Source organism: Pseudonocardia sp. Ae331_Ps2, assembly GCF_001932405.1.
GTDB lineage: Bacteria > Actinomycetota > Actinomycetes > Mycobacteriales > Pseudonocardiaceae > Pseudonocardia.
The window spans coordinates 1784609-1840606 of the sequence record NZ_MCIM01000001.1 but is presented as its reverse complement, the minus strand read 5'-3'; the positions used below and the strand labels follow the sequence as shown (position 1 = coordinate 1840606).

49 protein-coding genes and 2 pseudogenes (2 of these 51 only partly in view) are annotated in these 55998 nt (G+C 74.2%); 29 read left to right on the top strand and 22 right to left on the bottom strand.

Annotated features, from left to right (window positions below; genetic code table 11):
• The 4 genes from Ae331Ps2_RS08705 to Ae331Ps2_RS08690 form a co-directional block, all read left to right on the top strand.
• Positions 1–1275, top strand: partial view of an acetyl-CoA C-acetyltransferase gene (locus Ae331Ps2_RS08705; protein WP_075309601.1) — the 3' portion only. 27 nt of this gene lie to the left of the window's left edge; 1275 of the gene's 1302 nt are visible here — the last part of the coding sequence; the start codon falls outside the window, past its left edge; the stop codon is at positions 1273–1275.
• A complete protein-coding gene (locus tag Ae331Ps2_RS08700) occupies positions 1272–2624 on the top strand; it encodes a 3-oxoacyl-ACP reductase (RefSeq protein WP_075309603.1) in 1353 nt (450 codons plus the stop codon). Before Ae331Ps2_RS08705 ends, Ae331Ps2_RS08700 begins: the two co-directional genes overlap by 4 nt.
• Positions 2625–2629: 5 nt before the next feature.
• The gene (locus Ae331Ps2_RS08695; RefSeq protein WP_233147678.1) at positions 2630–3538 is read left to right on the top strand and encodes a MaoC family dehydratase; all 909 of its coding nucleotides are present in this window, start codon (positions 2630–2632) and stop codon (positions 3536–3538) included.
• Positions 3539–3927: 389 nt separating this feature from the next.
• Entirely contained in the window at positions 3928–5088 is a 1161-nt protein-coding gene (locus tag Ae331Ps2_RS08690; protein ID WP_075309607.1) for a pyridoxal phosphate-dependent aminotransferase, read from the top strand.
• Positions 5089–5127: 39 nt separating this feature from the next.
• On the opposite strand, the gene Ae331Ps2_RS08685 is transcribed toward Ae331Ps2_RS08690, so the two are convergent.
• On the bottom strand, positions 5128–5793 hold the full coding sequence (locus Ae331Ps2_RS08685; protein ID WP_075309609.1) for a VC0807 family protein: 666 nt from the start codon (positions 5791–5793) through the stop codon (positions 5128–5130).
• 206 nt (positions 5794–5999) lie between these two features.
• Positions 6000–6677 (bottom strand): hypothetical protein, encoded by a 678-nt coding sequence (locus tag Ae331Ps2_RS08680; RefSeq protein WP_020622294.1) that lies wholly within the window; start codon positions 6675–6677, stop codon positions 6000–6002.
• Between the two features lie 258 nt (positions 6678–6935).
• Between Ae331Ps2_RS08680 and Ae331Ps2_RS08675 the strand changes: the two genes are divergently transcribed.
• Positions 6936–8552, top strand: coding sequence for a mononucleotidyl cyclase (locus Ae331Ps2_RS08675; RefSeq protein ID WP_083695366.1), 1617 nt, complete (start codon positions 6936–6938; stop codon positions 8550–8552).
• 31 nt (positions 8553–8583) lie between these two features.
• A complete protein-coding gene (locus tag Ae331Ps2_RS08670; RefSeq protein WP_075309611.1) occupies positions 8584–10200 on the top strand; it encodes an acyl-CoA synthetase in 1617 nt (538 codons plus the stop codon).
• 7 nt (positions 10201–10207) lie between these two features.
• Here the strand turns inward: Ae331Ps2_RS08670 and Ae331Ps2_RS08665 are convergent, their stop codons facing one another.
• From Ae331Ps2_RS08665 to ppc, 6 genes and pseudogenes are all read right to left on the bottom strand, one after another.
• On the bottom strand, positions 10208–10891 hold the full coding sequence (locus tag Ae331Ps2_RS08665; protein ID WP_075309613.1) for an SIMPL domain-containing protein: 684 nt from the start codon (positions 10889–10891) through the stop codon (positions 10208–10210).
• Positions 10888–12826, bottom strand: a pseudogene (locus tag Ae331Ps2_RS08660) (prolyl oligopeptidase family protein). Before Ae331Ps2_RS08660 ends, Ae331Ps2_RS08665 begins: the two are co-directional and overlap by 4 nt.
• A gap of 14 nt (positions 12827–12840) precedes the next feature.
• Positions 12841–13599, bottom strand: coding sequence for a LamB/YcsF family protein (locus Ae331Ps2_RS08655; protein ID WP_075309615.1), 759 nt, complete (start codon positions 13597–13599; stop codon positions 12841–12843).
• 309 nt (positions 13600–13908) lie between these two features.
• Positions 13909–14670, bottom strand: a complete 762-nt coding sequence (locus Ae331Ps2_RS08650) for a hypothetical protein (protein WP_075309617.1) — start codon at positions 14668–14670, stop codon at positions 13909–13911.
• 49 nt (positions 14671–14719) lie between these two features.
• A complete protein-coding gene (locus tag Ae331Ps2_RS08645; RefSeq protein WP_075309619.1) occupies positions 14720–14920 on the bottom strand; it encodes a hypothetical protein in 201 nt (66 codons plus the stop codon).
• A gap of 43 nt (positions 14921–14963) precedes the next feature.
• Positions 14964–17732 (bottom strand): annotated as a pseudogene (gene ppc, locus Ae331Ps2_RS08640) (phosphoenolpyruvate carboxylase).
• Between the two features lie 206 nt (positions 17733–17938).
• Here ppc and Ae331Ps2_RS08635 point away from each other — a divergent pair.
• A complete protein-coding gene (locus Ae331Ps2_RS08635) occupies positions 17939–19957 on the top strand; it encodes a beta-galactosidase (protein ID WP_075309621.1) in 2019 nt (672 codons plus the stop codon).
• Between the two features lie 141 nt (positions 19958–20098).
• Here Ae331Ps2_RS08635 and Ae331Ps2_RS08630 read toward each other — a convergent pair whose 3' ends face one another.
• The 5 genes from Ae331Ps2_RS08630 to Ae331Ps2_RS08610 are packed head-to-tail and all read right to left on the bottom strand — an operon-like array spanning position 20099 to position 24102.
• Complete coding sequence (locus Ae331Ps2_RS08630; RefSeq protein ID WP_020621690.1) at positions 20099–20377, bottom strand: HPr family phosphocarrier protein; 279 nt, start codon at positions 20375–20377, stop codon at positions 20099–20101.
• A gap of 32 nt (positions 20378–20409) precedes the next feature.
• Entirely contained in the window at positions 20410–21924 is a 1515-nt protein-coding gene (locus tag Ae331Ps2_RS08625) for a PTS fructose transporter subunit IIC (RefSeq protein ID WP_020621689.1), read from the bottom strand.
• Entirely contained in the window at positions 21921–22370 is a 450-nt protein-coding gene (locus tag Ae331Ps2_RS08620) for a PTS sugar transporter subunit IIA (protein ID WP_060714010.1), read from the bottom strand. The genes Ae331Ps2_RS08625 and Ae331Ps2_RS08620 overlap by 4 nt, the downstream gene beginning before the upstream one ends.
• Positions 22367–23314 (bottom strand): 1-phosphofructokinase, encoded by a 948-nt coding sequence (gene pfkB / locus Ae331Ps2_RS08615; protein WP_020621687.1) that lies wholly within the window; start codon positions 23312–23314, stop codon positions 22367–22369. The genes Ae331Ps2_RS08620 and pfkB overlap by 4 nt, the downstream gene beginning before the upstream one ends.
• Before the next feature lie 26 nt (positions 23315–23340).
• The gene (locus Ae331Ps2_RS08610; RefSeq protein ID WP_020621686.1) at positions 23341–24102 is read right to left on the bottom strand and encodes a DeoR/GlpR family DNA-binding transcription regulator; all 762 of its coding nucleotides are present in this window, start codon (positions 24100–24102) and stop codon (positions 23341–23343) included.
• Between the two features lie 99 nt (positions 24103–24201).
• Here Ae331Ps2_RS08610 and Ae331Ps2_RS08605 point away from each other — a divergent pair, with 99 nt between their 5' ends.
• The 3 genes from Ae331Ps2_RS08605 (at position 24202) to Ae331Ps2_RS08595 (ending at position 27177) form a co-directional block, all read left to right on the top strand.
• The gene (locus Ae331Ps2_RS08605; protein ID WP_075309623.1) at positions 24202–25863 is read left to right on the top strand and encodes a putative PEP-binding protein; all 1662 of its coding nucleotides are present in this window, start codon (positions 24202–24204) and stop codon (positions 25861–25863) included.
• Positions 25864–25942: 79 nt separating this feature from the next.
• A complete protein-coding gene (locus Ae331Ps2_RS08600) occupies positions 25943–26560 on the top strand; it encodes a ClpP family protease (protein WP_075309625.1) in 618 nt (205 codons plus the stop codon).
• Between the two features lie 5 nt (positions 26561–26565).
• Positions 26566–27177, top strand: a complete 612-nt coding sequence (locus tag Ae331Ps2_RS08595) for a ClpP family protease (protein ID WP_075312677.1) — start codon at positions 26566–26568, stop codon at positions 27175–27177.
• Positions 27178–27180: 3 nt separating this feature from the next.
• Here the strand turns inward: Ae331Ps2_RS08595 and Ae331Ps2_RS08590 are convergent, their stop codons facing one another.
• The 3 genes from Ae331Ps2_RS08590 to Ae331Ps2_RS08580 form a co-directional block, all read right to left on the bottom strand.
• Positions 27181–27462, bottom strand: a complete 282-nt coding sequence (locus Ae331Ps2_RS08590; RefSeq protein ID WP_075309627.1) for a helix-turn-helix domain-containing protein — start codon at positions 27460–27462, stop codon at positions 27181–27183.
• Positions 27463–27534: 72 nt separating this feature from the next.
• Positions 27535–28380 (bottom strand): alpha/beta fold hydrolase, encoded by an 846-nt coding sequence (locus Ae331Ps2_RS08585; protein ID WP_020623406.1) that lies wholly within the window; start codon positions 28378–28380, stop codon positions 27535–27537.
• A gap of 64 nt (positions 28381–28444) precedes the next feature.
• Positions 28445–28762, bottom strand: a complete 318-nt coding sequence (locus Ae331Ps2_RS08580) for a metalloregulator ArsR/SmtB family transcription factor (protein WP_075309629.1) — start codon at positions 28760–28762, stop codon at positions 28445–28447.
• Positions 28763–28862: 100 nt separating this feature from the next.
• Here Ae331Ps2_RS08580 and Ae331Ps2_RS08575 point away from each other — a divergent pair, with 100 nt between their 5' ends.
• A complete protein-coding gene (locus Ae331Ps2_RS08575) occupies positions 28863–30791 on the top strand; it encodes a heavy metal translocating P-type ATPase (protein ID WP_083695364.1) in 1929 nt (642 codons plus the stop codon).
• Positions 30792–30801: 10 nt separating this feature from the next.
• Here Ae331Ps2_RS08575 and Ae331Ps2_RS08570 read toward each other — a convergent pair whose 3' ends face one another.
• Complete coding sequence (locus tag Ae331Ps2_RS08570) at positions 30802–31425, bottom strand: TetR/AcrR family transcriptional regulator (RefSeq protein ID WP_075309631.1); 624 nt, start codon at positions 31423–31425, stop codon at positions 30802–30804.
• Positions 31426–31521: 96 nt separating this feature from the next.
• On the opposite strand from Ae331Ps2_RS08570, the gene Ae331Ps2_RS08565 reads away from it, so the two are divergent.
• A complete protein-coding gene (locus Ae331Ps2_RS08565) occupies positions 31522–33723 on the top strand; it encodes an ATP-binding protein (protein WP_249265374.1) in 2202 nt (733 codons plus the stop codon).
• A 15-nt stretch (positions 33724–33738) separates the two neighbouring features.
• Here the strand turns inward: Ae331Ps2_RS08565 and Ae331Ps2_RS08560 are convergent, their stop codons facing one another.
• Positions 33739–34428, bottom strand: a complete 690-nt coding sequence (locus Ae331Ps2_RS08560) for a response regulator transcription factor (protein WP_075309635.1) — start codon at positions 34426–34428, stop codon at positions 33739–33741.
• 103 nt (positions 34429–34531) lie between these two features.
• On the opposite strand from Ae331Ps2_RS08560, the gene Ae331Ps2_RS08555 reads away from it, so the two are divergent.
• The 11 genes from Ae331Ps2_RS08555 (at position 34532) to Ae331Ps2_RS08505 (ending at position 46651) form a co-directional block, all read left to right on the top strand.
• Positions 34532–36145, top strand: coding sequence for a carboxyl transferase domain-containing protein (locus Ae331Ps2_RS08555; protein ID WP_139319218.1), 1614 nt, complete (start codon positions 34532–34534; stop codon positions 36143–36145).
• 8 nt (positions 36146–36153) lie between these two features.
• A complete protein-coding gene (locus tag Ae331Ps2_RS08550) occupies positions 36154–38235 on the top strand; it encodes a biotin carboxylase N-terminal domain-containing protein (protein WP_075309637.1) in 2082 nt (693 codons plus the stop codon).
• Positions 38232–39392, top strand: a complete 1161-nt coding sequence (locus Ae331Ps2_RS08545) for an acyl-CoA dehydrogenase family protein (protein WP_020627022.1) — start codon at positions 38232–38234, stop codon at positions 39390–39392. The genes Ae331Ps2_RS08550 and Ae331Ps2_RS08545 overlap by 4 nt, the downstream gene beginning before the upstream one ends.
• A gap of 92 nt (positions 39393–39484) precedes the next feature.
• Positions 39485–40504: an NADP-dependent oxidoreductase gene (locus Ae331Ps2_RS08540; RefSeq protein ID WP_075309639.1), complete on the top strand. Its 1020-nt coding sequence runs from the start codon at positions 39485–39487 to the stop codon at positions 40502–40504.
• 22 nt (positions 40505–40526) lie between these two features.
• Positions 40527–41990 carry a fused MFS/spermidine synthase gene (locus Ae331Ps2_RS08535; RefSeq protein ID WP_198932230.1) on the top strand — a complete coding sequence of 488 codons (1464 nt, stop codon included), beginning with the start codon at positions 40527–40529 and terminating at the stop codon, positions 41988–41990.
• A gap of 494 nt (positions 41991–42484) precedes the next feature.
• Positions 42485–42925 carry a hypothetical protein gene (locus Ae331Ps2_RS08530; RefSeq protein ID WP_020627019.1) on the top strand — a complete coding sequence of 147 codons (441 nt, stop codon included), beginning with the start codon at positions 42485–42487 and terminating at the stop codon, positions 42923–42925.
• Positions 42926–42987: 62 nt separating this feature from the next.
• On the top strand, positions 42988–43848 hold the full coding sequence (locus tag Ae331Ps2_RS08525; protein ID WP_075309643.1) for an ABC transporter substrate-binding protein: 861 nt from the start codon (positions 42988–42990) through the stop codon (positions 43846–43848).
• Positions 43845–44708 carry an amino acid ABC transporter permease gene (locus tag Ae331Ps2_RS08520; RefSeq protein ID WP_020627017.1) on the top strand — a complete coding sequence of 288 codons (864 nt, stop codon included), beginning with the start codon at positions 43845–43847 and terminating at the stop codon, positions 44706–44708. The genes Ae331Ps2_RS08525 and Ae331Ps2_RS08520 overlap by 4 nt, the downstream gene beginning before the upstream one ends.
• Positions 44705–45454 carry an amino acid ABC transporter ATP-binding protein gene (locus Ae331Ps2_RS08515; RefSeq protein WP_075309645.1) on the top strand — a complete coding sequence of 250 codons (750 nt, stop codon included), beginning with the start codon at positions 44705–44707 and terminating at the stop codon, positions 45452–45454. Before Ae331Ps2_RS08520 ends, Ae331Ps2_RS08515 begins: the two co-directional genes overlap by 4 nt.
• Before the next feature lie 58 nt (positions 45455–45512).
• On the top strand, positions 45513–46112 hold the full coding sequence (locus Ae331Ps2_RS08510; RefSeq protein ID WP_075309647.1) for a superoxide dismutase: 600 nt from the start codon (positions 45513–45515) through the stop codon (positions 46110–46112).
• Positions 46109–46651, top strand: a complete 543-nt coding sequence (locus tag Ae331Ps2_RS08505) for a flavin reductase family protein (RefSeq protein ID WP_051050218.1) — start codon at positions 46109–46111, stop codon at positions 46649–46651. Before Ae331Ps2_RS08510 ends, Ae331Ps2_RS08505 begins: the two co-directional genes overlap by 4 nt.
• On the opposite strand, the gene Ae331Ps2_RS31865 is transcribed toward Ae331Ps2_RS08505, so the two are convergent.
• The gene (locus Ae331Ps2_RS31865) at positions 46611–46787 is read right to left on the bottom strand and encodes a hypothetical protein (RefSeq protein ID WP_020624792.1); all 177 of its coding nucleotides are present in this window, start codon (positions 46785–46787) and stop codon (positions 46611–46613) included. The genes Ae331Ps2_RS08505 and Ae331Ps2_RS31865 overlap by 41 nt on opposite strands.
• 301 nt (positions 46788–47088) lie before the next feature.
• Here Ae331Ps2_RS31865 and Ae331Ps2_RS08500 point away from each other — a divergent pair, with 301 nt between their 5' ends.
• The gene (locus tag Ae331Ps2_RS08500; protein ID WP_020624791.1) at positions 47089–48465 is read left to right on the top strand and encodes an ATP-dependent 6-phosphofructokinase; all 1377 of its coding nucleotides are present in this window, start codon (positions 47089–47091) and stop codon (positions 48463–48465) included.
• Here Ae331Ps2_RS08500 and Ae331Ps2_RS08495 read toward each other — a convergent pair whose 3' ends face one another.
• Positions 48466–49293 carry a SirB1 family protein gene (locus Ae331Ps2_RS08495; RefSeq protein ID WP_075309649.1) on the bottom strand — a complete coding sequence of 276 codons (828 nt, stop codon included), beginning with the start codon at positions 49291–49293 and terminating at the stop codon, positions 48466–48468.
• Positions 49294–49312: 19 nt separating this feature from the next.
• Positions 49313–50275, bottom strand: a complete 963-nt coding sequence (locus Ae331Ps2_RS08490) for an ATP-binding protein (RefSeq protein ID WP_075309651.1) — start codon at positions 50273–50275, stop codon at positions 49313–49315.
• Between the two features lie 222 nt (positions 50276–50497).
• On the opposite strand from Ae331Ps2_RS08490, the gene Ae331Ps2_RS08485 reads away from it, so the two are divergent.
• Together Ae331Ps2_RS08485 and Ae331Ps2_RS08480 are read left to right on the top strand one after the other, a co-directional pair.
• A complete protein-coding gene (locus Ae331Ps2_RS08485) occupies positions 50498–50950 on the top strand; it encodes a MaoC family dehydratase (RefSeq protein ID WP_075309653.1) in 453 nt (150 codons plus the stop codon).
• Between the two features lie 13 nt (positions 50951–50963).
• Positions 50964–52172: an acetyl-CoA C-acetyltransferase gene (locus Ae331Ps2_RS08480; protein ID WP_075309655.1), complete on the top strand. Its 1209-nt coding sequence runs from the start codon at positions 50964–50966 to the stop codon at positions 52170–52172.
• Positions 52173–52215: 43 nt separating this feature from the next.
• On the opposite strand, the gene Ae331Ps2_RS08475 is transcribed toward Ae331Ps2_RS08480, so the two are convergent.
• On the bottom strand, positions 52216–52704 hold the full coding sequence (locus Ae331Ps2_RS08475) for an inorganic diphosphatase (protein ID WP_020628413.1): 489 nt from the start codon (positions 52702–52704) through the stop codon (positions 52216–52218).
• Between the two features lie 226 nt (positions 52705–52930).
• Here Ae331Ps2_RS08475 and dacB point away from each other — a divergent pair, with 226 nt between their 5' ends.
• The 3 genes in view from dacB to tilS are tightly spaced (at most 41 nt apart) and all read left to right on the top strand, a layout consistent with a single transcriptional unit that may run on beyond the window.
• The gene (dacB, locus tag Ae331Ps2_RS08470) at positions 52931–54340 is read left to right on the top strand and encodes a D-alanyl-D-alanine carboxypeptidase/D-alanyl-D-alanine-endopeptidase (RefSeq protein ID WP_020628414.1); all 1410 of its coding nucleotides are present in this window, start codon (positions 52931–52933) and stop codon (positions 54338–54340) included.
• Between the two features lie 41 nt (positions 54341–54381).
• Positions 54382–55464, top strand: a complete 1083-nt coding sequence (locus Ae331Ps2_RS08465) for a zinc-dependent metalloprotease (protein ID WP_020628415.1) — start codon at positions 54382–54384, stop codon at positions 55462–55464.
• A protein-coding gene (gene tilS, locus Ae331Ps2_RS33110) for a tRNA lysidine(34) synthetase TilS (RefSeq protein WP_083695361.1) crosses the window boundary here: on the top strand, positions 55443–55998 show its beginning. 575 nt of this gene lie beyond the right edge of the window; 556 of the gene's 1131 nt are visible here — the first part of the coding sequence; it begins with the start codon at positions 55443–55445; its stop codon lies beyond the right edge, outside the window. Before Ae331Ps2_RS08465 ends, tilS begins: the two co-directional genes overlap by 22 nt.

The following is a 55998-nucleotide window of genomic DNA, read 5'->3' as shown; positions in this document are numbered from 1 at the left end:
GTCATCGGTGGCAACCGCATCCCGTTCGCGCGGGCCAACGGTGCCTACGCCGGCGCCTCGAACCTCGACATGCTCACCACGACGCTCGACGGTCTGGTGGCCCGCTTCGGGCTGGCCGGCGAGCGCCTGGGTGAGGTCGTGGCCGGCGCCGTGCTCAAGCACTCCCGCGACTTCAACCTGACCCGCGAGGCGGTCCTCGGCTCCCGGCTGAGCCCCGCCACCGCGGCCTACGACGTGCAGCAGGCCTGCGGCACCGGTCTGGAGGCGACCATCGCCGTCGCCAACAAGATCGCGCTCGGCCAGATCGAGTCCGGTGTCGCCGGTGGCGTGGACACCGCGTCCGACGCGCCGATCGCCGTGAACGACGACCTGCGGCGCGTGCTGGTCAAGCTCAACGCGGCGAAGACCACGGTGGACCGGCTCAAGCTGGTGGGGCAGCTGCGCCCGGGGCAGATCGTGCCGGACATCCCGGAGAACTCCGAGCCGCGCACCGGCCTGTCGATGGGCGAGCACGCCGCGCGCACCGCCCTGGAGTGGGGCATCGGCCGCACCGAGCAGGACGAGCTCACCGTGCGCAGCCACCACAACCTGGCCGCCGCTTACGACCGCGGCTTCTTCGACGACCTGGTCACGCCGTACCTGAAGCTGACCCGGGACAACAACCTGCGCGCCGACTCCTCGGTGGAGAAGCTCGCGAAGCTCAAGCCGGTCTTCGGCAAGGGCCCCGACGCCACGATGACCGCGGGCAACTCGACCCCGCTCACCGACGGTGCCGCCCTGGTCCTGCTCGGCTCCGACGAGTGGGCCGCCGAGCACAGGCTGCCGGTGCTGGCGCACGTCGTGGACGCCGAGACCGCGGGCGTCGACTACGTCCACGGCCCGGACGGGCTGCTCACCGCGCCGGTGTTCGCCGTGCCGCGGCTGCTGGAGCGCAACGGGCTGTCCCTGCAGGACTTCGACCTGTACGAGATCCACGAGGCCTTCGCCTCGGTCGTCCTCGTGCAGCGCAAGGCCTGGGAGGACCCCCGCTTCTGCAAGGAGCGCCTGGGCCTCGACGCGCCGCTGGGCGCGATCGACGACGACAAGCTCAACGTCGCGGGCTCCTCGCTCGCCGCGGGGCACCCGTTCGCCGCGACCGGCGGCCGGATCGTCGCGACCCTGGCCAAGCTCCTGCGGGAGAAGGCCGACACCGAGAAGAAGAACCAGCGCGGCCTGATCTCGATCTGCGCCGCCGGCGGCCAGGGCGTCGTCGCGATCCTGGAGGCAACGGCATGAGCGACCTGCTCGCGACCCTGTCCAACACCCCGATCGCCAAGCAGCTCGGGCTGCCCACGGTGCCGACGCTGCGCCGGCACCGCCCCGGGGACCCGCTGCTGGCCGGCCCGGTGCTCGTCGCGGCCGTCGGCGAGGGCCGGTTCGCCAAGGCGCTCACCGCGTTCGTCGAGAGCCACGGTGTCCCCGCGCTCGCGGCGGCCGGCGAGGACCGGCTGTACGGGGTCGTCCTGGACCTGTCCGGTGCCACGACGCTGGCCGACCTCGCCGCCGCCCAGCAGATCCTCACCCCCGCGGTGAAGAAGCTCGGCCCGTCGGGCCGGGTGCTGCTGATCGGTGCCGAGCCGGGCGAGGCGTCCGGTGCGGAGGCGGCCGCCGTCGCCCAGGCGCTCGACGGCCTGGTCCGCTCGATCGGCAAGGAGCTGCGCTTCGGCGCGACGGCGAACCTGCTCGTCGTGGCCTCCGACGTGACCCCGGCCGCGATCGACTCGTCGGTCCGGTTCTTCCTGTCGGCCCGCTCCGCCTACGTCGACGGCCAGGTCGCGCACGTCGCGGCGCCGGTCGGGACCCCGCAGGAGCCGGCCGAGGTCGACGACCCGCGTGCCGAGGAGCAGCCGCTCGCCGGGCGCATCGCGGTGGTCACCGGCGCGGCACGCGGCATCGGCGCGGCCATCGCCGACACCCTGGCCCGCGACGGCGCGACGATCGTCGCCGTCGACATCCCGGCGGCCGGTGAGGGACTGGCCCGCACCGCGAACCGCACCGGCGGCACCGCGCTGCAGCTGGACATCACCGCCCCCGACGCGGCCGACCGGCTGCTCGGCCACCTCGCCGACCGGCACGACGGCGTCGACATCGTGGTGCACAACGCGGGCATCACCCGCGACAAGCTGCTCGCGAACATGACCGCCGACCGCTGGAACTCGGTGCTCGCGGTCAACCTGGGCGCCCAGCTGACGATCAACGAGGCGCTGCTGGCCGAGGGCTCCCCGCTGCACGAGTCGGGCCGCGTGGTCTGCGTGTCCTCGCAGTCGGGCATCGCGGGCAACCGCGGCCAGACCAACTACGCCGCCTCCAAGGCCGGTGTGATCGGCATGGTCCGGGCGCTCGCCCCGCGCTTCGCCGAGCGCGGCGCGACGATCAACGCCGTCGCACCCGGGTTCATCGAGACCGACATGACCGCGAAGATGCCCGTCGCCACCCGCGAGGGCGGCCGCCGGATCAACTCCCTCAAGCAGGGCGGGCTGCCGGTGGACGTCGCCGAGGCCATCGGCTGGTTCGGCCGCGCCGAGTCCGGCGGGCTCAACGGGCAGACCGTGCGGGTCTGCGGCCAGTCGATGCTGGGGGCCTGATGACCGTGACCGAGGATCGGAAGGTCACGGAGCTGCCCGGGCCGCCGTCGCTGGGGCAGTACTACGCCTCCGCGGCCGCCCGGGCGGCGCTCCCCGGCGGCTCCGGCCGGTCGCTGCCCGCGACCGAGCTGGTCCGCCGCGGCGTCACGGTCGAGCAGGGACACCTCGCCGACTACGCCCGGGTCTGCGGGTTCCGGGTCGGCAACGCCCTGCCGGTGACCTACCCGCACATGCTGACGTTCCCGCTGCAGGTCGTGCTGATGGCCGGCCGGTCGTTCCCGCTGCCGCTGCCCGGTCTGGTGCACATCGCCAACCGGATCACCGTGCACCGGGCGATCGCCCCGACCGAGACCCTCGACGTCCGGGTGTGGGCGCAGCGGTTCACCCGGCACCCCAAGGGGGCGCAGGTCGACCTGGTCGGTGAGGTCTCCGCGGACGGGGAGACCGTCTGGTCCGGCCGCAGCACCTATCTGGCCCGCGGGGCGAAGGCCCCGGACGGCCCGGCGGGCGGCAACGACACGGCCGACACGGCCGGCACGGCGGACATCGCCGAGCCGCCGGTGCCCACCGGGCCGGCGAACGCGCTGTGGCGGGTCCCGGGCGACATCGGACGCCGCTACGCGGCCGTCTCCGGTGACGTGAACCCGATCCACCTGCACTCGCTCACCGCGAAGGCGATGGGCTTCCCGCGGGCGATCGCGCACGGCATGTGGACCGCGGCGCACGCCGTCGCCGCGCTGGAGGGCCGGATCCCCGACGCCTGCACCTACGACGTCGTGTTCCGCAAGCCGGTGCTGCTCCCGGCGAAGGTCGAGCTCGTGACCGGGTCCGACGCCAAGGGGGCGTGGGGTCTGGCGCTGCGCAGCGCCAAGGACGCGGAAAAGCTGCACCTGGTCGGCCGCATCAGCGGGTAGACCGGAGGCATGGACGCGGGACGACGACGCGGGACGACCCGATCGGGTGGGCAGGTCTGCTCACCCGATCGGGTGGCTCTGGATCGGTCCACAGGCCGGTTCAGCAACGTCTCCCCGATGACGAACGTCTCCCCGTGTGTCCATCATTCTTCACCCGACATCCGTGAGGAGGCCATGCGATGAACGACGACATCTCGATCGAGAACGACGAGCAGCACGACGACGAGTCCCACATCGTCCGCGGACTCGACTGAGCCGGACTCGACCGGGTCACCGGAGGAGCTCCTCCCGGCGCGGTGGAACCCACCGGCGTCCGTGGACCGGCACGGGTTCGCGCAGAACCTCGATCAGGAGCTGCGCCACCCGCACACCCGGATAGTGTCGGGCCCATGCTGGTCGAGCGCATGCGCCCGTTCACCTCGACGATCTTCACCGAGATCTCCCGCCTCGCGGTCGAGACCGGTGCGATCAACCTCGGCCAGGGCTTCCCGGACACCGACGGTCCGGCATCGCTGCTCGCCGACGCGGCCGCCAACATCACCGAGCGCGGCCGCAACCAGTACCCGCCCGGTCCGGGCGTACCCGCGCTGCGCGAGGCCGTCGCGGCGCACCAGCACCGCTGGTACGGCCTCGAGGTCGACCCGGCCGACGTCGTCGTCACCACGGGTGCGACCGAGGCGATCGCCGCGACCCTGCTCGGACTCTGCGGACCCGGCGACGAGGTCGTCGCGTTCGAGCCGGCCTACGACTCCTACGCCGCGGCCGTCGCGCTGGCCGGCGCCACGCTGCGCACCGTGCCGCTGCTCCCGCCCGGGTTCGGCTTCGACGACGACGCGCTGGCCGCCGCGTTCTCCGACCGCACCCGGGTGGTGCTGGTCAACACCCCGCACAACCCGACCGGCGCGGTGCTCACCCGCGACCAGCTGACCCGGGTAGGGGAGCTCGCGGTCGCCCACGACGCGGTGGTCGTCACCGACGAGGTGTACGAGCACATGGTCTTCGACGACGCGCAGCACGTCCCGATGGCGTCGCTGCCCGGCCTCGCCGACCGCACCCTCACGATCTCCTCGGCCGGGAAGACCTTCTCGGTGACCGGCTGGAAGGTCGGCTGGGTGCACGGCCCGTCCGAGCTGGTCGCCGCCCCGCGCGCGGTCAAGCAGTTCCTCACCTTCCACGGCGGGGCGCCGTTCCAGCCGGCCGTCGCGCACGCCCTCGGCCTCGGTGACGACTTCTACACCGGCCTCGCGGCCGATCTCACCCGCAAGCGCGACCTGCTGGCCGACGGGCTGCGGGCGGCCGGGTTCGACGTGCTCACCCCGCGCGGCACCTACTTCGTGACCGCGGACCCGCGCCCGCTCGGCTACGACGACGGCGTCGACCTGGCCTGGAAGCTCCCCGGCCTGTGCGGGGTCGCGGTCGTCCCGGTGTCGGTGTTCTGCCCGTCGCCGCAGGCCGCCGCGGCGCACCGGCCGTACGTGCGGTTCGCCTTCTGCAAGCGCGACGAGGTGCTGGAGCAGGCCGCCGAGCGGCTCGCGGGGCTCCGGCCGTGAGCGCCGCCGTCTCCGGCGGTGAGCTGCCCGCTCGGCCGGTCAGCGACCCGCCCGCACCGCCCGCTTCACGCTGAGGACCAGCAGCGCCGACAGCGCCGTCCACACCACGACCGACTGCACCGACAGGATCGGCAGCGCCACCACCGGCGCCAGTGTGTAGGCCAGCGTGATCCGCAGGGCCGCCTCCAGCGCCATGACCAGGGCGCCGGCCCCCGTCGCGCGGCGCAGCGTCCGGCGGAACACCGGGTTGGCGTCCCACTGGCGCTCCATCAGCGCGGGCAGGTCGGGGCGCTGGGCGCCGCCGAAGAACCGGCACACGTGGAACATCAGCGGGCGACGCCCGACCACCAGCGACCCGGCGAGCAGGAGTCCGAACGCGACGCTCTGGATCGCGTCGCGGGCGACGGCGAACCGGGCGTCGCCGCTGAGCAGCGACGTCACCAGCCCGGCCGCGATGGTGATTAGCACGATCACCCCGACCGGGTTGAGCCGGCGGTGCCGCACCGCCTGCACCAGGACGTTCAGCGCGGGCGGCAGCGCGGACCAGGCCAGCGCGGCGACGTCGGACATGCCCTGTCCGGTCAGCACCACGTAGACCAGGTACGGCAGCCCCGCGTCCACCAGCAGCGAGATCGCCGTCTGCCGCAGCACGGTGCCACGGCCCGCGGCGGGCGCAGGCGCGGTCGGGGGAGTGGTCGTGGTCATCGGATGGCTCCTGCCGTCGCGGGGGTCGGACCTCTCCGACACTCCCGCGCGAGGGCCCCCGCCGGATCCACCCCGGGATCGACCCCGGGTGGAGATCCGGGCTCCACCTCGCCGCCCGGACACGACGACGCCCCCGTCCCCGTCGCGGTGCGACGGTGGCGGGGGCGGTCGACGTGCCTGGGCCGCCGCGGAGGGCGACCGGCGGGTCAGACGCGGGCGGTCCGCTGCGCGGCGCCCGGCCACATGCGGGCACCGACGGCGCCACCGATCGCCGCGGCGACGGCCGAGACGCCCATCGCCAGGACCGACCAGCCCGCGGCCTCACGGGCGAGGCCGACGACACCCGCGCCACCCGCGCCGAGGCCGGGGAACGCCGAACCGGCGTAGCCGGCGAGCGCGCCGCCCCCGGCCAGGGCCAGCCCGACCAGCAGCATCGTGGTCAGGACCCAGACGGCCAGGGCGTTGACCACGCCGTCGGCCGGGTTGTCCCAGACCGTCGACGAGCCGGTCGCCATCCCGCCGAGGAAGAACGCGAGCAGGCCGATCACCACCGAGACCACGGCCGCCGTCGTCGTGCCGGGGGCGCCACCGATGGTGAGCCAGCCGAAGGCGAAGAACAGCAGCTGCAGGACGATGTTGACCGCGAACGTGGTCAGCGCGCCGATCCACACCGCGCCCCAGCGGATGCGGTCCAGCCGCGGGCCGCCGGCGATCGGGACACCGCCCGCGTGGTGGACACCGCCCGTACGGGGGTCCACGGTCGAGTGCTCGTGCCGGTGCTCGGTGTGCAGGGTGTCGGTGTGCGCGGGGTCGGCGTGCCCGGGGGCGACCGCGCCCGCGTGCTCCGCCGGTCCGCCCGCGGTCCTGCCGTACGTGCTGGTCATCCGGTGTTCCCCTCTGTGTGACGACCCGGCGCGAGCCGGGCCGTCGGTGACGTGCGTCCTACCCGGAGCCAGTACCCGTGAGGTGCGGGCCACAACGTCGGCCCGGCGGGAGCACGCGATCGGGGAGGGGATGTCGCATGTTCGGCCCAGTGGGAGGAGTGCGGAGGGTGGGCGGCCATCCTGTTGCGCAGCACCGTGGTGGCGGGCGTCCTCCCGTCTCCGGCGACCGGGCTCACTCGATCGGCCTAGACTCGCCGCATGGATGCGCAGCGACCCGCGACGCGGCCGGGCCGCCAGGTCGTCGGCCTGCCGGTACGAGCGCTGCTGGCCCTCGTCGTGGCGTCGGCGAACGTCATCGGCGCGGCCGTGGTGCTGGTCATCGCGGCCTTCGTGCTGCCCCGGGAACAGCTGCTCGACGCCGTCGAGATCCGGCTGGTCAACCTCGTCGTGCTCGCGATCTACCTGCTCGTCGCGGTCCCGGTCGGGATCTGGTTCGGCCGCCGGAAGCTGACCGTGCGTCGCTCCTCGCGGGACCCCCAGGCCGACGAGCGGCAGCTGGTGCTGCGGGCACCCGCCCGCATCTCGTCGATGGTCGCCCTGCTGTGGGTGGTCGGCGCGGTCCTGTTCTGCTTCCTCAACCTGCGCTACTCCGGGCGGCTGGGCTTCTCGGTCACCGCCACCGTGCTGATCGGCGGCGTGACCACCTCGGCCCTGTCCTACCTGCTGGTCGAGCGGATCCTGCGCCGCGCCGCGGCCCGAGTGCTGTCCGGGCGGCCGCCGAAGCGGCGTCGCCTGATCACCGGGGTCATGCTGCGCTCGGTCGGGTTCTGGGCGCTCGGCACCGCGGTCCCGATCTCCGGGATCATGCTGGCAGGGCTCGTCGCCCTGGTGTTCGGGGACTCCTCGCCCACCCAGCTCGCGGTCACCATGCTCGCGCTGGGGGGCACGGCGATCGGGGTCGGACTGATCACGACGCTCGGGGCCGCCCGCGCCATCGCCGACCCGGTGCTGGCCGTGCGCCGTGCACTGGCCCGTGTGCAGGACGGTGATCTCGACGTGAGCCTGCCCGTCTACGACAACACCGAGCTCGGGCAGCTCCAGGCCGGGACGAACAGCATGGTCGAGGGGCTGCGCGAGCGGGAGCGGATCCGTGACCTGTTCGGCCGCCACGTCGGCCGCGACGTCGCCGAGGCCGCGTCGGCGCGCGGTGACGGCATCCGGCTCGGCGGCGAGGTGCGGCCAGTCGCGGTGCTGTTCGTCGATCTCGTCGGTTCGACGACGATGGCCGCCCGCCGACCGCCGGAGGAGGTCGTGGCGGTGCTGAACCGCTTCTTCGGGGTGGTCGTCGAGTGCGTCGAGCAGGCCGGCGGGTGGATCAACAAGTTCGAGGGCGACGCCGCGCTCGCCGTGTTCGGCGCCCCGCTCGACCTCGACGACGCCCCCGGCGCCGCGCTCAGCGCCGCCCGCTGCCTGGGCGCCCGCCTCGCCGAGGAGATGCCTGAGATCGAGGCCGGCATCGGTGTCTCCGCGGGCGACGCGGTGGCCGGCAACATCGGCGACCCGCGCCGTTTCGAGTACACCGTGATCGGCGACCCGGTGAACGAGGCGGCGCGGCTCACCGAGCTGGCGAAGTCGGTGCCGGGGCGGGTCGTCGCGGCCGCCCGGGCCGTCGACGCCGCCGGGAGCGAGGCCGCGCGGTGGCGGGCATCGGAGTCGGTGACGCTGCGCGGGCGGGACGAGCCGACCGGGATCTGGGTCCCGGCCGGGCACGATCGGGACGCCGCGGACGGCACAGACAGCGCGGACGGCAAAGACAGCGCGGAAGCCACGGACCCCGCCGACGTCGTCGGGTCCGCGGAGAACGGTCGTAGGTGACGACGGGGGTGTCCTCGGGCAGGATGCGCCCATGGGCAACGGTGCTACCGAGTTCAGTGAGCTGACCGCGGCGTCGATCCGGCGGGTGCGCCGGCACACGCTCGGGGACCTGCTGCACCGGACGGCCGTCCGGTACCCGGGCAAGACCGCGGTCGTCGACGGTGAGACCCGCTGGACCTTCGCCGAGTTCGACGCCGCGGTGAACCGCTGCGCCGCCGCACTGGCCGGGCAGGGCCTGGTCAAGGGCGACCGGCTCGCGCTGCTGTCGCACAACTGCCGCCAGTTCGCGGTGCTCGTCTACGCCACCGCGCGGCTCGGCGTCGTGCTCGTGCCGATCAACTTCATGCTGAACGCCGAGGAGATCGCGTTCATCCTCGACCACTCCGGGGCGACGGCGTTCGTCGTCGAGGACGCGCTGGCCGCGACCGGGGAGAAGGCGCTCGCGCAGTCCTCGGAGCCGGCGTCGGTCCGGGCCTGGATCGGGCTGTCCGGGCAGGCGCCGACCGGGGACTGGGCCGACCTGGACGCCTGGATCGACGGTGACGGCGACCCCGGCGAGCCGGACGTGCACATCGCCGACGACGACCCGCTGCGCCTCATGTACACCTCCGGCACCGAGTCGCGGCCCAAGGGCGTCATGCTGCCCAGCCGATCGCTGATCGCCCAGTACGTGTCGTGCGTCGTCGACGGCGGCATGGAGCACGACGACGTCGAGCTGCACTCGCTGCCGCTCTACCACTGCGCGCAGCTGGACTGCTTCCTGTCCGTCGACGTCTACCTCGGCGCCACCAGCATCATCCTCCCGGCACCGGACCCGGCCCGGCTGCTGGAGACGATCGAGCGGGAGAAGGTCACCAAGCTCTTCTGCCCGCCGACGGTCTGGATCTCGCTGCTGCGCCACCCGGACTTCGACACCCGGGACCTGTCGAGCCTGCGCAAGGGCTACTACGGTGCCGCGGCGATGCCGGTCGAGGTGCTGCAGGAGCTGTCCCGGCGGCTCCCCGAGGTGCGGCTGTGGAACTTCTACGGCCAGACCGAGACCTCCCCGCTGGCCACCCTGCTCGGCCCGGACGAGCAGCTCAGCCACGCTGGGTCGGCCGGGCGGGCGTCGCTGAACGTCGAGACGCGCGTCGTCGACGACGAGGGCAACGAGGTCGGTCCGGGAGAGGTCGGCGAGATCGTGCACCGCAGCCCGCACGTGACGTTGGGGTACTACGAGAACGAGGAGAAGACCGCCGAGGCGTTCGCCGGTGGCTGGTTCCACTCCGGTGACCTGGGCGTGATGACCGCCGACGGGTACCTGTCCGTCGTCGACCGCAAGAAGGACATGATCAAGACCGGTGGGGAGAACGTCGCCTCCCGCGAGGTGGAGGAAGCGCTCTACCTGCTCGAGGGTGTCGCCGAGGTCGCCGTGTTCGGCGTCAGCCACCCGCACTGGATCGAGGCCGTCACCGCGGTCGTGGTGCCGAAGCAGGGCGTGACGCTGACCCGCGAGCAGGTCGACGCGCACGCCCGCGAGAAGCTCGCCGGCTACAAGCGGCCCAAGTACGTGGTGTTCGCCGACGCGCTGCCGAAGAACCCCAGCGGCAAGATCCTCAAGCGGGAGCTGCGCACCGAGCACGGCGAGATCGCGGCCCGGGAGGGCTGAGCGGGGCTCAGCCCTCCCGGCGCACGACGAACTCGGCCTCGACCTCGGCCCGGACGGTGATGTCGTCCGGGGCGAGGAGCGTGCCGAGAGCACCGTCGGCCTCGGCGAACCCGCCCGGCGCGGACATCGCGCGGGCACTGAAGCTCACCCCCACCGGCTGGTGCGCGCCGAGCATGCCCGTGTCGGCGACCGAGCGCGGCGCGACGGGGCCCAGGTCGAGGGCGTCGGCGTAGTCCTGGGCGCGCTCGACGGCCTGGCGCAGCGCGTCCTGGCGGGCCGACCGCTCGATCTCGCGGCGGTGCTCCCGAGCCAGGTCCCAGGAGATCCCCTGCACCTGCGCGCCGGCGAACCGGCCCACCCCGGACAGCCAGGCGCCGAGCCGGGCGACGTCGTCGAACTCCACCGACACCGACACCGACGCGTGGTGCACCGGCGGCTGCGGCCGGCCCTCGAACGACGGCTGCTCGACCCAGCTGCGGGCCTGGTCGACGACGTAGCGCCGGACCGGACCCGCGCCGGGGTCGTGCAGGGTGCGCACGTCGGCGACGAGCGCCGCGGTGCCCTGCTCGACCTCGGACCGCACCGCCGCGGCCTCGGGCCCCTGCGCCTCCACGACGACCTGCGCGGTACCCCGCTCGGCGGGGACCTGCCGCTCGTGCTCGCCCCGCACCCGGATCACGACGTCGCTCATGCCAGCTTCTCCCACAGGAATCCGTAGGCCAGTGCGGCCATCCTCGCGGCCTGCGCGTTGTCCGCGGCGCCGCCGTGCCCGCCCTCGATGTTCTCGTAGTAGGTGACGTCGTGGCCGGCGGCCTCCAGCGCGGCGGTGAACTTGCGGGCGTGGCCGGGGTGCACCCGGTCGTCGCGGGTGGAGGTCAGCAGGATCGTCGGTGGGTAGTCGGCGTCCGAGTCGATCAGGTGGTACGGCGAGAGCGTCCGGATGAACTCCCAGTCGTCGGTGTCCGGATCGCCGTACTCGGCCATCCAGGAGGCGCCGGCGAGCAGGTGGCTGTAGCGCTTCATGTCCAGCAGCGGCACCTGGATCACCACCGCACCGAACAGCTCGGGGTAGCGGACCAGCATGTTCCCCGCCATCAGTCCGCCGTTGCTGCCGCCCTGCACGGCGAGGTGCGCGCGTGAGGTGATGCCGCGGTCGATCAGGTCCCGTGCGACGGCGGCCATGTCCTCGTAGGCGCGCGGGCGCTTCTCCCGCAGCGCCGCGCTCCAGCCAGGACCGGCCGGTCGCGCCGGAGTAGCCGGGTGTCAGGGGGATCTCGAAGCCGCCGTAGCCGTAGAGCAGGGTCGGGGCGGAGCCGTCGAAGGGCAGGTCCGTGGGCCGGACCAGGAAGTAGGGGACGCGGGTGCCGTCGTCGCTGGTCACGAAGTGCTGCTCGATGACGTGGCGGGACGCGTCGAAGAACGCGGGCGCGCTGCGCAGCGGCCGGGGTGCCTCGCCGACCGTGGCGATCGACAGCGTCGAGGGGGTCAGGTAGTCGGTGACGATCAGCCAGACGTCGTCGCTCTCGTCGGCGTCGACCGCGGCGACCGTGACGCTCCCGAACTCCGGCGCCCCGACGAACGGTGACCGCTCCCAGCCCTGCTCGCCGGGAGTGAGCACGACGAGCCGGTCGACGACGTGTTCCAGCACGTCGAGCACGAGGTGGTGGTGGGTCCAGGTGTACCCGGCCAGCGAGGAGGAGTCGGTGGGTTCGAACAGCACCTCCCAGTCCGGGGTGCCGGTCAGGACGTCGTCGAAGCGGGCGGCGAGCAGCGAGCCCGCGGTGAACGACCCCCAGTCCTCGCGCAGCTCGACGGTGCACCACTCGCGGTGCACGTCGGTCGTCGCGGAGTCCGGGACGTCGATCTTGGTGAGGCTCCCGTCCGCGCCGATCAGGTGCAGCTCGTCGGCGTAGAAGGCCAGGGCCCGGCGCAGGAAGTCCCGCTCGAAGCCCGGGGTGTGGTCGCGGAACGCCGAGATGCTGAGGTCGGTCTCCTCGCCGGCGTAGACCAGCTCGGCGGACTCCAGGGCCTCGCCGCGGCGCAGCCGGCGCACCGTGCGCGGGTAGCCCGACGTCGTCATGGTGCCCGGACCGAGGTCGGTGGACAGGTAGACGGTGTCGCGGTCGATCCAGCTCATCCCGCCCTTCGCCTCGGGGCGGGAGAACCCGTCCTCGACGAAGGTGCGGGTCGGCAGGTCGAACTCGCGGGTGACGTCGGCGTCGGCGCCGCCGCGGGACAGGTCGACCAGGGCGCGGTCGAGGTCCGGGCGCAGGAACCGGGCGCCGTGCCAGACCCAGTTCTCGCCCTCGGCCTCGTTGAGCGCGTCGACGTCGAGCAGCACCTCCCACTCGGTGTCGGCGCTCCGGTAGGACTCCGGTGTGGTGCGCCGCCACAGGCCGCGCGGGTGCTGCTCGTCGGTCCAGAAGTTGTAGTAGTACCCGCCGCGGGCGGTGACGAACGGGATCCGGTCGCGGGAGTCGAGGACCTCGCGGATCCCCGACTCCAGCTCGGTGAACAGCGGGGTGCCGGTCAGTCGCGCCTCGGTGCGGGCGTTGCGCCGGGCCACCCACTCCAGGGCCTCGGTGCCGGTGACGTCCTCGAGCCAGGCGTGCGGGTCGTTCGTCATGGCCCGATCATCGCTCACACGAACGGTGCGACGGCGATCCCGGTCCGGGCGAGCTCGTCACGGACCCGCCGGGCGGTCGCGACGGCACCGGGGGAGTCGCCGTGCAGGCAGGCGGACTCGGCGCGGACGGCGACCTCGCTGCCGTCGACCGCGCGCACCGTCCCCGTCCCGACCATGCGGACGAGTCGTTCGGCCGCCTCCGTGGCGTCGTCGAGCAGTGCGCCCGGCTCGCCACGCGGGACGAGCCCGCCCTCGGGGGTGTAGCCGCGGTCGACGAAGAACTCGCCCACCGCGCGCAGCCCGGCGCGCTCGGCCTCCGCGAGCAGCGCGGACCCGGGCAGGCCGAGCACCGGCAGCGACGGGTCGTACGCCAGCACCGCCCGGACGACCGCGCGAGCCTGCGCGGTGTGCGTCCGCGTGGCGTTGTAGAGCGCGCCGTGCGGCTTGACGTAGCGGACCCGGGTGCCCGCGGCCCGGCACAGCGCCTCGAGCCCGCCGATCTGGTAGAGCACGTCGTCGGTCAGCGCGTCGGGCTCGATGTCGAGGAACCGGCGCCCGAACCCGCGCAGGTCCGGATAGGACACCTGCGCCCCGACGACGACCCCCGCCCCGGCAGCCCCCGCGGTCGTGCCCCGCAGCGTCGAGGGATCCCCGGCGTGGAACCCGCACGCGACGTTCGCCGAGGTGACGAGCCCGAGCATCGCCTCGTCGTCGCCGAGGGTCCACCGGCCCCAGGACTCGCCGAGGTCGGCGTTCAGGTCGATCGTGCTCACGGATGCGTCCTCGGGTCGGGTCGGGTCGGGGTCCAGTGTGACCGGGATCGGGTCGCCACGCCCGGACCGCCGCCGTCCGGGGCGCGCCCCGGACGGGCACGCGCCGGCGGCCTCCGAGCCTGCGGGGCGGTGGCCCCGCTCGGCGCCGCGCGGGGTGCTGGTTCTCCGAACTCGCTTACCCGGTAAGCGAGTTCGAAAGGAGGGTGCCGGCGGACCGGTTCGCGCCGGCACGGAGACGCGTCGCCCCGCCGGCACCCCTGTCGTGCGGCCCGGCACCGGCGCGAGGGTGGCGAGCAGCCCCTGTCCAGCTCAGTCGTCCCGCAGCGCGCCCGCCCGCACCAGGACGGCGGCCCGGTGTCCCACACGGACCCGTTCGAGAGGACGGACCCCCGGCGGCAACGCCACCGTCCGTCCACGTCCGACGGCCACGACCACGGCGTCCGGGCGGAGCACGGTCGCGACCGCGCGCAGGAACTCGACCCCGGGGGCCGGGGTGTCGGCGGCCGCGCCGGCGGGCCGGGTGGGGGCGGCGGCCCAGGTCGTCCGGATCCCGTGCGGCAGGTCGGCCAGGACGAGGTCCGGGCCGGCGTCGTCCGGGGACGCCTCGGCGAGGACACCGCGGACGGCGGCGGTGTCCCTGGCGTCGGCGACGGCGACCGACCAGGCCGGGGTGCTCGCCGGGACCAGGGTCCGGGCGGCGGTCGCGGCGTCGGCGTAGGACGGCTTGTCGTGCCGGGCGGCGAGGGCGTCGAGGTCCGCGGCGCGGGCGGCGAGACCGCCGGGGTCGAGCAGGGCGAGGTTGCGGCGGGCCAGGTCGAGCGGCTCGGGGTCGGCGTCGGTGCCCACCAGACGCGTGATGCCGGGCACGAGCAGGCCCAGCACGGTGAGGGTCACCCCGGCGCCGCAGCACGGGTCCCACACGGTGAGCGGCGCGTCGGCGGGCAGATGGGCGCGGGCGCGACCGGCGAGCTCGACGGTCAGGCGGACCGGGAGGGTCGGGCGGCCCGGTGCCGACGCCAGCACCGCGTCGAGCGCCGCATGGTTCGCGGCCGGGGCGTGGCGGTACTGCACCCGGGAAGTCCAGCAGCCCGCGGCCGCACCGGTTCCGGCGGGTGGCCGGTCAGCGGGTGCGGCGGTGCAGCCAGAACGCCACGCCGCCGACCAGCAGCGCGACGACCACCAGCGCGCCGACGACCTGCGGTCCGGCAGTCCCGGCCAGGTAGCTGAGCGGGAGCCCGGCCAGCGCGATGATCAGCACCCACGCCACCACCCGGCGGGTCGCGGGGCCCTCGGGGCCGGGTGTGTTCCGATCGTGCTCCATGTCCGGAACGTACCCGGCCACCTCCGGTGCTGCGGGATGCGGCTCAGCCGGTGTTCTTCATCCCGGCCGCGATCCCGTTGATGGTCAGGAGCAGGGCGCGCTCCAGGTCGGGGTCCGGGTCGTTCCCCGCGGCCCGGCGCTGGGCGAGCAGCTCGACCTGCAGGTGGTGCAGCGGCTCCAGGTAGGCGTCGCGCACCGACAGCGTGCCGCGCAGCACCGGGTGCCGGGCGAGCAGCTGGTCCTCGCCGGTCACCGCGAGCAGCTCGCGGCGGGTCAGCTCGTGCTCGGCGCGGATCTGCGCGAACAGTCCCTGCTGCTCCGGGTCGACCAGCGTCGCGACGTAGTTCGACGCGATCCGCAGGTCGGTCTTGGCCAGCGTCATCTCCACGTTGCCGATCAGGTTCCGGAAGAACGCCCACTCCCGCATCTCGGCCAGCTCCTCGGCGTAGCCCGCCTCGCGGGCCGCCCGCAGGCCCGAGCCCAGGCCGTACCAGCCGGGCACCACCATCCGGGTCTGCGTCCAGCCGAACACCCACGGGATCGCGCGCAGGTCGTCGAGCGTCGGCTCGCCCTGCCCCGGCCGCTTCGACGGCCGCGACCCGACGTTGAGCCGCCCCAGCTCCTCCACCGGCGTCGCCGCGGTGAAGAACAGCGGCAGGGCCGGGTCGTCGACGAGGGTCCGGTAGGTGGCGGTGGCGGCCTCCGACACGCAGTCCATGACCTCGTCCCAGCGCTTCAGGGTCTCGGCGGGTCAGCGGGACGCCTGGTGCAGCAGCGACGCGTCCAGCATCGACGCCAGCAGGATCTCCAGGTTGTCGTGCGCCAGGCTGGGCAGCGAGTACTTGTCGGAGATGACCTCGCCCTGCTCGGTGAGCTTCATCGTGGCGTCGACCGACCCGAACGGCGCCGACGCGATCGCCTCGCCGGCCGGACCGCCACCGCGCCCGACCGACCCGCCGCGGCCGTGGAACAGCCGCAGCCGCACCCCGTGCTCGGCGGCCACGTCACGCAGCTGGCGCTGGGCCCGGTGGATCTGCCATTGCGACGCGGTGATCCCTGCGCCCTTGTTGGAGTCGGAGTACCCCAGCATGATCTCCTGCAGGTCACCGCGGTTGCGGACCTGCTGGCGGTACCCCGGGTCCGACAGCAGCCCCTCCAGCAGCTCCCCGGCCCGGGACAGCTCCTCGACCGTCTCGAACAGCGGCACGAGGTCGATCGAGGAGCGCGGGTCGTCGCCGATCTCGACCATGTACGCCTCGCGGGCCAGCACGGCGACGGCGAGCAGGTCGTCGACGTCGCGGGCCATCGAGACGATGTAGGTCCGCACGACCTCCTCGCCGAACTCGTGCTGCAGCGCGTGCACCGTGTCGAACAGGTCCAGCACCGGTGCGGCGGCCTCGGGCACGCCGTAGTGGCGACGGAACAGCGGCCGCTTGTTCCGCAGCTCCGCCGACAGGAGCTCCCGCCGCTCGTCGCGGGTCAGCTCGGCGTAGGGCCGGTCCAGCTCGCCGAGTCCGTCGAACACCGCTCCGAGCGCGTCGTGGTGCTTCTGCGAGTGCTCGCGCACGTCCAGCTCGACCAGGTGCAGGCCCAGCGCGCGGGCCGAGCGGATCGCCCTGGCCAGGGTGCCACCGGCGATCCGGGCCCCGTGGTGGCCGCGCAGCGACCGGTCCACGACCAGCAGGTCCTCCAGGTAGCCGGCCGACCCCAGGTAGTCGACGCCCGCCTCGTGCGCGGCGCCGGTCGCGATCCGCCGGCGGGTGTTCTCCAACCGGGCCGCGACGTAGGACAGCTTGAGCCGGTACGGCTCGTGCGCGTTGAGCCGGATGAAGCGGTCGTGCACCGCGGGCAGCGCGCGCCGGTCCCGGGCCAGCGAGCCGCGCAGCTCCTCCGACACCCCCATCACCCGCGTCGACACCGACAGCTCGAAGACCAGCTTCTCCACCAGCGCGGTGTGGATCCGGATCGCCCGGTCGGCGTTGAGCTCCAGCACCTCACGGGTCACCGCCGGGGTGACGTTGGGGTTGCCGTCGCGGTCGCCGCCGACCCACGACCCCAGCACGAGCGGACGCGCGTCGGCGGGGATCTCCAGCCCGGCGTCGGCGGCCTCCCTGGCGAACTCGCCCAGCAGGTCCGGGACGGTCCGCTCGCCGAGCCGGGCCGCGAACCAGGCGACGTTGCGTGCCTCGTCGATCACCATCGGCTTGCCGGGGCGGATGTCGTCGGTCTGCCACAGCAGGTCGACCAGGGCGGCGAGCTCCTCGTCGGGCGCCCGGGCGTCGAGCGCGTCCACGACCCGGCGCAGGATGCCCAGCACCGACTGCCGGGTCGACTCGGTCGGGTGCGCGGTGAACACCGGGCGCAGCTCGGCCCTGGCCAGCACGTCGGCGACCTCGTCCGGGTCGGCCTCGGTCGCCAGGCGGCGCAGCACCGCCCGCAGCGGCCGCGCGTCGGCCGGCCGCAGCTCCCGCAGCTCCCGTGACCGGTGCAGCTGCTCGGCGACGTTGGCCAGCTGGGAGTACTGGGAGAACGCCCGCGCCAGCAGCACCGCGGTGCCGGTGTCGATCCCGTCGAGCAGGGCCGCGACGACGTCCGGCCCCGCCTCGCCGCGTGCGGAGTCCCGGGCCGCCCGTCGCACCTTCTCGACCAGCTCCAGGACCTCGGGACCGGCCTCGTCGGACAGCGTCCGACCGAGCATCGTGGACAACCGCCGGATGTCGGCGCGCAGCGCCTTCTGCTCACTCTCGCTGACGACGCCCGAGTGCGCGGCCAGCGAGTCGGGGGCGAGTGCGGTGGTCTCCGAGGGGCTCACGCAGGCTCTCCGGTTCTCCGCGCGGTGACGCGGTTCGGGACGGGCCGCTCGCGTCGTCGGGAACGGGGGTCGGGCCCCGGCATCGTCCCCCGCCGTCGTGGGGCGGGGCCATCTCTGGCGCCGCCCGTAACCGCGGGGAAACCTGATCTGCACGAAGTCGGACACATCCGCACGACATCGCACATCGCCACGGACACACTGTGTGCATGACCCGCTGGCTGCGTCGCACCCCCGGTGCCTCCCGTCCTCGCATCGAGTTCGGGGCCGACTACAACCCCGAGCAGTGGCCGCGCGCGGTGTGGGAGTCCGACGTCGCGCTCATGCGCGAGGCCGGGGTGACGATCGTGACCGTCGGCGTCTTCTCCTGGGCGCTGCTGCAGCCCGCACCGGACCGCTGGGACCTCGACTGGTTCGACGACGTGCTGGACCTGCTGCACGCGGGCGGGATCGCCGTCGACCTCGCGACGGCGACGGCCTCACCTCCGCCGTGGCTGCACCACCGGCACCCGGAGATCCTTGCTGTCGACGCCGATGGCCGGATCCTCGCCCCGGGCGGGCGCCAGCACCACCGCCCGACCTCCCCGGTGTTCCGCCGCCACGCACTCGCCCTGGTCCAGCGCCTCGCCCGCCGCTACGGCGACCATCCCGCGCTCGCCGCCTGGCACGTGTCCAACGAGCTGGGCTGCCACGACGTCCACGACCACTCCGAGGACGCGCAGCGCGCGTTCCGGGCCTGGCTGCAGCGCCGCTACGACGACCTCGACCGGCTCAACCAGGCCTGGGGCACCGCGTTCTGGTCCCAGCACTACGGCGAGTGGGACGAGATCGGCACCCCGCGCCGCACCGGCCCGGGCACCCACCCGAACCCGACCCAGCAGCTCGACTTCGCCCGCTTCTCCTCCGACGCCCTGCTCGACCACCTGCGTGCCGAGCGGGACCTGCTGCGCGAGCTCACCCCGGATGTGCCCGTGACGACCAACTTCATGGTGATGGGCGAGACGAACGGCATGGACTACGCGACGTGGGCGCCGCACGTCGACGTCGTCGCCAACGACCACTACGTGTTCCCCGGCCCGGAGGCCCGCGACGAGCTGTCGTTCTCGGCCAACCTCACCGGCAACCTCGCCGGCGGACACCCGTGGTGGCTGATGGAGCACTCGACGTCGGCGGTGAACTGGCAGCCGGTCAACCGCGCGAAGCGCCCCGGGGAGCTCGCCCGCGACGCGCTGACCCACCTCGCGCACGGCGCCGACGCGCTCTGCTTCTTCCAGTGGCGCCAGTCCGCGGCGGGCGCGGAGAAGTTCCACTCGGCGATGGTGCCGCACGCCGGGCCGGCCTCGGCGCTGTTCCGCGACGTCACCGCGCTCGGGGCGACACTGCGTGAGCTGGCCCCGGTCGCCGGAGCGCGGCGGATCCCGGCGCCGGCCGCGGTGCTGTGGGACTGGCCGTCGTGGTGGGCCGCCGAGCAGCCGTTCACCCCGACCACCGAGCTGCGCTACAAGGCCGAGGCGCTCGGCTGGTACCGGGCGTTCCTCGACGCCGGGGTCCGCGCCGACGTCGTGCCGGCCGACGCCGACCTGTCCGGCTACGGGCTGGTCGTCGCCCCGGTGCTGCACGTGGTCGGCCCGGACCGCGCGGCCGCGCTGACCGCCTACGTCGAGGCCGGCGGGCACCTGGTCGCCACCTACTTCTCGGGCACCGTCGACGACGACGCGCACGCCGTCCTCGGCGGCTACCCGGGCGCGCTGCGCGACCTGCTGGGCATCCGGGTCGAGGAGTTCGCCCCGCTCGACCCGGGCGCCGTCGTCGAGCTCGACGACGGCACCACCGGCGACCTGTGGAGCGAGGCCGTGCAGGTGGTGGACCCGGCCGTCGAGGTGCTCGCCCGCTGGACCGGCGGTGGCACCGACCCGGCCGCGGGTGACCTGGCCGGGCTGCCCGCGGTGACCCGTCGTCCGGTCGGGGACGGGTCGGCGACCTACGTCCCGACCCGGCTCGCCGACCGCGCCCCGCTGCTGCGACGCCTGCTGGCCGCCGCCGGGATCGGGTCCGAGCTGCCCGGCGAGCTGGTGGGACGGGTGGAGCTGGTCCGCCGCGAGGGGTTCCGGTTCGTCGTCAACCGGACCGACGCCCCCGTCGACCTGGGGCCGCTCGGCGCGGCGGAGGTGCTCGCCGGCCCGGCCGGAACCCTGCCTCCGCGCGGGGTGACCGTCCTCCGGGACTGAACCGCACGTTCCTGCCCCTGGGAGGGCGGAAACGTGCCTCTCGGCGGCAGCGTCAGCGGCAGGAGCAGGCCGCGGACGACCGGACGCCCCGCCGCGCGGGAGGCGTGGCGGGGCGTCCGGGTCGTACGAGGTGACGCGGGGTCAGCTCGCGTCGAGGTCCTGCTCCAGCAGCTCGGCCAGGGCGGCGACGGCGGCCTCGCCCTGCTCGTCGTCGGAGGAGGTCAGCACGACCTCCTCGCCGGACTGCACGCCCAGGCCCATCACGGACAGGATGGAGGCGGCGTCGACCGGTCCACGCTCACCGTCGGCGGTCCCGATCTGCACCTTCACCCCCTGCTCCTTGGCGGCGGTGACGAACAGGTTGGCGGGGCGGGCGTGCAGCCCGACGGACGACCCCACCTTCACGCGGCGCTCGGCCATGTCGGTGTTCCTCTCGATGTGGGTGGTGGGTGTCAGCCGGCGACCGGCGCGGCGGCCGGGGCGGCGGCGGGCTGCTCGACGGCGGCCGGGGCCGGGGTGCGGCGGGCCGACTTCAGGCCGACGACCAGGGCGGCGGAGACCAGGGTGCCCGCGACGATCGCCAGCAGGTAGGCGAACGGGTTGCCGATCAGCGGGACCACGAAGATGCCGCCGTGCGGGGCGCGCAGCGTCGCGCCGAAGGCCATCGACAGCGAGCCCGCGACCGCGGACCCGGCCATCAGCGACGGGATGACCCGCAGCGGGTCGCCCGCGGCGAACGGGATCGCGCCCTCGGTGATGAACGAGGCGCCCAGCAGCCAGGCGGCGCGGCCGTTCTCCTGCTCGACCTTCGTGAACAGGTTCTTGCGGACGGTCGTGGCCAGGGCCAGCGCCAGCGGCGGGGTCATGCCGGCCGCCATCACCGCGGCCATGATCATCAGCGCGGTCTCCGACCCGGTGGACAGCCCGGCGACGGCGAAGGCGTAGGCGGCCTTGTTGACCGGACCACCCATGTCGAAGGCCATCATCAGGCCGAGCAGGGCGCCGAGCAGGATCGCGTTGGTGCCCGACAGACCGTTGAGCCAGTTGGTCAGGCCGGTCGTGGCGGCCGCGAGCGGCGTGCCGACGACCAGGAACATGATCGCGCCGACGACGGCGGTGCCGATCAGCGGCAGCACCAGCACCGGCATGATCCCGGCCAGGGCGCGCGGCGGCTGCCACAGCTTGAGGCCGTAGACGACCGCACCGGCGAGCAGGCCGGCGACCAGGCCGCCGAGGAACCCGGCATGGGTCTGGACGGCGATCATGCCGCCGACGAAGCCGGGCACCAGTGCCGGGCGGTCGGCGATGGCGTAGGCGATGAAGCCGGCCAGGACCGGGACGAGGAAGCCGAACGCCAGGCCGCCGACCTGGAAGAACAGCGCGGCCCAGGACTGCACCGCACCCGGGTCGAACACGACCGAGGCGACGCCGTTGTCGTCGAAGGAGACGACGTCGGGGGCCTCGTTGATCTGGTAGCCGCCGAGCGCGAAGCCCAGCGCGATCAGCAGACCGCCGGCCGCGACGAACGGGATGACGTAGGAGACACCGGTCATCAGCCAGCCGCGGAGCTTGGAACCGAAGCCCGAGCCGAAGTTCTTGGTGTCCAGGTCGGACCCGTCGCGCTGGGCCGGGACGGCGGCCGCGGCCGAGCCCTTCGGCTGCGCGGTGGCCTTCGCGACGGCCTGCTCGATCAGGCCCGGCGCGCCGCCGATGGCCTTCTTGACCGGGGAGGTGACCGTCGGCAGGTGCGCGAAGCGCTCCTTGTCCCGCACCTCGACGTCGGCGGCGAGGATGATCGCCTCGGCCTCGTCGAGCTGGGCCTGGGTGAAGGGTGTCGAGCCCGCCGAACCCTGGGTCTCGACGACGATCTCGTGCCCCGCCTCCTCGGCGGCGACCTCGAGGGCTTCGGCGGCCATGTAGGTGTGGGCGATGCCCGTCGGGCACGCGGTGACGGCGAGGAGCTTCATGCTCCCACCTCCTGCTGGATGAAGGTCGCGACGGCGGCCGGGTCGGTGGCGTTGCGGAGCTCGTTCTTGAACGAGGCACGGACCAGGCGACGGGCCAGCGCGGCGAGCACCGTCATGTGGTCGGTGTTCCCGCCCTCCGGGGCGGCGATCATGAAGATGAGGTCGGCGGGGCCGTCCTCGGCGCCGAAGTCGACACCCGACGGAGCCCGGCCGAAGGCCAGGGTCGGCTCGGTGACGGCCGCGGAGCGGCAGTGCGGGATGCCGATGCCGCCCTCCAGGCCGGTTGGCATCTGTGCCTCGCGGGCCTCGATGTCGGCGAGGAAGGTGTCCAGGTCGGTGACCCGGCCCGCCCGCACGAGGCGCTCGGCGAGGGCGGTGACGGCGGTCTTCCTGTCGGCCGACGGCACGTCGAGGTCGACCAGATCAGCGGTGATCAGTGCGGTCATGCGGCATCTCCGGTGAGAGCGAGGGTGACGTCCGGCGTGGGTGCCAGTTCGACGTCGTCGATTCGGATGTCGGCCGGACCCGGCGTGGCGGAGCCGGGCAGTCGGCAGGCGGCGGCGCCGTAGGCCACGGCGTGGCGCAGGGCGTCGGGTCCCTCCCCGCCCGCAGCCAGGAACCCGGCCAGGGTGGAGTCACCGGCGCCCACCGTGCTGAGCACGGTGATCGGAGGGGTCCGGGCGTGGTACTCGCCGGACCGGTCGACCAGCAGGGCGCCACCGGCGCCCAGGCTGACCAGGACCGCGCCGATCCCGCGGGCACGCAGCTCGCGGGCGGCCAGCAGCACGTCGCCGAGGCTGCCCAGCGGGCGCCCGACGAGCTCGGCCAGCTCGGCGTGGTTGGGCTTCACGAGGTCGGGGGCCGCCGTGACGGCGTGGTGCAGCGGCGCGTCCGAGGTGTCGACGGCGATCCGCAGGCCGGGCCGGCGGCAGCGCCGGACCAGCTCCGCGTAGAAGTCGTCGCGCACACCGGAGGGCAGCGAGCCGCAGCCCACCAGCCAGGTCGCGCCCGCGCCGAGCGCGCAGGCCCGGTCCATCAGGGCCTCGACCTCGTCGGCGGACAGGTGCGGACCCCGCTCGTTGATCTTCGTGGTGACGCCGTCCGGCTCGACCAGGGTGATGTTCACCCGGGTGGCCTCGGTGATCGGCACCGCGACGGTCGTGACGTCGGTCGGCTCCAGCAGCGCGGCCAGCCGCTCGCCGGGCGTGGCACCCGACGGCATCAGGGCCACCGTGCGGTGCCCGGCCGAGGCCAGGGCGCGGGCGACGTTGACGCCCTTGCCACCGGGGTCGATCCGGACCGATCCGGCCCGGTGGACCTCGCCGCGCACCAGGTGCGGCAGCGCGATGGTCCGGTCCAGGCTCGGGTTCGGGGTGACCGTCACGAACATCCGCGGAGCGGGGACGGAACGGGGTGTCATGCGCGTACCACCTTGGGGCCGGCGGCCTCGAGCACGGCGGCGTCCGCCGCGGCGAGGCCGGTGTCGGTGATCAGCGTGTCGACCTCGGCCAGCGTGCCGAAGCGGACGAACTGGTCGGAGCCGAACTTGCTGGCGTCGGCGAGGACGACGGTGCGGCGCGCGGCGCGCAGCATCGCCCGCTTGGTCGCGCCCTCGCCCGTGTCGGGTGTGGTGAGGCCGCGGGCCACGGAGAAGCCGTTGGTCCCGAGGAAGGCGACGTCGATCGTCAGACCGGCCAGCACCTCCGTGCCCCAGTCGTCGACGGTGGCCAGCGTCGTCCCGCGGACCCGGCCGCCGAGCAGCCGCAGGTCCACGTTCGGACGTCCGGCCAGCGAGGACGCGATCGGCAGCGAGTTGGTGACGACGGTGACGTCGCGTTCGCGGGGCAGCGTGCTCGCGAGCCGGGAGGTCGTGGTCCCGGCGTCGAGCAGGACGGTCGCGGCGGTGCCCAGTTCGGCGAGTGCGGCCTTGGCGATCCGCTCCTTCTCCGCGCCGAACTGGCTGTCGCGCTGGCCGACCCCGGGCTCGAAGTTCAGCAGGTCCGACGGGATCGCCCCGCCGTGCACCCGGCGGACGAGCCCCTGGCGCTCCAGGGCCCCGAGGTCCCGGCGGATCGTCTCGGGGGTGACATCGAGCTCCTCGGCGACGGCGGCCACGTCGACCCGGCCCCGGTCCCGGGTCCGGTCGAGCAGCCACTGCTGACGCTCCGCTGCGTACATCTTTGTTCGCTCCCGCTTCGATGCTTGCTTGTGTCTGAGTATGTGGGTTTGACTGTGTTTGTCAACGGGTCACGCCGACGTAACCCCGGGAGCCACTCCATGCCGAGCACGACCGCCCTCACCGGAATCCCTGCCAGCCCCGGCCGCGCCGGCGGCCGCGTCGTCCGCGTCGCCGAGCCGCCGGGTGAGCCGGCCGCCGGTCCCGCCCCGGCCGACGCCGCCGCCGAGGCCGCGCGGATCGCGCCGGCCGTCGAGCTGGTCTCGCAGCGCCTGACCGCACGCGCCGCGACCGTCACCGGCGACGCGAAGGAGGTGCTGGAGGCGACCGTGTCGATGGTCGGGGACCCCACGTTGCTAGAGAACGCGGAGAACCTGGTGACCGGGCAGGGCCGGCCCGCCGCGCGTGCGGTGTGGGAGGCGGCGAACGCCTTCGCCGAGATGCTGTCGTCGATGGGCGGCTACATGGCCGAGCGCGCCCGCGACATCCACGACGTGCGGGACCGCATCGTCGCCGAGCTGCTGGGGCTGCCCGCACCGGGCGTGGCCGACCTGGACGCGCCCGCCGTGCTCGTCGCGACCGACCTGGCCCCGGCCGACACCGCCGGGCTGAAGCCAGGAGTCGCGCTCGCCCTGGTCACCGAGCAGGGCGGCCCGACCAGCCACACCGCGATCCTCGCGCGCTCGCTGGGGATCCCCGCGGTCGTCGGCTGCGCGGGCGCGGCCGGGATCGCCGAGGGCGCCGCACTGACCGTCGACGGCGGGACCGGCGAGGTCGTCGAGGTCGCCACCCTGGACGAGGCGACCGCGTTCGCCGCCGCCGCCTCGGTCACTGCCGAGTGGGACGGCGTCGGCCGCACCGCCGACGGCATGGTCGTGCCGGTCCTGGCCAACGTCGGCGACGGCCCCGGCGCGGTGAAGGCCGCGGACGCCCGCGCCGAGGGCGTCGGTCTGTTCCGCACCGAGCTCGCGTTCCTCTCCGCGGCCGACGAGCCGACCGAGGCCGCCCAGCGCGAGGTCTACACCGCGGTGCTGTCCGCGTTCGCCGGCAGGCCGGTCACCGCCCGCACCCTCGACGCCGGCGCGGACAAGCCGCTGCCGTTCCTGTCGCTCGACGGCGAGCCCAACCCCGCCCTCGGCGTGCGTGGTCTGCGGATCGCCCGCGTCCCCGGCAACGGCGACGGCGTGCTGGATCGCCAGCTCGCCGCGCTCGCCGCCGCGGCGAAGGAGACCGACGTCGAGCTCAAGGTGATGGCACCGATGGTCGCCACCGCCGAGGAGGCGCGCTGGTTCGTGGAGCGCTGCCGGGCGCACGGGATCACCCAGGCCGGCGTGATGATCGAGATCCCGGCCGCGGTGCTCACCGCCGACGAGATCATGGCCGAGGTCGACTTCGTCTCGGTCGGCACCAACGACCTGGCCCAGTACCTGTTCGCCGCGGACCGCCAGTCCGGTCCGGTGGCCGCGCTCAACGACCCGTGGCAGCCGGCGCTGCTGCGGCTGATCGGGCTGCTCGGCGAGGCCTCGGCGCGCACCGGTACCCCGGTCGGGGTGTGCGGCGAGGCCGCGGCCGACCCGGGACTCGCCGCGGTGCTGGTGGGGCTCGGCGTCGCGAGCCTGTCGATGGGCTCGGGGGCGCTCGCCGCGGTCGGGGCGACCCTCGCCGGGCTGACGGTGGAGCAGTGCCGGGAGCGGGCCAGGGCGGCCTGCGCCGCGGCCGACCCGATCGCGGCCCGCCGGGCCGTCGCCGCCCTCGACGGCTGAGGTCCCCGTTCGCCCTGGGCGGAGCTGCCCAGGGCAGAACCGGGCGCGGACCGGGCCGTCCTCCGGCCACGGTGGGGTCATGAGCGACTCACCACGCACCCCACGCTTCGACGACCGGGCCCGCCGTGACCTCTACGACCAGCGGGTCGTCGTGCTCGACGGCCCCCTCGACGACGACAACGGCACTCTGCTCGCCACCCAGGTCGTGGCACTGGCCGCCCGCGACCCGGACGCCGACATCGCCTTCTGGATCCACTCGCCCGGCGGGTCGGTGCCGGCGATGCTGGCGCTGCGGGACCTGTTCCGGCTGGTGCCCTGCGACGTGTCGACGCTCGTGCTCGGCATCGCCTACAGCGCCGGGCAGTTCCTGCTCTCGGCGGGCACGCCGGGCAAGCGGCGCGCGCTGCCGCACTCGCGGGTGCTGATGCACCAGGGCTCGTCGGGGATCGGCGGGACCGCCGTCGACATCGAGCTGCAGGCCGACGACCTGCGCCACACCCGGGACACGGTGCTCGGCCTGATCGCTCAGGACACCGGACAGCCGGTCGACCGGATCTTCACCGACTCGCTGCACGACCGCTGGTACTCGGCGACCGAGGCGCTCGACTACGGCTTCGTCGACGCCGTCGTGGACTCCTTCGACCAGGTGGTGCCGCGCCGTGGTGCGGTCCCGACCGGCTTCGGCGTGGGGCGGTGACGGCGATGAGCACCTACACGATCCCGAACGTCATCGCCCGCACCCCGAGCGGCGAGCGGGTCCTCGACGTCTACTCCCACCTGCTCACCGAGCGTGTCGTCTACCTGGGCACCGAGATCGACGCGGGCGTCGCGAACGCGTTGATCGCCCAGCTGCTGTTCCTCGAGGCCGACGACCCCGACCGCGAGGTGCAGCTCTACGTCAACTGCGGGGGCGGGGACCCCAGCGCGATGCTCGGCATCTACGACACGCTGCGCCACGTCCGCTGCCCGGTCGCGACGACGTGCGTCGGCCAGGCCGTGTCGGTGGGCGCGGTGCTGCTCGCCGCCGGGACCGAGGGCCGCCGGGGCGCGTTGCCGCACGCCCGGGTCGTGCTGCACCAGCCCGCGGCGCAGGGCCGCGGGTCCATCCCGGACCTCATCCTGCAGGCCGACGAGCTGGTCCGGATCCGCGCCGACATCGAGGAGATCCTGGCCCGCCACACCGGGCAGACCGTGGAACGGCTGCGTGCCGACACCGACCACGACCGGGTGTTCACCGCGGCTGCGGCGCGCGACTACGGCCTGCTCGACACGGTGCTCGAGCCGCAGCCGCCGCGGACCCGGGAACGCCGGTGAGGGTCAGGCGGCGAGCGCGTAGGCGCACTGCGGCCCGCGGGGTCGCGGCGCGGCCGCCAGACCGTCGGCGACGCCGCGGGTCAGCCCGGCCAGGTCGGTCCCGAGCGCCCCGGCGACGGCGGCGATCATCTCGCTGGAGGGCTCCTTGCGGCCCCGCTCCACCTCCGAGAGGTACTGCGGTGACACCCCGGCGCGCCCGGCCGTCGCGTGCAGGGTCTCGCCGCGGACGTGCCGGCGTCGTCGCAGCTCGCGGCCGAGTGCGTGCCGCCAGAGGGGTTCGCTCATGGGGGCACGGTAGGGCCGGACGGTCCCCGTCGTCCCCGGGTTCCGCCCACAGCGGAACCCGGGGACGGGCGGTCAGGCCTTCAGGAAGTCGAGCAGGGCGGCGTTGAACTCCTCGGGGTGGGTGGCGTTGAGGCCGTGCGGGCCACCCTCGATCAGCACGAGCTGCGCGCCCTTGATCGACTCGTGGGAGCGCTTGCCGGACACCTCGAACGGGACGATCGCGTCGGCGTCGCCGTGGATGACCAGGGTCGGGATGCCGGCGTCGGAGACCTTCTGCACGTCGCCGCGGAAGTCGGTGCGCCCGAACGCGGCGATGCAGTCCAGGGTGCCCTTCGGCGACGCGAACTCGGCGATCGTGCGGTGGTGGACCCGGCTCGGCTCGCTGATCAGGTCGGTGCGGTCACCCGCGGCGAAGAAGTTCGTCGTGAACCCGTCCAGGAAGGCGATCCGGTCGCCGGTCACACCACCCTGGAACTGCTCGATGGTGGCGTCGTCGAGGCCGCCGTCGGGGTTGTCGTCGGACTTGTACAGGTACGGCGGGACGGCCGCGGCCAGCACGGCGCGGGCGACCCGGTCGGTGCCGTGCTTCGCGATGTAGCGGACGACCTCGCCGCCGCCCATGGAGAACCCGACGAGGGTGGCCTCGCGCAGGTCGAGGTGCACGAGCAGGGCGTGCAGGTCGTCGGCGAAGGTGTCGTAGTCGTAGCCGTCCCAGGGCTGCGAGGACTGCCCGAAGCCGCGACGGTCGTAGGTGACGACCCGATGGCCGGCCTCGACCAGGGCCGGGACCTGCTTCTCCCAGGAGCGGCCGGAGAGCGGCCAGCCGTGGATCAGCACGACGGGCGCACCGGACCCCTGGTCGGTGTAGTGCAGCTCGAGCGGGCTGCCGCTCTCGGTGCCGATGCTGAGCTGGGGCATGGGGCCCTCCCTGGGAGATCGGTTGTGTGCAACCGAAAGCCTACGCCTCCCCGGCGAGGAGTCATCACTCGACGGTGTCGACCTGCCCGAGCACGCGCTCCAGCACGGCGCGGACCGTCGCGTCCTCCACCGTGTAGTAGACGTAGGTCCCCTCGCGCCGGTTCTCCACCAGGCCCGAGAGCCGCAGCTTCGACAGGTGCTGGCTCACCGCGGTGGGGGCGTCGCCGACCAGGTCGGCCAGGCAGGCCACCGAGGACTCGCCCTGCATCAGTGCCCAGAGGATCTTGACCCGGGTCGGGTCGGAGAGCATGCGCATCGCGTCCGCCACCCGGCGGACCTCGTCCTCGGGCGGCATCGCGAAGCCGGGAATGGACTCGTGCACGCCGCCGAGAATACCTGCGTGACTGCGCGGATGGTCCACCGTCTCAGCATCTGGATGGCTGACTGCGTATCTTCGTGTATGCGCAGATGCGGTTCCACGCATGCGATCCGCTCTCACCCTTCCCGAGGTCCGCTGGGCCGGGGCCGCCCTGCTGGCCTTCCTGGCCGCGCTCGGGGCCGACCTGCTCGGCGCTCCGTCCGCGGTGGTCGTCGGCCTGTACCTGGCCTGCTACGTCCTCGGCGGCTGGGAGCCCGCGCTCGAGGGCCTGTGTGCGCTCGGGGAGAAGCGGCTCGACGTCGACCTGCTGATGATCGTCGCCGCGGTCGCGGCGGCGGCGATCGGACAGTGGTTCGACGGCGGCCTGCTCATCGTCATCTTCGCGACGTCCGGGGCGCTGGAGTCGGTCATGACCGCCCGTACCCGGGCCAGCATCGACGCGCTGCTCGACCTCGCCCCGGAGAAGGCCGTCGTCGTCGACGACGACGGTGCCGAGCACACCGTCCCGGCGGCCGGGCTCGTCGCGGGACAGGTCGTCGTCGTCCGTCCCGGGGAGCGGATCCCCGGCGACGGCACCGTGCTCGACGGTGTGTCGGAGGTCGACACCTCCGCGCTGACCGGGGAGCCGGTCCCGGCCCGCACCGGCCCCGGCGACGCGGTGCTCGCTGGCACCGTGAACGGCACCGGCGTGCTGCGGGTGCGGGTCTCGCGGGACGCGGCGGACACCGTCGTCGCGGGGGTCGCGGCGCAGGTCGAGCGGGCCGCGGAGACCAAGGCGGGCCGCCAGCTGTTCATCGAGCGCGTCGAGCAGCGCTACTCGGTGCTGGTCGTCGCGGGGACGGTGCTGCTGCTCACCGTGCCGCTGCTGCTCGGTGCCCCGTTCACCGAGACACTGCTCCGCGCGATCGTCTTCATGATCGTGGCCTCGCCGTGCGCGATCGTGCTCGCGACGATGCCGCCGCTGCTCGCCGCGGTCGCGGTGTCCGGCCGGCGCGGAACGCTGGTCAAGGACGTCACCGTGCTGGAGGCGCTCGCCGAGGTCGACACCGTGGTGCTGGACAAGACCGGCACGCTGACCTCCGGCCGCCCGCAGGTGGTGTCGGTGACCCCGCTGGGGTCCCGGTCCGCCGACGAGCTGCTCGCCCTGGCCGGGGCCGCCGAGGCCGGCAGTGAGCACGTGCTGGGCCGGGCGGTCCGCGCGCACGCCATGGAACGCGGCCTGCGGCTGCCACGGGCCGAAGGGTTCACCGCGGTCCCGGGCGAGGGGGTGCGGGCGGTCGTCGACGGGCGGAGCATCGCCGTCGGGCGCCCGGAGCTGGCCGGCGACGTCGAGGTCCCGGGGGTCGCGGCGCTGCAGGAGGCGGGGCGGACCGCCGTCGTGGTGCTGGTGGACGGCGAGCCCGCCGGGGTGCTCGGGCTGTCCGACGAGCCGCGCCCGGGTGCCGCGGACGCGCTGGCCGCGCTGCGCCGGGAGGTCGGCGGCGAGCCGCAGGTGCTCACCGGCGACGCCGAGCGCCCGGCCCGGGTGCTCGCCGGCCGGCTCGGCCTGACCCGGGTCCGGGCCGGGCTGCTGCCCGACGGCAAGGTCGAGGTCGTCCGCGCCGAGCAGGCGAAGGGTCGCCGAGTGCTCGCCGCGGGTGACGGCATCAACGACGCACCGCTGCTCGCCTCGGCCGACGTCGGGCTCGTCGTCTCCGAGGGGGCGGGGGCGCTGTCCCTGGAGGCCGCCGACGGCGTGCTCACCCGGGATCCGCTCGGCTCGCTCGCGCCGCTGGTGGTGCTGGCCCGGCGGGCACGGCGGATCGCGCGGGCGAACCTGGCCTTCGCCGCCACGGTGATCGTCGTCCTGGTCGGGTGGGACCTGGTGGGGACGTTGCCCCTGGTCGTCGGCGTCGCCGGGCACGAGCTGTCCACGGTGCTGGTGTGCCTGAACGGGCTGCGGCTGCTCGTCGTCGCGCGCCGGGAGGACCGGCGGGCCCGGTCCGCCGTCGCGCCGGCCGTGCCGGTCGAGCGGGAGCGCGTCGGCGTCTGAGGCCCGCCCCTCACGCGGGGGCGGCGTCCAGCGCGGCCAGCGCCATCCGGCGCAGCACCGCGGCCCGGGCGTCCGCCCCGCGCGCGGACGGCTGCTCGGCCCGCGGTGCGTACGGCGTGGAGTTGAGCAGGCCGAACACCCCGTGTGCGACGGTGCGGGCCTCGGCCGGGGCGACGTCGGGGTGCACCCGGCGCAGGGTGTCCACCCACAGCTCGACGTAGGTGCGCTGCAGCCGTCGCACGGTGCGGCGCGGCTCCTCGGGCAGGTTCGCGAGGTCCCGGTCCTGCACGACGATCAGCTCCGGCTCGCGGGTCGCGAACGCGACGTGGAAGTCGACGAGGTCGGCCAGCGCGGCCCGCGGGTCGTCGTGGTGCACGCGGGCCCGCCCGCCGTCGAGCAGCCGCTCGGAGATGTCGATGAGCAGCTCCGCGAGCAGCGCCTCCTTGCCGGGGAAGTGCCGGTAGAGCGCGGGGCCGCTGACGCCGACCGCGGCGCCCAGGTCGGCGATGCTCACCCCGTGGAAGCCGTGCCGGGCGAACAGTCGGGCCGCCTCGGTGAGGATCTGCTCGCGCCGCGACGGGGCCTCCGTGCGCGTGCCCGCGCCGTCCGGGGGAGAGGCTCCTGCTGCGGCCATCGGGTGATCGTAGCGTCGTCGGTTAACGGATGTTAACGCCTGGTGCGGTCCGTCTCAGGTTGCGCACAGGTCGACGGCGATACCCTCGTGGGCGTGATGAGGACCCTGCGCCGGATGCGTGAGCGTCTCGGCGTGCGCGCGGCGTCCGCCCTGGCGGCGGCCGCGGCGGTCGCGATGGTGCTCGTCGTCGCCGGTGTGTCGCTGGTGCTGATCCTGGAGGGCCAGCTCAAGCGCAACACCGAGGAGGCGCTGCTGGCGAACGCCCAGCAGGTCGCCGAGCGGATCCAGGCGAACTTCGCCGACTACCGCCCCGGTGACCCGGCCAAGGAGAACGCGGTGGTCACCACCGCCCGCCGGACCGACTTCGTGCAGGTCGTGACCGCCTGGAGCGACCGGACCGGTGCCCCGGACGACCGCGTCGGGTCGAACGGCCAGGGGCGCAACATCGAGGTGTTCGCCGCCTCCGAGCCGCTGGACGACCGGCCGCAGCTGGTGGACTGGGTCCTGGCCCCGCACGAGACGCGGTCCCAGATGGACGTGCCGGTCACCTACCACGACGCCGGGGGCCCGGGGCTCGACCCCCGGTCCGGCCCGCTGGAGACCGAGGACATGATGGTCGTCGGGCTCGGTGTGCGGGCCTTCGACCGGCCGATCACGATCTACTCCGCCCAGCCGACCGACCAGATGCACCGGGCCGTCGACCTGGTCACCTGGCTCGTCGCGGGCGGTGTGCCGCTGCTGGTGCTGGTCGCCGGCGGCTTCACCTACCTGTTCGCCGGTCGCGCGCTGCGCCCGGTGGAGGACATGCGCGCCCGGGTCGCGGGCATGGGGGACAAGGATCTGTCCCAGCGTGTCGACGAACCCGTCGCGCGCGACGAGGTCGGCCGCCTCGCCCGCACCATGAACCAGATGCTCGGGCGGCTCGAGTCCTCCCAGGCCACCCAGCGCCGCTTCGTCGCCGACGCCAGCCACGAGCTGCGCAGCCCGCTCGCGACCGTGTCGACCGGGCTGGAGCTGCTCGGCTCCGGGATGCCGGAGTCCTCCGCGGACCGGGCCACCGTCGACGTGCTGCGCGGGGAGGCCTCCCGGCTGACCGGCCTGGTCGAGAACCTGCTGTTCCTCGCCCGCGCGGACGAGCGCGGCATCGCTCCGCGCCGCGAGGAGGTCGACCTCGACGAGATCGCCGACGCCGAGCGGGAGCGTCCGTCGGCCGAGACCGCCGTCGCGGTCCGGGTGACGAGCGAGCCCGTCCGGGTGGTCGGTGACCGCGGGCAGCTGGTCCGGGTGCTGCGCAACCTGGTCGACAACGCCAAGCGGCACGCGTCGTCGATGGTCGCGGTGTCGGTCCGCGCCGAGGGCGGCGTCGCCGTGATCGAGGTCGACGACGACGGCAACGGCGTCCCCGAGGCCGACCGCGCCCGGGTCTTCGAGCGCTTCGTCCGGCTCGACGAGGCCCGCGCCCGCGGCGACGGCGGCTCCGGGCTCGGCCTCGCGATCGTCGCCGAACTGGTCGCGGCGCACGGCGGGACGGTGGAGGCGACCTCGTCGCCGGAGCTGGGCGGGGCCCGGTTCCGGGTCACCGTGCCCGCCGCGCCGGCGCCGCTGCCCGAGGAGGAGACCCCCGAGCCGGTCGGTGCCGAGCACGCCGGCGCCGACGCCGGGCCCTCCGCGGAGCTGTGCGACGACCGGCCCTCCGGTCCGATCCCGCGGGTGACCACCAGGTCCCGGTGGGCGCGGGAGGAGGAGCCCGCCGACTTCGGCCCGGACGCCTGGGTGGGGCACGGCGGGCAGGACGATGCCGACCGCGGGGCGCCCGAGCATGTCGCGGTGCAGGCCGGGGCGGTGCAGGCCGGGGCGGTGCAGTCCGGGGCGGTGCAGGGTGCGTCGCCGCGCGGGACCGCCGGTCCGGGTGGCATGATGCGCACGCCCGGTGACCCGGCCGTCACCCACGGCTCGGGCACGGACGGTCGGCCCTCGGACAGCGCTCAGGGGACGGCCCCGCCCGACCCGGAGGACGACGTGTCCGCACCGCCCGCCCACAGTCGTCTCGACCCGCCGACCGGCCCGCTGCCGATCCGGCCGAACACCGTCGGCAGCCCGTTCGACGAGAACGCCACCCGGCCGTTGCCGGTCGTCACGCCGCGGGAGCAGCGGGGCCGCGCCGGCACCGCCGTCGCCGGCCGGGAGACGACCCGCGAGGCACGTGACACCCGGGACGCCGGGCGCCAGCCCGCCCTGGCCGGGCGCGAGCCGGTCGTCACGCCGTCGCCGCGGCGGCCGTCCGACCGTCGTCGCTGAGCGGGTCCCCGCAGGTCAGCGGGGCGTCGCGGGCGCGGGCTCGGACATCCGGTAGCCGACGCCGCGCAGCGTCTCGATGCTGTGCGTCCCGAACGGAGCGTCGATCTTGCGGCGCAGGTAGCCGACGTAGACCTCGACGACGTTGACCTCGCCGTCGTAGTGGGCGTCCCAGACCGAGCGCAGGATGTCGGTCTTGGTCACGACCTGCCCGGTGTTCTGCATCAGGTGCTCGAGCACGCCGAACTCGCGCGGGGTCAGCGGGATCTCGGTCTCGCCGCGGTGCACCCGGTGGGTCCCCGGGTCCAGCGTGAGGTCCCCGACCCGCAGGACGGTCGGTGCGGCCTCCCCGGCCCGGCGCAACAGCGCGCGCAGCCGGGCCTGCAGCACGACGAACGAGAACGGCTTGGTCAGGTAGTCGTCCGCGCCGAGGTCGAAGGCGTCGGCCTCGTCGTACTCGCCGTCCTTGGCGGTCAGCATGAGCACCGGCGTCCACACGCCCCGGTCGCGCAGGTGCTGCAGGATCCGGTAGCCCGACAGGCCCGGCAGCATGATGTCGAGGATGACCACGTCGTGCCGGCCGGTCAGCGCGAGCTGCAGCCCGGTGGGGCCGTCGTGTGCGACCTCCACCTCGTGCCCCTCCCCGGTCAGGCCCCGGCGGACCAGTTCGGCGAGCGGCTTCTCGTCCTCGACCAGCAGCAGGCGCACGTCTCCCAGAGTAGAGGTCGCCGCTGCCCGCCCTGGACGACGCGTGTTAACAACCGCTAACCTGTTAACAGTTATTAACAGACAGCGTTCCCCGGGAGGTCCGATGACGGCACCGCAGGCCCCACCCGCGCCGGCCCCGGAGGCCCCGCGGCTCGGCACGGCGGTGGACCCGGCCGACCCGCGCGCCGTAGAGAACGACGCCGCGCACCGCGCCCTGGTCGCCGACCTGCGCGACCGGCTGGAGCGGACCCGGCTGGAGCGGACCCGGCTCGGCGGGCCGGAGCGCTCGCGGGCCCGGCACGTCGAACGCGGGAAGCTGCTGCCGCGCGACCGGGTGGACGCGCTGGTCGACCCGTCGTCGCCGTTCCTGGAGTTGTCCCCGCTGGCCGCCCACGGCATGTACGACGACCAGGCCCCCGGCGCCGGGATGATCACCGGGGTCGGGCGGGTCGCCGGCCGGGAGGTCGTGGTCGTCGCCAACGACGCGACCGTCAAGGGCGGCACCTACTACCCGATGACGGTCAAGAAGCACCTGCGCGCGCAGGAGGTGGCGCTGCACAACCGGCTGCCGTGTGTGTACCTGGTCGACTCCGGGGGCGCGTACCTGCCCGAGCAGGACGAGGTGTTCCCCGACCGCGAGCACTTCGGCCGCATCTTCTACAACCAGGCGCAGATGTCGGGCCGGGGCATCCCGCAGATCGCCGCCGTCCTCGGGTCCTGCACCGCGGGTGGCGCCTACGTCCCCGCGATGAGCGACGAGGCCGTGATCGTCCGCAACCAGGGCACGATCTTCCTGGGCGGCCCGCCGCTGGTGAAGGCCGCGACCGGTGAGGTCGTCACCGCCGAGGAGCTGGGCGGCGGGGACCTGCACGCGAAGGTCTCCGGCGTCACCGACCACCTCGCCGTCGACGACGCGGACGCGCTCGCCCGGGTCCGCGCGATCGTCGCGACGCTCGGCCCGCGTGCCCCGCGGCCGTGGGAGGTGCGCCCCACCGAGGAGCCCGCCGTCGACCCCGCCGGGCTCTACGCCGCGGTGCCCACCGACACCCGCACTCCCTACGACGTGCGCGAGGTGATCGCCCGCGTCGTCGACGGCTCCCGGTTCGCGGAGTTCAAGTCCGAGTACGGCACCACCCTGGTGACCGGGTTCGCCCGGATCCACGGCCACCCGGTCGGGATCGTCGCCAACAACGGGATCCTGTTCTCCGAGTCCGCGACCAAGGGCGCGCACTTCGTCGAGCTGTGCGACCAGCGCGGCATCCCGCTGGTGTTCCTGCAGAACATCTCCGGGTTCATGGTCGGCCGCGAGTACGAGGCGGGCGGCATCGCCCGCAACGGCGCGAAGATGGTCACCGCCGTCGCCTCCACCCGGGTGCCGAAGCTGACCGTCGTCATCGGCGGGTCCTTCGGCGCCGGCAACTACGCGATGTGCGGGCGGGCGTACTCGCCCCGGTTCCTGTTCATGTGGCCCAATGCCCGCATCTCGGTCATGGGCGGCGAGCAGGCGGCCACCGTGCTCGGCACCGTCGGCAACGCCGATCCGGACGCGATCCGCGCCCAGTACGAGGAGCAGGGACACCCCTACTACTCCACCGCCCGGCTGTGGGACGACGGCGTCATCGACCCCGCCGACACCCGCACCGTCCTCGGGCTGTCGCTGTCCGTCGCCGCCAACGCGCCCCTGGCCGACCCGGCCTTCGGCGTCTTCCGGATGTGAGGCCCCCCATGGGATCGGCACTGTTCGACACCGTCCTGGTCGCGAACCGCGGTGAGATCGCGGTCCGCGTCATCCGCACCCTGCGTGCGCTGGGCGTCCGGTCGGTCGCCGTGTACTCCGACGCCGACGCCGCGGCCCCGCACGTCCGCGCCGCCGACGAGGCCGTCCGGATCGGCCCGGCCGCCGCGGGCGAGTCCTACCTGTCGGTGGAGAACGTGATCGCCGCCGCCCGGGCGACCGGTGCGCAGGCGATCCACCCCGGTTACGGCTTCCTGTCCGAGAACACCGCGTTCGCCGCCGCCTGCGAACGGGCGGGGATCGCCTTCGTCGGGCCGCCGTCGTCGGCGATCGAGGCGATGGGCGACAAGATCCGCGCCAAGCAGACCGTCGCGAAGGCCGGGGTGCCGGTCGTGCCCGGGTCCGACGGCGCCGGCCTCACCGACGACGACCTGGCCGCCGTCGTCGCCGACATCGGGTACCCGGTGCTGCTCAAGCCGTCGGCCGGCGGCGGTGGCAAGGGCATGCGCGAGGTCCACACCCCCGATCAGCTGGCCGACGCGATCGCCGGTGCGCGTCGCGAGGCCCGCGGTTCCTTCGGCGACGACACCCTGCTCGTCGAGCGGCTGGTCACCACGCCGCGGCACATCGAGATCCAGGTGATGGCCGACGCGCACGGCACCGTCGTGCACCTCGGTGAGCGCGAGTGCTCGCTGCAGCGCCGCCACCAGAAGATCATCGAGGAGGCGCCGTCCGCTCTGCTCACCCCCGCGCAGCGCGCGGAGATGGGCCGCGCCGCCTGCGAGGCGGCGCGCTCGGTCGGCTACACCGGCGCGGGCACCGTCGAGTTCATCGTGAGCTCCGACCGGCCCGAGGAGTTCTTCTTCCTGGAGATGAACACCCGTCTGCAGGTCGAGCACCCGGTCACCGAGGAGGTCACCGGCCTGGACCTGGTCGAGCTGCAGCTGCGCGTCGCCGCCGGAGAGCCGCTGCCGATCACCCAGGACGACGTGGTCCTCACCGGGCACGCGGTGGAGGCCCGGGTGTACGCCGAGGCCGCCGCGGTCTCTGGTGACGCGCTCACCTTCCTCCCGTCCGGCGGGCCGGTGCTGGACTGGACGCCGCCGCCCGGGGTGCGGGTCGACGCCGGGATCGAGACCGGCACCGTGGTCGGGTCGGACTACGACCCGATGCTGGCCAAGGTGATCGCCCACGGCGCCACCCGCGACGAGGCGCTGCGCCGGCTCGACGCCGCGCTGCGCGACACGGTGCTGCTCGGGCTCGACTCCAACATCGGGTTCCTGCGGGCCCTGCTCGCCGACGACGACGTCCGCGCCGGGCGCCTCGACACCGGGCTGATCGCCCGGCGCGGCGCCGCACTCGTCGACGACACGGTGCCCGCCGACGTCCTCGGTGCCCTCGCCGGTCTCGGGCTGCTGCGCCGGGAGCCGGCCGGGCCCGTGGTGGACCCCTTCGACGTCCCCGGTGGCTGGCGGGTCGGGGAGCCCGCCTGGACGGTGAGCCGCCTGGTCACCGGGGGCGCCGACGGTGCCGCCGAGGTGCGCGCCCGCGGCCGGGCGGCCGGGTTCGACCTGGCGCTGCCCGCCGCGGACGGGCCGGCGGACGGGGTTCCGGGGGACATCGCCGTCCCGGCGTCGGTATCACCCGCCGCAGCCGTCGTCCGGTGCCGCACCGCCGCCGTCGCACCGGGGGTCGTGGAGCACACCCAGGACGGGCGCACCCGCCGGTTCGCCGTCGCCGAGGGTGCCGACGGGGTCGTCTGGATCGGCCGCGACGGGCACGCCTGGAGCCTGCGGGAGCAGGCGCCGACGGAGGCCGCCGCGATCGCCGGCGGCGCGGGCGGGCCGGTCGTCTCGCCGATGCCGGGGACGGTCACCGTCGTCGAGGTCACCGACGGGGACGCCGTCGTCGCAGGTCAGAAGCTGGTCGTCGTCGAGGCCATGAAGATGGAACACGTGCTCACCGCCCCCGTCGACGGGACGGTGCGCGAGCTGAGGGCCCGGGCCGGAGCCACCGTCGCGAAGGACGCGGTGCTGCTCGTGGTCGAGCCCGTATCGGAGGAGCAGGCATGACCGTCGCCCAGGACACCACCACCGCCGAGGAGTACGAGGCGCTGCGCGCCGCGGTCGAGGAGTTCGCGCGCACCGAGGTGGCCCCGGTCATCGGGGACCTCTACATCCGCGAGGAGTTCCCGTACGCGATCACCGCGAAGATGGGCGAGATGGGCCTGTTCGGCCTGCCCGTCCCGGAGGAGTACGGCGGGCAGGGCGGCGACTACCACGCCCTCTGCCTGGCCCTGGAGGAGCTGGCGCGGGTCGACTCCTCGGTCGCGATCACCGTCGAGGCCGGCGTCGGGCTCGGTGCCATGCCGATCCTGCGGTTCGGCACCGACGAGCAGAAGTCGCGCTGGCTGCCCGACCTCGCCGCGGGCCGCGCGCTGGGCGCCTTCGGGCTCACCGAGCCCGGCGGCGGCTCCGACGCCGGCGCCACCCGCACCACCGCCCGGCTCGACGGCGGCGAATGGGTGATCAACGGATCGAAGTGCTTCATCACCAACTCCGGCACCGACATCACCTCGGTGGTCACCGTCACCGCCGTCACCGGTGAGAAGCCGGACGGCCGCAAGGAGATCTCGGCGATCCTCGTCCCGGCCGGCACCCCCGGGTTCACGGTGAGCGAGAAGTACTCCAAGGTCGGCTGGAACTGCTCCGACACCCGCGAGCTCTTCTTCGACGACGTCCGCGTCCCCGAGGCGAACCTGCTCGGCGAGCGCGGTCGCGGCTACGCCCAGTTCCTGTCCATCCTCGACGAGGGCCGGGTCGCGATCGCGGCGCTGGCGACCGGGCTGGCCCAGGGCTGCGTCGACGAGTCCGTGCGCTACGCCGGTGAGCGCGAGGCGTTCGGGAACACCATCGGGTCCTACCAGGCGATCCAGTTCAAGATCGCCGAGATGGAGGCCCGCGCGCACACTGCCCGGCTGGCCTGGCAGCACGCGGCGCGGCTGCTCGTCGCGGGCGCGCCGTTCAAGAAGGAGGCGGCGATCGCCAAGCTCGTGTCGTCGAACGCCGCGATGGACAACGCGCGCGACGCCACCCAGATCTTCGGCGGCTACGGCTTCATGAACGAGTACCCGGTCGGGCGGTTCTACCGCGACGCGAAGATCCTCGAGGTCGGCGAGGGCACCTCCGAGGTGCAGAAGATGCTGATCGCGCGCCACCTGGGCCTGTGACGACGATCCGTTCGGTCACCGAACGACATTCCCGTCACGCGCGTGACGACCGTGATGCGGTGCCGCGCCCGTGTCCGGGGTAGACCGGTGTCATGAGCAACGAGGTCAACCACCAGGTACGGCTCGCCGCGCGCCCGCAGGGCACCCCCGGCCCGGAGGTGTGGGACCACACCACCGAGCCGGTGCCCGAGCCCGGCGAGGGCCGCATCGTCGTCCGGGTCAGCCACATCTCGCTGGACCCGGCGATGCGCGGCTGGATGAACGAGGGTCGCTCGTACGCGCCCCCGGTCGGGATCGGCGAGGTGATGCGCGCGCTCGGCCTCGGTGAGGTCGTCGCCTCGAAGAACCCGGACTTCGCCGTCGGCGACACCGTCACCGGCGTGCTCGGCGTCCAGGAGTACACCGAGAGCGACGGCCGCGGCCTCCAGAAGGTCTCCCCGACCGCGGACGTGCCGCCGGAGCGCTACCTCGCGCTGCTCGGCATGACCGGCATGACCGCCTACTTCGGGCTGTTCGACGTCGGTGCCCTCTCAGAGGGGGAGACGGTCGTCGTCTCCGGTGCGGCCGGTGCCGTCGGGTCGGTGGTCGGGCAGCTCGCGAAGGTCAAGGGCGCCCGGGTCATCGGCATCGCGGGCGGTCCGGAGAAGTGCGCGTGGATCACCGACGAACTCGGGTTCGACGCCGCGATCGACTACCGCTCGGAGAACGTGTCGCAGCGGCTGAAGGAACTCGCCCCCGACGGCGTGGACGTCTACTTCGACAACGTCGGCGGGGAGATCCTCGACGCCGTGCTCGGCAGGCTCGCGATGCACGCCCGCGTCGTCCTCTGCGGCGCGATCAGCCAGTACAACGCCGAGGGCGGCATGACCGGCCCGAAGAACTACATGAACCTGCTGGTCAGCCGGGCCCGGATGGAGGGCTTCCTGGTCGGGGACTACGTCCCCCGCTGGGGCGAGGCCGGCAAGGAGCTCGCCGGCTGGCTCGCCGAGGGCCGCCTGCACAGCCGCGAGGACGTCGTCGACGGCACCGTCGACGACTTCCCGGAGGTCTTCGGAAAGCTGTTCCGCGGCGAGAACACGGGCAAGCTCGTGCTCCGGCTGAAGCAGGGCTGACCCCGACCGGCACCATGGCGGGGTGCGCCTCGCCATGGCCCGGACCGCCGTCGTCGTCTCGGGGGCGGCGATCCTCGTCGTCGAGACCCTCGCGACCCGGCTCGTCGCGCCCTACGTCGGACTGACCCTCGAGTCGACCACCGCCGTGATCGGGGTGGCCCTCGCCGGGATCGCGGCGGGGGCCTCGCTCGGCGGGCGGTGGGCCGACGAGCGCGACCCGGTCGCCGTCGCCGCGCTGATGCTGGTCGTCGGCGGGCTGGGCACCCTGGCCGTACGGCCGGTGGTCCGGCTCCTCGGGCCGCTGCTCGGCGCCGGGCCGTACGCCGCGGTCGTGCTCGTCGCCGCGTCCACCCTGGTCTCGGTGACGGCGCTGGCCGCGGTCACCCCGGCCGTCACCAAGGCCCGGCTGACCGGGCTGGACCGCTCCGGCGAGGTCGTCGGCGGGCTGTCTGCCGCGGGCACCCTCGGGTCGCTCGCCGGCACCTTCCTCACCGGGTTCGTGCTGGTCGCACTGTTGCCGGTGAGCGCGATCCTGCTGGTCACCGCCGCCGCCTGCCTCGTGCTCGGGCTCGTCCTCGCGCCCCGTCGGCGGCGCTCGGACATCGCGAAGGGCGGCGCCGCGGCGCTCCTGCTGGCTGTCGCGCTCGTCGCGCTCTCGGGACGCTGCGACGCCGACACCACCTACTACTGCGCCGCCGTCCGGACCGACCCCGCGGACCCGGCCGGTCGCTACCTGGTGCTCGACGACCTGCGTCACTCCTACGTCCGCCTCGGCGATCCCGCGCACCTGGAGTTCGCCTACACGAAGCGGTTCGCCGCCGCGATCGACACCGCGTTCCCGCAGCCGCGCCCGGTCGACGCGGTGCACGTCGGCGGCGGCGCGCTGACCATGCCGCGCTGGCTCGCCGCGACCCGCCCCGGCAGCACCTCGACCGTGCTGGAGCTGGACCCCGGCGTGATCGACCTCGGGGTCCGGTCGCTCGAAGCCGGCGCGATCCCCGGCACGACCGTCCGGACCGGCGACGCCCGGGTGAACCTCGCCGCGCTGCCCGACGACTCCGCCGACCTCGTCGTGGGCGACGCCTTCGGTGCCCGCTCGGTGCCCTGGCACCTGTCCACCGCGGAGTTCCTCGACGAGGTGGCGCGGGTGCTGCGCCCGGGCGGGGTGTACGTGCTCAACGTGATCGACCGGTACCCGCTCGACCTGGTCCGGGCCGCCACCGCGACCGTCGAGTCCCGGTTCGCGACGACGATGCTCCTCGCCCGCCCCGACGAGTTCGCCCCCGGCGGGGGCGGGAACGTCGTGGTCGTCGCCTCGGACCGGCCGCTCGACCCGGCCGCGCTCGACGCCGCCGTCGCCCGCTCCGGCGAAGCGGGCGCGGTCCTCGACCCGGCCCGCACCGCCGCGTTCACCGAGGGGATGCCGGTCCTGACCGACGACCGCGCCCCGGTGGACCAGCTGATCACCACCGGTCTGGCGGGGTAGGACGCCGACCCCTCCGTGCCCCGGGGTGCTGTGCCCCCGCTCGCCCTGTCCCGCGTGGCCCGCCCCCGCCCCGCTCGGCTGCACGCCGGGGCCCGCTGTGCCGCGCCTCCGTCGCCGGCCGGCCGGGCGTCCCGCCACACCGCGTCCCGCCACACCGCGTCCCGCCACACCGCGTCCCGCCACACCCCGCGACCACACCCGCCGAGATGCAGCTCAGCGGGAATTGTGGATCTTCAGTGCCCGCTGAGCTGCATCTCGGCACCGGTGATCCGAGCACGGACGATCCGTCGGCCTGCCGGCCGTTCGTCTCGGTGGAATCAGTCCGGGCTCGGACGATTCGGTGCAGTTGCCGAGCAGCCTCGGGTGCGGCGGGGGCCCACCGGGGCGAGGCGCACCACCGGGGAAGCTGAGGCCGGCCGTGCGGGGGCCGGATCACGCTAGGGTCGGCGACGGGGTCCGGTGGGCCCCGTCGGACGATCGAGGGGGAGACGGGCGTGGCGACCTGGGAGGACCTGAAGGCCTACGTCGTGGTCCGGTACGAGATCGTGCGCCAGGGTGCGGATGAGCTGCGCTTCCGGCTGCCGACGACCGAGGACCGGGACCAGCTCGTCGTCGTGAAGCGGGTGCGGGAGGGCGCGGGCCGGCCCGGCGTCGAGGTCACCGACGCGGCGGCCGCCGTCGCGGACCCGGACCAGGAGTGGGTGCAGATCGAGTCCCCGGTCGCCCGGCTCGGCGAGGTCGACCTCGGCCGCGCCCTGGAGCTGGCCGGGCCGTCGGTGGTCGGCGGGCTGGCCGCGGAGGAGGGCGTCGTGGTGTTCCGGCACTCCATCCCGCTCGGCCCGGCCGCGCTCGACGGGTTCGAGTTCCCGTTCCGCCAGGTCGTCCACCTCGCCGACGAGCTGGAGCACGCGCTCACCGGGCGCGACGACCACTGACGTCACCGTGTCGTGACCCGGTTCACGAAGACCGGGGCCGCCGCCCTGTGAAGGATGTGGGGATGACGCGCGCCCGGACGACGACGATCCTGCTCGCAGCGCTGCTCGCGGCCACGATCGCCGGGTGTGCGCCACAGCCCGACCCGGCCGCGACGGGTGGAGGCGCCGCGGCGGACTGCGCGCCCGGTGCCCTGCCGACCCTGGCGCAGGGCACCCTGACGATCGGCACCGACCAGCCGGTCTACCCACCGTGGTACCTCGACGACGACCCGACGTCCGGCCGCGGTTTCGAGTCCGCCGTGGCCTACGCCGTCGCCGATGATCTCGGGTACCCGCGCGACCGGGTCACCTGGGTGCGCGTCCCGTTCAACGCCGCCATCGCACCGGGCCCCAAGACCTACGACCTGAACCTCACCGAGTTCTCCATCACCGAGGAGCGCAGGCGGGCGGTCGACTTCTCCAGCCCGTACTACGACGTGCGGCAGGCCGTCGTCGCACTGAAGACCTCGCCGCTGGCCCGATCCACGACCGTCGCCCAGCTGAAGGGCGCCCGGCTCGGCGCCCAGATCGGTACGACGAGCCTGGAGCAGCTGAACGCCTCCGTCGCCCCGACCACCCCGGCCGCGGTCTACAACACCAACGACGACGGCAAGCTCGCGCTGTCCAACGGACAGATCGACGGGCTCGTCGTCGACCTGCCCACCGCGTTCCAGATCGTCGGCAGTGACCTGCCCGAGGCGACGATCGTCGGGCAGCTCCCCGCCGGGTGGACCCCCGAGCAGTTCGGTGCGGTGCTGGACAAGGACAGCCCGCTGACCGGGTGCGTCTCCGCCGCCGTCGACCGGCTCCGCGAACGGGGCACCCTCGCGGCGCTGGAGCAGCAGTGGATCCAGGCCGACGGGGCGGCTCCCGAGCTGCGATGAGCGCATCCGCCGCGGCCGCCGGGCCGCCGCCCCCGAGCCCGCTGGCCCGGGAACGCGCCGCGTACCGCCGTTCCCGGTCCCGCCGGTCCACGCTGATCGCACTGGCGTCGACCCTGGTCTTCGCGGGACTGCTCGTCGCCGCGGTGGCCGGATCACCCGGCTGGCCACGGGTCCGGGAGACCTTCCTGGACCCGCAGATCGCCTGGGAATCGCTGCCCACCGTGCTGTCCGGTCTGTGGCTGAACCTGCGGGTCCTGGTCGTCGCCGAGATCGGGGTGCTCGTCCTCGGCCTGCTGATCGCGGTGCTGCGGACCCTGCGCGGTCCGGTCTTCCTCCCGGTGCGGCTGCTCGCGACCGGCTACGTCGACCTGTTCCGCGGTGTCCCGCTGCTCGTGGCCCTCTACCTCATCGGGTTCGGGCTCCCGGCCCTGCGTCTGCAGGGGGTCCCCACCGACGCCGCCGTGCTCGGCACCCTCACGCTCGTGCTGGTCTACTCCGCCTACGTGGCGGAGGTGTTCCGCGCCGGCATCGAGTCGGTGCACCCCTCCCAGCGTGCCGCCGCCCGCTCGCTCGGGCTGACCCACCGGCAGTCGCTGCGTCTGGTGGTGCTCCCGCAGGCGGTGCGCAACGTGCTGCCGCCGCTGCTCAACGACTTCGTCGCGCTGCAGAAGGACGTGGGTCTGATCTCCGTGCTCGGTGCGGTGGACGCGATCCGGGCCGCCCAGATCGAGTCCGCCCGCACGTTCAACTTCACCCCCTACGTGGTCGCCGCGCTGCTGTTCGTGGCCCTCGCCGCCCCGACCGGGCGGATCGCCGACGCGTTCGCCCGCCGCGCCACCCGCGCCCGGAGCGGCTCGTGACCCCGGTGCTCGAGGTGTCGGGTCTGGTGAAGACCTACGGCGACCGCGTCGTGCTCCGCGGCATCGACCTGACCGTCGCCGAACACGAGGTGGTCACCCTGATCGGGGCCTCCGGCTCGGGCAAGTCCACCCTGCTGCGCTGCGTCGACCTGCTGGAGGACATCGACGACGGCCGCATCCTGCTCGACGGCACCGACGTGTCCGACCCCCGCGCCGACGACGCCGCGGCCCGCAGGCGGATGGGGGTGGTCTTCCAGTCCTACAACCTGTTCCCGCACATGACGGCGCTGCAGAACGTCGCGCTGGCCCCGCACGTCGTGCACGGCGTCGGGTCGGACGAGGCCGACGGGCGTGCCCGGGAGCTCCTGCAGCGGGTCGGGCTCGGCGACTTCGCGGACGCGTACCCGGACCGTCTCTCCGGCGGTCAGCAGCAGCGGGTCGCGATCGCGCGGGCGCTGGCGGTGCAGCCGCGGCTGCTGCTGCTCGACGAGATCACCTCCGCGCTCGACCCGGAGCTGGTCGGTGAGGTCCTGGAGATCGTGCGCGAGCTCGCCCGGGACGGGGTGACGATCCTGATGGCCACCCACGAGATGGGGTTCGCCCGCCAGGTCGCGGACCGGGTCTGCTTCCTCGACGAGGGCGTCGTCCTGGAGTCGGGCCCGCCGGAGCAGGTGCTCGGGGAACCGGTCGAGGAGCGCACCCGCCGGTTCCTCGCCCGCATCATCGCCGCGGGACGGCTCGGCTGACGGCTGCGGCCGCCGTCACACTTGACCTGAAGTGGGGTTCAGCTACCAGGCTCCTGGCATGGCCGACTACACGCTTCCGGACCTGCCCTACGACTACTCCGCGCTCGCCCCGCACATCGCGCCCGAGATCATGGAGCTGCACCACTCCAAGCACCACAACACCTACGTCCAGGGCCTCAACACCACCCTCGACAAGCTCGCCGAGGCCCGGGACCGCAACGACTTCGGCGCCATCGTCGGACTCGAGAAGACCCTCGCGTTCAACCTCGGCGGCCACGTCAACCACTCCGCCTTCTGGAACAACCTCTCCCCCGACGGCGGCGACAAGCCCACCGGCGACCTCGCCGCCGCCATCGACGAGGACTTCGGCTCCTTCGACGGATTCCAGGCCCACTTCACCGCCGCCGCCACCACCATCCAGGGCTCCGGCTGGGCCATCCTCGGCTACGACCAGCTCGGCGACCGCCTGCTGATCCACCAGCTCTACGACCAGCAGTCCCAGCTCCCCGCCGGACAGACCCCGATCGTCCTGCTCGACATGTGGGAACACGCCTTCTACCTGCAGTACAAGAACGTGAAGCCCGACTACGTCAAGGCCTGGTGGAACGTCGTGAACTGGGCCGACGCCGCCCAGCGCTTCGCCCTGGCGCGGGCGTGACCGTCGCGGATCCGGCGGGGGGCCTGCGGACGGCGTTCCGCGGGCACCCCGCCGGGGTCGCGGTGCTCACCGCGACCGGGCCCGACGGGCCGGTCGGGATGACGGCCTCGTCGGTCGCCTCGGTCGGGGTGGACCCGCCGGCGGTGTCGTTCTCGACCGCCCGCGACTCACGGTTGGCCCGTGCGCTCGCCGGGGGCGGGACGGTCGTCGTACACCTGCTCGACGACGCCGACACCGGGCTCGCCGCGGCGTTCGCCGTCCCGGGCGCGCAGCGGTTCGGCTCCGGTGTCCGGTGGGTGACCCTGCCGACCGGGGAGCCGTGGCTGGTCGAGGTGGGCACCGCGCTGCGCTGCCGGGTCCTGTCGGTCACCGAGGTCGGCGCGTCGTTGCTGGTCGCGGCCGAGGTCGTCGAGCTGCTCGGGCTGCGCCGCCGCGGCCGTCCGCTGGTGTGGGTCGGCCGGTCCTACCGCGCCGTCCCCGTCGGGGACTCCGACGCCGTCACAGCGGCTGCGGATGCACGTCCAGCGCCTGGTCGATGACCGTGCGCAGGCGGTTGAGCAGCTCGTCGGCCTCGCTCCAGGTGACCGCGCCGGTCGCGACGCCGTGACGCAGCTCCTCGGCGATGGTGCGGGCGAATCCGGTGGACCAGGTGTGACGGGGGTCGTTGCTCCGCATGGACGAATTTTGCCCTATGCGACCTGCGGTGTTCACCCCGGGTGCTCGAACCGTTCACAGCGCGTGTGCGATCGGGTGGGCGAAACCGGTGACCTCTGACGATGCTCGACGCAACGATGTGGGCGGTCCGCGCACCGGCCGATGACCCTGCGGCGACGACGGTGGTCCGATCGGCCGGATCCGGCGCACCCGCGGGTGGTCCCGCCGCGGAGTCCCCGGAGGGTCGGATCGACGAGCGGGCCGGTGTGCGTCACGATGATCGCCCGGCCCCCGGGCGAATCGATCCAGACGGAGCGTGCGCGTGACCACCTCGGAGTACAGCAGCATCACCCCCGGGGACCTGGCCATCGACACGCTCGGTCCGGCCCGCATCACCTCACCTCTGGCGCCGCTGCTCGACGCCCGCCGCACCACCGAGCACTACGTCGACGCCGGCGACCGGGTCCTGCTCGACGACACCGCCGCCGGGATCCGCGCCCGGGGCGTCGAACCGGAGGAGCTGCCGGGGCTGGAGCCGTGCGGGCCCCGCCGGCAGATCTACTTCGACCCGTCGAAGACCCGGGCCGGGATCGTCACCTGCGGTGGCCTGTGCCCGGGCCTGAACGACGTCATCTCCGGCCTGGTCCGCACCCTCACCTACCACTACGGCGTGCGCCGGGTGGTCGGGTTCCGCAACGGCTACCGCGGCTTCGTCTCCTCCTACGGCCACGACGTCGTCGAGCTCTCCCCGGAGTCGGTGCGCGACATCCCGGTCGACGGCGGCACCTTCCTCGGCACCTCGCGCGGTCCGCAGGACCCCGAGGAGATCGTCGACTGCCTCGAGCAGATGCACCTCAACGTGCTGTTCGTGATCGGCGGCGACGGCACCATGCGCGGTGCGATGGAGATCGCGCGCGTGGTGGGGGAGCGGGGACTGCGGATCGCCGTCGTCGGGATCCCGAAGACGATCGACAACGACATCCCGTTCATCGACCAGTCCTTCGGTTTCCAGACGGCGTTCTCCCAGGCCAGCGAGGCCATCCGGTCGGTCACCGTGGAGGCCAAGTCCACCCCCGGCGGGGTCGGGCTGGTCAAGCTCATGGGCCGCCACTCCGGCTTCATCGCCTGCTATGCATCGCTCGTGCGCTCCGACGCCGACGCCGTCCTGATCCCCGAGGTGCCCTTCGAGCTGGACGGCGAGACCGGCCTGCTCCACCACCTGCGACGACGGGTGTCCCAGCGCGGGCACGCGGTCGTCGTCGTCGCGGAGGGGGCGGGGCAGGAGATGCTGCCGCCGGTGGGGCGCACCGACGCCTCCGGCAACGCCAAGCTCTCCGACGTCGGCCCGTGGCTCAAGGAGCGCATCGCCGACTCCTTCGCCGAGGCCGGGATGGAGACCACCGTCCGCTACGTCGACCCCAGCTACATCATCCGCAGCGTCCCCGCGAACCCCTACGACAGCGTCTACACCGTCCGGCTGTCCCAGGCCGCGGTGCACGCGGCCATGTCCGGGCGCACCGCGATGGTCGTCGGACGGGTGCGACGCCGGTTCGTGCACATCCCGATGAGCCTGGCCGTCAGCCGTCGCAACCAGGTCGACCCGCACGGCGACCTGTGGATGGCCGTGCTGGAGTCGACCGGGCAGCCGTGGCGCTTCGGCGAGGACTCCGGCGCGCCGACCCGGGCCCCGCACACCTGATCAGTTCAGGTGGGCCCGGTGCCGCATCGCCTCGGTGCGCACCTCGTCCAGCACCTCGGCGCTCGAGCGCGACCCGCGCCCCGGACCGTCCACCCAGGACTCCATCAGTCGGGCCGCCTCGTCCCACCTGGCCTGCGCGGCGAGCACCTCGCCGAGCTCGCGGATGAGCTCCGGGCCCTGGTGCCGCAGGCCCAGCCGCATCCGGAGCACCCACTCCAGGCCGTCGTGGTCACGGGCGCGGCCGTAGGTCGCCCGCAGGTTCTCCAGCATCCGGGCGAGGATCTGGCGGGTCGAGCTGCGCGGCAGCATGCCGGCGTCGAAGGGCACCTCCGGGCCGGCGCCCGTCGTCGCGCGGAAGAGCTCCTCGCAGCCCGCCGGGTCGAGGCGTCTGCCGCCGTCGAAGGTGTCGACGAGGCGCTGGGTGCCGGGGACCCGCACGAGGAAGTGCCCGGGCATGCCGACGCCCTCCAGCGGCACCCCGGCCCGGCGGCCGACCTCGATCGCGACGACCGACAGCGTGATCGGGATGCCGGTGCGGCGTTCGAGGACGTCGGGCAGGAAGGAGTTGCGCGGGTCGGCGTAGTCGGTGGAGTTGCCGCGGAACCCGGCCTCGGTGAACAGCCGGTGCAGCAGCGACTCGAACCCGGTCACGCCGTCGGCGAGCTCGTCGAGCGTCGCGCGGGCCCGGGCGGTGGACAGCGCCGCGACCTCCGGGTCCGGGGCGCCGCCGGCGGCGATCGCCAGTGCGGCCTCGTCGAGCGGCGGTTCCGGCCCGGTCACCATCCGCAGGAAGCGGGTCACCGGGTCGGCGCGGTCGTGCCGGGTCACCCCGGGACCGTACCGGGATTCACGGGGGCGACATCGTGACGCGCACGACCGTGCCCGTCACCTGACCGGGATCGTCCTCCGCGGTCCACACCTGCAGCACGTCCGACAGCTCCGAGGCCAGCCACATCCCGCGGCCACGCTCCCCGGAGACCGGCGGCGCGGCCAGCCCGGGGAACGCGAGCCGGCACGTCGCGGCGTCGCTCATCTCCGAGACCAGCCCCGCCTCGGTGCGCCACATCCGCAGGACCGGGTGGCCCGACCCGTGCTCGACGCCGTTGCTGATCAGCTCGTTGACCGCCAGCACGAGGTCGGAGACACGGGTGGGCCCCAGCCCGGACAGCTCGGCCTGCCGCTCGACGATGCGCCGCATCGACCCGAGGTCGTCCAGGGTCACCGGGAGCGTCATGATCGGCGGCCCCAGCTCGTCCGGCGGGCGCTGCGGGTTCTCCGCCAGCAGCTCGTGGTCGTCGCGCCGGCAGTCGCTCGGGACCGGGACGCCGTCGACGAGGAACTCGTCGTGCAGGGCCCCGGCGCGCGCCCGGTCGGCCTCGGCGTCGGGGAAGCAGCACAGCAGCTCGACGGGCAGCGCGCGCAGGGCGTGAGAGAGGGCGAGATCGAGGCGGGTCCAGTAGGCGGGGTCCGCATGGGGCAGCTCGACCGGCTGGCCGACCGTGCAGACCCCGGACGCGCCGTCGGCCAGTGCCTCGCGCACCGCGCGGCTCCAGCGCCCCGCGACCGTGAACGGCGGGGCCGAGTGCATCCGGTCCGGCGAGCGGAACTCCACCCCGGCGTCGTGGCCGAGGGAGTGGCGCAGCACCGCCGCGCACCGCGGGTCGACGATCACCAGCGCACGGCGGCCGGTCTCCAGCGCCTCGGTCACCGGCCCGGCGATCGCGACGGCCTGGTGCTCGGGGTCCCGGTAGGGCACGGCCCGGTGGACGAGACCGTCCGGGCCGGGAGGCGGGGCGGTGGTGCTGGTCATCGGCGGTGGCGGGCGGTCGGGGTCATGGGGGTCGGCCTTCCACGTCGAAGCGGTGCCCGTCTGCTCCAGGCGGCTCCTGACGAGGTGACCATAACCAAGCTGCACGCCTCGTGTGGTCCGGGGCATGTGTGTTCGACGACGTGGCGCACCCCGGACGGCCCCCGGTGCGGTAGGGAGAGCGGGAGACAGATCACCGACCACGCACCACGAACGGAGTGACAGATGCGCGTCTTCGACGGAGTGGACGAGCTGCGGGCGGCCAAGGGGACCGAGATCGGGACCTCGCCCTGGCTGACCGTCACGCAGGAGCGGATCGACGGCTTCGCCGACGCCACGGACGACCACCAGTGGATCCACGTCGACGCCGAGCGGGCCGCGTCCGGCCCGTTCGGGACCACGATCGCCCACGGCTTCCTGTCCCTGTCGCTGCTGCCCAAGCTGGTCCAGTCCGTCTACAAGGTGGACGGGGTCAAGATGGGCGTGAACTACGGCCTGAACAAGGTCCGGTTCACCAGCCCGCTGCCGGTGGGCAGCCGGATCCGCGCCAGGGTCGAGCTGACCGACGTCAGCGACGTTCCCGGCGGTGTCCAGCTCACCATCGGCGTGACCGTCGAGGTCGAGGGATCCGAGAAGCCCGCCCTGGTCGCCGAGTGGCTGACCCGGCAGTTCGTCTAGGAGGAGAGACCCCATGCGTGATGCGGTGATCTGTGAACCGCTGCGGACCCCGGTCGGCGGGTTCGGGGGGGCGCTGCGCGACGTCCCGGCGCACACCCTGGCCGCGACGGTGATCCGCGCGGTGATGGATCGGACCGGGCTGGACCCCGACCTGGTCGAGGACGTCGTGCTGGGCCACTGCTACCCGACGATGGACGCCCCGGCGATCGGTCGGGTCGCCGCGCTCGACGCGGGCCTGCCGGTGACCGCGGGCGGCATCCAGATCGACCGTCGCTGCGGCTCGGGTCTGCAGGCGGTGCTCTACGCGGCCGCCCAGGTGCGGACCGGCGCGGCGGAGGTCGTGCTGGCCGGCGGTGCCGAGTCGATGTCGGGCGCGTCGTTCTACTCCACCGGGATGCGGTGGGGGGTCAAGGGCGGCGGGGTCATGCTGAACGACTCGCTGGCCCGCGGCCGCGTCACCGCGGGCGGGAAGAACTTCCCGGTGCCGGGCGGGATGCTGGAGACCGCGGAGAACCTGCGCCGTGAGTACGCGATCCCGCGCGCCGAGCAGGACGAGTACGCCGTCCGCTCGCACCGGCGGGCTGCCGCGGCCCAGGAGTCCGGGGTGTTCGGCGAGGAGATCGTCCCGGTGACCGTGCCGGGCCGCAAGGGCGACACCGTCGTCGAGCGCGACGAGCACGTCCGCCCCGACTCGACGGTCGAGAAGCTGGCGACGCTGCGCCCGATCCTGGGCAAGGACGACCCGGACGCCACGGTGACCGCGGGCAACGCCTCGGGCCAGAACGACGGCGCCGCGATCTGCGTGGTGACCAGCCCGGAGAAGGCCGCCGAGCTGGGGCTGCGCCCGCTGGCGAGGGTCGTGTCCTGGGGCCTGGGCGGGGTCCCGCCCAAGACGATGGGCATCGGCCCGGTCCCGGCGACGGCCAAGGCCCTGGACGCGGCCGGGCTGACCCTGGCCGACATCGACCTGATCGAGCTGAACGAGGCGTTCGCGGCGCAGGTGCTCGCCTGCACGCGGGAGTGGAAGTTCACCGACGCCGACTTCGAGCGCACCAACGTGCACGGCTCGGGGATCTCGATGGGCCACCCGGTCGGCGCGACCGGCGGCCGCATCCTGGCGACCCTCACCCGCGAGATGCAGCGCCGCGACGCCCGCTACGGGCTGGAGACGATGTGCATCGGCGGTGGCCAGGGCCTCGCCGCGGTGTTCGAGAAGGTGTGACCCGGTGCCCGGGGCGGCCGGTGACGGCCGCCCCGGCGACCGATCAGTGCCCGGCGCTCTTCGCGCGCTCGTAGGACGCCTTGATCTCGCGCTCGGCGTCGGCCCGGCCGACCCAGGACGCGCCCTCGACGCTCTTGCCCGGCTCCAGGGTCTTGTAGATCTCGAAGAAGTGCTGGATCTCCGCCCGGTCGAACTCGGCCAGGTGGTGGATGTCGCGCAGGTGCTCCTGACGGGGGTCGTCCGAGGGGACGCAGAGGACCTTGTCGTCGCCGCCCTTCTCGTCCTTCATCCGGAACATGCCGATCGCGCGGGAGCGGATGACGCACCCCGGGAAGGTCGGCTCCTGGACCAGGACCAGGGCGTCCAGCGGATCCCCGTCCTCGCCCAGGGTGTCGTCGATGAACCCGTAGTCGGCGGGGTACTGGGTGGCGGTGAACAGGGTGCGGTCGAGCCGGATGCGTCCGGTCTCGTGATCGACCTCGTACTTGTTCCGGCCGCCCTTGGGGATTTCGATGGTGACGTCGAAGTCCACGGTTCGTTGCTCCTTGAAGAGGGTCAGCGGTCTTGTGTCACGGCTCCACCGGATCCGGGGCGGGGCCGCTGGCCCGCCCGCTCCGGCGGTGTCGGTGCTGCCCCCTAGTGTGAGGGACCGGGTGGGCACGGGTGCACGCCGGTGAGGGCGGAGCGGGCCGATGTGGCCCGCGTCGCACCCCCGTGCGGGCAGGTCGGCCGCCGGACGAGCAGGTACAGGAGGGTCCGTGGGACGCAGGCATCGCCGGCCGGAGCGCAGCTACCGGCGGTTCGCCGTGGTCGCCGTCGCGGTGATGGCACTGGCCTCGCTGTTCGGTGCCGTCGCACTCGCTGGGCCGGACGCCCGCAGCTCGTTCGGGCTCGGCACCGCCGCGGCCCAGTACCCGCCGGTCCCGATGCCCGCCCTGCGCCCGCTCACGCCGACGGCGCCGGTGCCGAGCGCCGCCGGGATCACCCAGGCCCTGTCCTCCCAGCTCGACGCGCCCGAGCTCGGCGAGGTCACCGGGGTCGTCATGGACTCCGCGGCCCCGCGCGGGGTGAAGCCGATCTGGGAGCGCGACGGCAACCGCGGGATGGTCCCCGGCTCGACGACGAAGCTGCTCACCGCCGCGGCCGCGCTGCTGTCGCTGAACCCGACCGACCGGCTCGCGACCCGGGTCGTGCCCGGCCCGACCCCGGACTCGGTGGTCCTCGTCGGGTCCGGCGACCCGTCGCTGACCGCGCTGCCCGACGGCCAGGACGGGCTCTACCCGGAGCCCGCACGGATCGCCGACCTCGCCGAGCAGGTGAAGAAGGCCGTCGGCCGGCCGATCACCACGGTCTACACCGACGCGAGCCTCTGGAAGGGCCCGGCCGAGTCCCCGGGCTGGGGGCCCACCGACGTCGCGGACGGCTACGTCCCCCCGATGTCGGCGCTGATGCTCGACGGCGGCCGCACCGACCCGCTGCAGCAGGACGGCCCGCGCAGCACCGACCCCGCCGCGGCCGCCGGGAGGGCGCTGGCCCGCGCGCTCGGCGCCTCCGACGTCCGCGAGGGCGTCGCCGCGGCGAACGCGCCGGTGCTCGGCAGCGTGTCCTCCCCGCCGGTCGCGAGCCTCATCGAGTACATGCTCACCGCCTCGGACAACGTCACCGCCGAGGCGATGGCCCGCCAGGTCGCGGTGTCGAAGGACGCCGAGGCGTCCTTCGACGGCGCCTCGAAGGCCGTCACCGAGGCCCTGGTCCAGGCCGGCTACGACGTGTCCGGGCTCCGGCTCGCCGACGGCAGCGGCCTGTCCCGGGACAACCTGATCCCGGCCCGGCTGCTCGGCGCGGTGCTGGCCTCGGCCGCGGCCCAGTCCGACAGCCCCACCGACGTGCAGTTCCTGCGCCCGATCCTCACCGGGCTCCCCGTCGCCGGCGGTGGCGGCACGCTCGCCGACCGGTTCGGCGACCCGCGGTCGGTCGCCGGGCGCGGCGTCGTGCGAGCGAAGACCGGCACGCTGTCCGGCGCCTCCAGCCTCGCCGGGGTCGTCACCGACGTCGACGGCAGGCTGCTGGTGTTCGCGCTGCTGTCCAACGGCACCTCGCCGGCCGACGCCCGGCCCGCGCTGGACCGCATCGCGGCGACGCTGTCGCGCTGCGGCTGCCGCGGCTGACCCGGTCTCGCGCACCCGTCGTCGCGGGTAGCGTGGGCCGCATGGAGACCGACACGACCGGCCCGGTCACCGGCCGCAGCCCCGCCCGTCCCGGCGCCGGGCTGCCGGTGAACTGGTCCCTGGCCGCGTCGACGGCGGCCTCGCTGATGCCCGCCGGGCCCCGCACCACCCCCGCGGTGGCGGGTGCGCTGGTGGAGCGCCTGCGCGCCGACTCAGCCCGCGCCGAGGGGCACGTCCGCGAGGTCACCGGCCTCGGGGCGGACCTGCCGCTGCTGCCCGCCGACGTGCTGGACCGGCCCGCCTGGGCACGTGCCGCCGTCGGGGGGATGGAGGCGCTGACCTCCGGCGCCCGGCTGCCCGACTCACCGTGGCCGCTGCGCACGGTCACCGCCGCCGGCTCCGGGGTCCAGCTCGGCGCGCTGCTCGCCTACATGGGCGCCCGCGTGCTCGGCCAGTACGACCCGTTCGGCGGGCCCGGCGGGGCGGGCCGGCTCGTCGTCGTCGCCCCGAACGTCTACGCCGCCTCCCGCTCGCTCGACGTCGACGGCGACCAGTTCGGCCTCTGGGTCTGCCTGCACGAGGCCACCCACCGGCTCCAGTTCACCGCGGTGCCCTGGCTGCGCGACCACTTCGCCGGGCTGGTCACCGAGCTGCTGTCGCTGCAGGAGCCCGACACCGCGCGGCTCGCCCGGCTGCCCGACGCGATCCGCGCGCTGCGCGGCGAGGACGGCCGCAAGGCCGACGTGCTCGCCCTGGTCGAGCTGCTGCAGGGCCCCGAGCAGCGGGCCGTGCTCGACCGGCTGCTGGCCCTGTCGACGCTGCTGGAGGGACACGCGGACCACGTCATGGACGCCGTCGGGCCGGACGTGGTCCCCGACGTCGCGCTCATCCGGCGCCGGTTCACCGAGCGCCGCCGCGGCGGCGGGCTGATCGACCGGATCCTGCGCGCGCTGCTCGGGGTCGAGGCGAAGATGCGCCAGTACGCCGTCGGCGCCGCGTTCTGCCGGGCCGTCGAGCGCGAGGCCGGGATGGCCGGGATCAACCGGGCCTGGGAGTCGCCGGAGACGCTCCCGACCCGCGCCGAGCTGGACGACCCGCCCGCGTGGCTGCGCCGCGTAGCCTGACGGATCATGAGTCCGCCGCGGCGGCCCGGGTCCGGCGGGCGGTGCGGGCGGCACTGACCCGGCTGCCCGCCGCTGTGGCCGCCGCCCCGCCGCTGGTCGGCTGCTCCGGCGGTGCCGACTCCACCGCGTTGCTGCTCGCGGTCCGGGAGGTCGTCGCGGGGCCGGTGCACGCCGTCGTCGTCGACCACGGGCTGCAGGACGGGTCCGCCGGGCGGTCGGCCGCGCTCGCGGCGTGGCTGCGCGGGCTCGGCGTGACGGCGTCGGTGTGCCCGGTCGTCGTCGGTGACGAGGGCGGCCCCGAGGGTGCGGCCCGGACCGCCCGGTACGCGGCGCTGCGGGCCGCGCGGCCGTCGCCGTCGTCCCCGGTGCTGCTCGGACACACCCTCGACGACCAGGCCGAGACCGTGCTGCTGGGCCTCGGCCGGGGCTCCGGGGCCCGGTCGCTGTCCGGGATGCGCGAGTGGTCCGAGCCGTGGCTGCGCCCGCTGCTCGGGGTGCGCCGGGCCGACACGGTCGCGGCCTGTGCGGCCGCGG

Bases quoted from the DNA above. Each gene is read 5' to 3' on its own strand.
- Ae331Ps2_RS08485 (WP_075309653.1), top strand. From the start codon at position 50,498: ATGCGCGTCTTCGACGGAGTGGACGAGCTGCGGGCGGCCAAGGGGACC.
- Ae331Ps2_RS08680 (WP_020622294.1), bottom strand. From the start codon at position 6,677: ATGACCAGCACGTACGGCAGGACCGCGGGCGGACCGGCGGAGCACGCG.
- Ae331Ps2_RS08480 (WP_075309655.1), top strand. From the start codon at position 50,964: ATGCGTGATGCGGTGATCTGTGAACCGCTGCGGACCCCGGTCGGCGGG.
- Ae331Ps2_RS08685 (WP_075309609.1), bottom strand. From the start codon at position 5,793: ATGACCACGACCACTCCCCCGACCGCGCCTGCGCCCGCCGCGGGCCGT.
- Ae331Ps2_RS08690 (WP_075309607.1), top strand. From the start codon at position 3,928: ATGCTGGTCGAGCGCATGCGCCCGTTCACCTCGACGATCTTCACCGAG.
- Ae331Ps2_RS08645 (WP_075309619.1), bottom strand. From the start codon at position 14,920: ATGGAGCACGATCGGAACACACCCGGCCCCGAGGGCCCCGCGACCCGC.
- Ae331Ps2_RS08605 (WP_075309623.1), top strand. From the start codon at position 24,202: ATGCCGAGCACGACCGCCCTCACCGGAATCCCTGCCAGCCCCGGCCGC.
- Ae331Ps2_RS08570 (WP_075309631.1), bottom strand. From the start codon at position 31,425: ATGGCCGCAGCAGGAGCCTCTCCCCCGGACGGCGCGGGCACGCGCACG.
- Ae331Ps2_RS31865 (WP_020624792.1), bottom strand. From the start codon at position 46,787: ATGCGGAGCAACGACCCCCGTCACACCTGGTCCACCGGATTCGCCCGC.
- Ae331Ps2_RS08490 (WP_075309651.1), bottom strand. From the start codon at position 50,275: ATGACCAGCACCACCGCCCCGCCTCCCGGCCCGGACGGTCTCGTCCAC.
- Ae331Ps2_RS08550 (WP_075309637.1), top strand. From the start codon at position 36,154: ATGGGATCGGCACTGTTCGACACCGTCCTGGTCGCGAACCGCGGTGAG.
- Ae331Ps2_RS08635 (WP_075309621.1), top strand. From the start codon at position 17,939: ATGACCCGCTGGCTGCGTCGCACCCCCGGTGCCTCCCGTCCTCGCATC.
- Ae331Ps2_RS08630 (WP_020621690.1), bottom strand. From the start codon at position 20,377: ATGGCCGAGCGCCGCGTGAAGGTGGGGTCGTCCGTCGGGCTGCACGCC.
- Ae331Ps2_RS08625 (WP_020621689.1), bottom strand. From the start codon at position 21,924: ATGAAGCTCCTCGCCGTCACCGCGTGCCCGACGGGCATCGCCCACACC.
- Ae331Ps2_RS08575 (WP_083695364.1), top strand. From the start codon at position 28,863: ATGCGATCCGCTCTCACCCTTCCCGAGGTCCGCTGGGCCGGGGCCGCC.
- Ae331Ps2_RS08585 (WP_020623406.1), bottom strand. From the start codon at position 28,380: ATGCCCCAGCTCAGCATCGGCACCGAGAGCGGCAGCCCGCTCGAGCTG.
- Ae331Ps2_RS08565 (WP_249265374.1), top strand. From the start codon at position 31,522: ATGAGGACCCTGCGCCGGATGCGTGAGCGTCTCGGCGTGCGCGCGGCG.
- Ae331Ps2_RS08465 (WP_020628415.1), top strand. From the start codon at position 54,382: ATGGAGACCGACACGACCGGCCCGGTCACCGGCCGCAGCCCCGCCCGT.
- Ae331Ps2_RS08620 (WP_060714010.1), bottom strand. From the start codon at position 22,370: ATGACCGCACTGATCACCGCTGATCTGGTCGACCTCGACGTGCCGTCG.
- Ae331Ps2_RS08520 (WP_020627017.1), top strand. From the start codon at position 43,845: ATGAGCGCATCCGCCGCGGCCGCCGGGCCGCCGCCCCCGAGCCCGCTG.
- Ae331Ps2_RS08700 (WP_075309603.1), top strand. From the start codon at position 1,272: ATGAGCGACCTGCTCGCGACCCTGTCCAACACCCCGATCGCCAAGCAG.
- Ae331Ps2_RS08540 (WP_075309639.1), top strand. From the start codon at position 39,485: ATGAGCAACGAGGTCAACCACCAGGTACGGCTCGCCGCGCGCCCGCAG.
- Ae331Ps2_RS08665 (WP_075309613.1), bottom strand. From the start codon at position 10,891: ATGAGCGACGTCGTGATCCGGGTGCGGGGCGAGCACGAGCGGCAGGTC.
- Ae331Ps2_RS08610 (WP_020621686.1), bottom strand. From the start codon at position 24,102: ATGTACGCAGCGGAGCGTCAGCAGTGGCTGCTCGACCGGACCCGGGAC.
- Ae331Ps2_RS08600 (WP_075309625.1), top strand. From the start codon at position 25,943: ATGAGCGACTCACCACGCACCCCACGCTTCGACGACCGGGCCCGCCGT.
- Ae331Ps2_RS08555 (WP_139319218.1), top strand. From the start codon at position 34,532: ATGACGGCACCGCAGGCCCCACCCGCGCCGGCCCCGGAGGCCCCGCGG.
- Ae331Ps2_RS08545 (WP_020627022.1), top strand. From the start codon at position 38,232: ATGACCGTCGCCCAGGACACCACCACCGCCGAGGAGTACGAGGCGCTG.
- Ae331Ps2_RS08590 (WP_075309627.1), bottom strand. From the start codon at position 27,462: ATGAGCGAACCCCTCTGGCGGCACGCACTCGGCCGCGAGCTGCGACGA.
- Ae331Ps2_RS08670 (WP_075309611.1), top strand. From the start codon at position 8,584: ATGGGCAACGGTGCTACCGAGTTCAGTGAGCTGACCGCGGCGTCGATC.
- Ae331Ps2_RS08525 (WP_075309643.1), top strand. From the start codon at position 42,988: ATGACGCGCGCCCGGACGACGACGATCCTGCTCGCAGCGCTGCTCGCG.
- Ae331Ps2_RS08675 (WP_083695366.1), top strand. From the start codon at position 6,936: ATGGATGCGCAGCGACCCGCGACGCGGCCGGGCCGCCAGGTCGTCGGC.
- Ae331Ps2_RS08510 (WP_075309647.1), top strand. From the start codon at position 45,513: ATGGCCGACTACACGCTTCCGGACCTGCCCTACGACTACTCCGCGCTC.
- Ae331Ps2_RS08595 (WP_075312677.1), top strand. From the start codon at position 26,566: ATGAGCACCTACACGATCCCGAACGTCATCGCCCGCACCCCGAGCGGC.
- pfkB (WP_020621687.1), bottom strand. From the start codon at position 23,314: ATGTTCGTGACGGTCACCCCGAACCCGAGCCTGGACCGGACCATCGCG.